49 protein-coding genes and 2 tRNA genes are annotated in these 44,515 nt (G+C 46.5%); 25 read left to right on the top strand and 26 right to left on the bottom strand.

The features are described 5' to 3' along the window. Positions 1-60 precede the first annotated feature (60 nt). Genes WHS43_09035 through WHS43_09015 form a run of 5 tightly spaced genes read left to right on the top strand, consistent with a single transcriptional unit; the run spans position 61 to position 5,074 of the window. Positions 61-525, top strand: a complete 465-nt coding sequence (locus tag WHS43_09035) for a hypothetical protein (GenBank protein ID MEJ5339780.1) — start codon at positions 61-63, stop codon at positions 523-525. Between the two features lie 19 nt (positions 526-544). Continuing rightward, a complete protein-coding gene (locus WHS43_09030; protein MEJ5339779.1) occupies positions 545-1,762 on the top strand; it encodes a 2,3-bisphosphoglycerate-independent phosphoglycerate mutase in 1,218 nt (405 codons plus the stop codon). Positions 1,763-1,777: 15 nt separating this feature from the next. Next, positions 1,778-2,857 (top strand): cyclic dehypoxanthinyl futalosine synthase, encoded by a 1,080-nt coding sequence (mqnC, locus tag WHS43_09025; protein MEJ5339778.1) that lies wholly within the window; start codon positions 1,778-1,780, stop codon positions 2,855-2,857. Between the two features lie 28 nt (positions 2,858-2,885). Further along, entirely contained in the window at positions 2,886-3,503 is a 618-nt protein-coding gene (locus WHS43_09020; protein ID MEJ5339777.1) for a Uma2 family endonuclease, read from the top strand. A gap of 44 nt (positions 3,504-3,547) precedes the next feature. Continuing rightward, positions 3,548-5,074 (top strand): YifB family Mg chelatase-like AAA ATPase, encoded by a 1,527-nt coding sequence (locus WHS43_09015; GenBank protein MEJ5339776.1) that lies wholly within the window; start codon positions 3,548-3,550, stop codon positions 5,072-5,074. A gap of 534 nt (positions 5,075-5,608) precedes the next feature. Here WHS43_09015 and bioB read toward each other — a convergent pair. Further along, positions 5,609-6,625, bottom strand: a complete 1,017-nt coding sequence (gene bioB, locus WHS43_09010) for a biotin synthase BioB (protein ID MEJ5339775.1) — start codon at positions 6,623-6,625, stop codon at positions 5,609-5,611. 29 nt (positions 6,626-6,654) lie between these two features. Continuing rightward, entirely contained in the window at positions 6,655-6,867 is a 213-nt protein-coding gene (locus WHS43_09005; protein ID MEJ5339774.1) for a pantothenate kinase, read from the bottom strand. A gap of 50 nt (positions 6,868-6,917) precedes the next feature. Here WHS43_09005 and WHS43_09000 point away from each other — a divergent pair, with 50 nt between their 5' ends. Further along, positions 6,918-7,277, top strand: a complete 360-nt coding sequence (locus tag WHS43_09000) for a hypothetical protein (GenBank protein ID MEJ5339773.1) — start codon at positions 6,918-6,920, stop codon at positions 7,275-7,277. Here the strand turns inward: WHS43_09000 and WHS43_08995 are convergent. Genes WHS43_08995 through WHS43_08960 form a run of 8 tightly spaced genes read right to left on the bottom strand, consistent with a single transcriptional unit; the run spans position 7,228 to position 13,767 of the window. Beyond that, entirely contained in the window at positions 7,228-9,072 is a 1,845-nt protein-coding gene (locus WHS43_08995) for a vWA domain-containing protein (protein MEJ5339772.1), read from the bottom strand. The genes WHS43_09000 and WHS43_08995 overlap by 50 nt on opposite strands. After that, the gene (locus WHS43_08990; protein ID MEJ5339771.1) at positions 9,069-9,917 is read right to left on the bottom strand and encodes a family 1 encapsulin nanocompartment shell protein; all 849 of its coding nucleotides are present in this window, start codon (positions 9,915-9,917) and stop codon (positions 9,069-9,071) included. The genes WHS43_08995 and WHS43_08990 overlap by 4 nt, the downstream gene beginning before the upstream one ends. Positions 9,918-9,933: 16 nt before the next feature. Beyond that, a complete protein-coding gene (locus tag WHS43_08985; protein ID MEJ5339770.1) occupies positions 9,934-10,974 on the bottom strand; it encodes an NAD(P)/FAD-dependent oxidoreductase in 1,041 nt (346 codons plus the stop codon). Continuing rightward, positions 10,961-11,239 (bottom strand): HU family DNA-binding protein, encoded by a 279-nt coding sequence (locus WHS43_08980; protein ID MEJ5339769.1) that lies wholly within the window; start codon positions 11,237-11,239, stop codon positions 10,961-10,963. The genes WHS43_08985 and WHS43_08980 overlap by 14 nt, the downstream gene beginning before the upstream one ends. After that, on the bottom strand, positions 11,208-11,666 hold the full coding sequence (gene lptA, locus WHS43_08975; protein ID MEJ5339768.1) for a lipopolysaccharide transport periplasmic protein LptA: 459 nt from the start codon (positions 11,664-11,666) through the stop codon (positions 11,208-11,210). The genes WHS43_08980 and lptA overlap by 32 nt, the downstream gene beginning before the upstream one ends. Further along, entirely contained in the window at positions 11,663-12,154 is a 492-nt protein-coding gene (locus tag WHS43_08970; protein MEJ5339767.1) for a hypothetical protein, read from the bottom strand. The genes lptA and WHS43_08970 overlap by 4 nt, the downstream gene beginning before the upstream one ends. Continuing rightward, positions 12,147-12,668 carry an HAD-IIIA family hydrolase gene (locus WHS43_08965; GenBank protein MEJ5339766.1) on the bottom strand — a complete coding sequence of 174 codons (522 nt, stop codon included), beginning with the start codon at positions 12,666-12,668 and terminating at the stop codon, positions 12,147-12,149. Before WHS43_08965 ends, WHS43_08970 begins: the two co-directional genes overlap by 8 nt. Before the next feature lies 1 nt (position 12,669). Beyond that, a complete protein-coding gene (locus WHS43_08960; protein MEJ5339765.1) occupies positions 12,670-13,767 on the bottom strand; it encodes a DEAD/DEAH box helicase in 1,098 nt (365 codons plus the stop codon). A gap of 172 nt (positions 13,768-13,939) precedes the next feature. Here WHS43_08960 and fdnG point away from each other — a divergent pair, with 172 nt between their 5' ends. The 14 genes from fdnG (at position 13,940) to WHS43_08890 (ending at position 25,557) form a co-directional block, all read left to right on the top strand. Next, a complete protein-coding gene (gene fdnG / locus WHS43_08955) occupies positions 13,940-16,975 on the top strand; it encodes a formate dehydrogenase-N subunit alpha (GenBank protein ID MEJ5339764.1) in 3,036 nt (1,011 codons plus the stop codon). Between the two features lie 12 nt (positions 16,976-16,987). Next, positions 16,988-17,878, top strand: coding sequence for a formate dehydrogenase subunit beta (gene fdxH / locus WHS43_08950; GenBank protein MEJ5339763.1), 891 nt, complete (start codon positions 16,988-16,990; stop codon positions 17,876-17,878). Positions 17,879-17,880: 2 nt separating this feature from the next. Further along, on the top strand, positions 17,881-18,516 hold the full coding sequence (locus WHS43_08945) for a formate dehydrogenase subunit gamma (GenBank protein ID MEJ5339762.1): 636 nt from the start codon (positions 17,881-17,883) through the stop codon (positions 18,514-18,516). A gap of 68 nt (positions 18,517-18,584) precedes the next feature. Continuing rightward, positions 18,585-19,352, top strand: coding sequence for a formate dehydrogenase accessory protein FdhE (locus tag WHS43_08940; protein MEJ5339761.1), 768 nt, complete (start codon positions 18,585-18,587; stop codon positions 19,350-19,352). Then, a complete protein-coding gene (locus WHS43_08935) occupies positions 19,349-19,870 on the top strand; it encodes a glycine cleavage system protein H (protein ID MEJ5339760.1) in 522 nt (173 codons plus the stop codon). Before WHS43_08940 ends, WHS43_08935 begins: the two co-directional genes overlap by 4 nt. Then, positions 19,870-19,965: transfer RNA gene (locus WHS43_08930), tRNA-Sec, on the top strand. Before WHS43_08935 ends, WHS43_08930 begins: the two co-directional genes overlap by 1 nt. Positions 19,966-19,980: 15 nt before the next feature. Next, entirely contained in the window at positions 19,981-20,313 is a 333-nt protein-coding gene (locus WHS43_08925; GenBank protein ID MEJ5339759.1) for a nicotinate phosphoribosyltransferase, read from the top strand. A gap of 19 nt (positions 20,314-20,332) precedes the next feature. Further along, positions 20,333-22,252 carry a threonine--tRNA ligase gene (gene thrS / locus WHS43_08920; GenBank protein MEJ5339758.1) on the top strand — a complete coding sequence of 640 codons (1,920 nt, stop codon included), beginning with the start codon at positions 20,333-20,335 and terminating at the stop codon, positions 22,250-22,252. Continuing rightward, positions 22,252-23,040 (top strand): universal stress protein, encoded by a 789-nt coding sequence (locus WHS43_08915; protein MEJ5339757.1) that lies wholly within the window; start codon positions 22,252-22,254, stop codon positions 23,038-23,040. Before thrS ends, WHS43_08915 begins: the two co-directional genes overlap by 1 nt. Next, positions 23,037-23,678, top strand: a complete 642-nt coding sequence (locus WHS43_08910) for a lysophospholipid acyltransferase family protein (GenBank protein MEJ5339756.1) — start codon at positions 23,037-23,039, stop codon at positions 23,676-23,678. The genes WHS43_08915 and WHS43_08910 overlap by 4 nt, the downstream gene beginning before the upstream one ends. Further along, the gene (locus tag WHS43_08905) at positions 23,644-24,057 is read left to right on the top strand and encodes a molybdopterin-guanine dinucleotide biosynthesis protein B (protein MEJ5339755.1); all 414 of its coding nucleotides are present in this window, start codon (positions 23,644-23,646) and stop codon (positions 24,055-24,057) included. The genes WHS43_08910 and WHS43_08905 overlap by 35 nt, the downstream gene beginning before the upstream one ends. A 1-nt stretch (position 24,058) precedes the next feature. After that, entirely contained in the window at positions 24,059-24,490 is a 432-nt protein-coding gene (locus WHS43_08900; protein ID MEJ5339754.1) for a hypothetical protein, read from the top strand. 12 nt (positions 24,491-24,502) lie between these two features. After that, a complete protein-coding gene (locus tag WHS43_08895; protein MEJ5339753.1) occupies positions 24,503-25,072 on the top strand; it encodes a hypothetical protein in 570 nt (189 codons plus the stop codon). 2 nt (positions 25,073-25,074) lie between these two features. Further along, positions 25,075-25,557 carry a hypothetical protein gene (locus WHS43_08890; GenBank protein MEJ5339752.1) on the top strand — a complete coding sequence of 161 codons (483 nt, stop codon included), beginning with the start codon at positions 25,075-25,077 and terminating at the stop codon, positions 25,555-25,557. On the opposite strand, the gene WHS43_08885 is transcribed toward WHS43_08890, so the two are convergent. The 8 genes from WHS43_08885 to WHS43_08850 form a co-directional block, all read right to left on the bottom strand. Next, positions 25,515-27,242, bottom strand: coding sequence for an ATP-binding protein (locus WHS43_08885; GenBank protein MEJ5339751.1), 1,728 nt, complete (start codon positions 27,240-27,242; stop codon positions 25,515-25,517). The two genes, WHS43_08890 and WHS43_08885, sit on opposite strands and share 43 nt — an antisense overlap. Further along, a complete protein-coding gene (gene phoU, locus WHS43_08880; protein MEJ5339750.1) occupies positions 27,239-27,907 on the bottom strand; it encodes a phosphate signaling complex protein PhoU in 669 nt (222 codons plus the stop codon). Before phoU ends, WHS43_08885 begins: the two co-directional genes overlap by 4 nt. 50 nt (positions 27,908-27,957) lie before the next feature. Further along, positions 27,958-28,734, bottom strand: a complete 777-nt coding sequence (locus WHS43_08875; protein MEJ5339749.1) for an ABC transporter ATP-binding protein — start codon at positions 28,732-28,734, stop codon at positions 27,958-27,960. Further along, a complete protein-coding gene (modB, locus tag WHS43_08870; protein ID MEJ5339748.1) occupies positions 28,731-29,399 on the bottom strand; it encodes a molybdate ABC transporter permease subunit in 669 nt (222 codons plus the stop codon). The genes WHS43_08875 and modB overlap by 4 nt, the downstream gene beginning before the upstream one ends. After that, the gene (modA, locus tag WHS43_08865) at positions 29,399-30,157 is read right to left on the bottom strand and encodes a molybdate ABC transporter substrate-binding protein (protein ID MEJ5339747.1); all 759 of its coding nucleotides are present in this window, start codon (positions 30,155-30,157) and stop codon (positions 29,399-29,401) included. Before modA ends, modB begins: the two co-directional genes overlap by 1 nt. Then, positions 30,154-31,140, bottom strand: coding sequence for a substrate-binding domain-containing protein (locus WHS43_08860; protein MEJ5339746.1), 987 nt, complete (start codon positions 31,138-31,140; stop codon positions 30,154-30,156). The genes modA and WHS43_08860 overlap by 4 nt, the downstream gene beginning before the upstream one ends. Before the next feature lie 78 nt (positions 31,141-31,218). Further along, positions 31,219-31,872, bottom strand: coding sequence for a septal ring lytic transglycosylase RlpA family protein (locus WHS43_08855; GenBank protein MEJ5339745.1), 654 nt, complete (start codon positions 31,870-31,872; stop codon positions 31,219-31,221). Continuing rightward, positions 31,869-32,759, bottom strand: a complete 891-nt coding sequence (locus tag WHS43_08850; protein MEJ5339744.1) for a bile acid:sodium symporter family protein — start codon at positions 32,757-32,759, stop codon at positions 31,869-31,871. The genes WHS43_08855 and WHS43_08850 overlap by 4 nt, the downstream gene beginning before the upstream one ends. Positions 32,760-32,776: 17 nt before the next feature. Between WHS43_08850 and WHS43_08845 the strand changes: the two genes are divergently transcribed. Both WHS43_08845 and WHS43_08840 read left to right on the top strand, forming a co-directional pair. After that, positions 32,777-33,598: a peptidylprolyl isomerase gene (locus WHS43_08845; GenBank protein ID MEJ5339743.1), complete on the top strand. Its 822-nt coding sequence runs from the start codon at positions 32,777-32,779 to the stop codon at positions 33,596-33,598. A 17-nt stretch (positions 33,599-33,615) separates the two neighbouring features. Further along, on the top strand, positions 33,616-34,383 hold the full coding sequence (locus tag WHS43_08840; protein MEJ5339742.1) for a peptidylprolyl isomerase: 768 nt from the start codon (positions 33,616-33,618) through the stop codon (positions 34,381-34,383). Here the strand turns inward: WHS43_08840 and WHS43_08835 are convergent. The 5 genes from WHS43_08835 to WHS43_08815 all read right to left on the bottom strand — a co-directional run bounded on the left by WHS43_08835 (position 34,348) and on the right by WHS43_08815 (position 36,835). After that, complete coding sequence (locus WHS43_08835; protein MEJ5339741.1) at positions 34,348-35,145, bottom strand: HAD-IIA family hydrolase; 798 nt, start codon at positions 35,143-35,145, stop codon at positions 34,348-34,350. The two genes, WHS43_08840 and WHS43_08835, sit on opposite strands and share 36 nt — an antisense overlap. Continuing rightward, a complete protein-coding gene (gene minE, locus WHS43_08830) occupies positions 35,142-35,384 on the bottom strand; it encodes a cell division topological specificity factor MinE (GenBank protein MEJ5339740.1) in 243 nt (80 codons plus the stop codon). The genes WHS43_08835 and minE overlap by 4 nt, the downstream gene beginning before the upstream one ends. A 2-nt stretch (positions 35,385-35,386) precedes the next feature. Beyond that, positions 35,387-36,175 carry a septum site-determining protein MinD gene (gene minD, locus WHS43_08825; protein MEJ5339739.1) on the bottom strand — a complete coding sequence of 263 codons (789 nt, stop codon included), beginning with the start codon at positions 36,173-36,175 and terminating at the stop codon, positions 35,387-35,389. After that, entirely contained in the window at positions 36,176-36,751 is a 576-nt protein-coding gene (gene minC / locus WHS43_08820; GenBank protein MEJ5339738.1) for a septum site-determining protein MinC, read from the bottom strand. A gap of 8 nt (positions 36,752-36,759) precedes the next feature. Continuing rightward, positions 36,760-36,835, bottom strand: a tRNA-Asn gene (locus tag WHS43_08815). Between the two features lie 105 nt (positions 36,836-36,940). On the opposite strand from WHS43_08815, the gene WHS43_08810 reads away from it, so the two are divergent. Further along, complete coding sequence (locus WHS43_08810; GenBank protein ID MEJ5339737.1) at positions 36,941-38,032, top strand: FtsW/RodA/SpoVE family cell cycle protein; 1,092 nt, start codon at positions 36,941-36,943, stop codon at positions 38,030-38,032. Here WHS43_08810 and WHS43_08805 read toward each other — a convergent pair. Genes WHS43_08805 through gltA form a run of 3 tightly spaced genes read right to left on the bottom strand, consistent with a single transcriptional unit; the run spans position 37,966 to position 40,759 of the window. Then, complete coding sequence (locus WHS43_08805) at positions 37,966-38,910, bottom strand: glycosyltransferase family 9 protein (protein ID MEJ5339736.1); 945 nt, start codon at positions 38,908-38,910, stop codon at positions 37,966-37,968. The two genes, WHS43_08810 and WHS43_08805, sit on opposite strands and share 67 nt — an antisense overlap. Further along, the gene (locus tag WHS43_08800; GenBank protein ID MEJ5339735.1) at positions 38,907-39,335 is read right to left on the bottom strand and encodes a DUF4878 domain-containing protein; all 429 of its coding nucleotides are present in this window, start codon (positions 39,333-39,335) and stop codon (positions 38,907-38,909) included. The genes WHS43_08805 and WHS43_08800 overlap by 4 nt, the downstream gene beginning before the upstream one ends. Further along, positions 39,332-40,759, bottom strand: coding sequence for an NADPH-dependent glutamate synthase (gltA, locus tag WHS43_08795; protein MEJ5339734.1), 1,428 nt, complete (start codon positions 40,757-40,759; stop codon positions 39,332-39,334). Before gltA ends, WHS43_08800 begins: the two co-directional genes overlap by 4 nt. A 14-nt stretch (positions 40,760-40,773) precedes the next feature. Between gltA and WHS43_08790 the strand changes: the two genes are divergently transcribed. Both WHS43_08790 and WHS43_08785 read left to right on the top strand, forming a co-directional pair. Next, positions 40,774-44,049: an SNF2-related protein gene (locus WHS43_08790; protein MEJ5339733.1), complete on the top strand. Its 3,276-nt coding sequence runs from the start codon at positions 40,774-40,776 to the stop codon at positions 44,047-44,049. Then, the gene (locus tag WHS43_08785; GenBank protein ID MEJ5339732.1) at positions 44,036-44,443 is read left to right on the top strand and encodes a hypothetical protein; all 408 of its coding nucleotides are present in this window, start codon (positions 44,036-44,038) and stop codon (positions 44,441-44,443) included. The genes WHS43_08790 and WHS43_08785 overlap by 14 nt, the downstream gene beginning before the upstream one ends. Positions 44,444-44,515 lie beyond the last annotated feature (72 nt).

Below are 44,515 nucleotides of genomic sequence, written 5' to 3'. Positions count from 1 at the left end.
TCTACATGGCGGTAATTTCTTACAATCTCCATAGGCTCTGGAGTGCAGGGATGCTATAACTTGCAACTTGCGTTAAACTACTTTGAACTCATATATGAGAAGGTAGAACCCGAGGTTCAGGATATTCTTGACCAGATTATAAGAACGCAGAAAAGGATACTGGGTAAGCTCTTTGGAGTGTTCTACACCGTTGACCCCCTAATGGCTGAGGCTATACTGACCATAAAGCCTGAAAGGTTTGAATTTCTAAAATCTCTTGCAGTAAAGGAGACAGTGAGAGGAAAGGAGTTTAACCTCTACTCCAACCTTGCCGCATGGAACATAGTAAAAGACAGGATAGTTTCCCGCTTCCCAGAGGTAAGCTACGAGGAAATAGAAGAGTTCAAGGGGAAAAGGTCAGACTTTGTTAAACTGCTGATGCAGAGAACAGGAAAGTCTGAAGAGATTGTGGAAAGAGGTCTTGAAGAATGTGGATGGCTGAAGAGTGAAGAAATACCACCCTTCCTGAGACAGATTGGACCCTAAGCTGTTAAAATTTTTGTTTATGCTTGCGGAGCTGATTAACAGAAACAACACAAAGATACTCATGGTTGTGCTTGATGGCCTTGGTGGTCTTCCCGTAAAGGAGGGGAAAACAGAGCTTGAGCTCGCCAGAACACCCAATCTGGATGCCCTTGCAAAGAGGTCAGCCCTTGGCATGCATGTCCCTGTTGACCATGGCATAACTCCAGGAAGCGGTCCTGGACATCTTGGCATATTCGGATACAACCCCCTGAAATACCAGATTGGGAGGGGTATACTGGAAGCACTTGGTCTTGGTCTTGAGGTAAAGGACACGGACATTGCCATAAGGGGCAACTACGCCACGGTGGAAAGGATAGAAGGCAGGCTTCTGGTAAAAGACAGAAGGGCTGGAAGGATTCCCACAGAGGAGAACAGAAGGATAACTGACAGGCTCTCTAAAGAGATAAGGGAAGTGGATGGAGTAGAGGTATTTTTTGCACCGGGCATGGAGCACAGAGTTGCACTGCTCCTTAGATTTCCAGAGCCTCTTCCTGAGGGTAGCGATAGCATAAAGGATACTGACCCACAGAAGGAGGGACTTGAACCCATAGAGCCTTATGGACAGACGGAGGCATCCGAAAGGGTCGCAAAGGTTGTGAGGGAGCTTTTAAGGAGAATTGAAAGTGTTCTTGCAGATGAGCCGAAGGCAAACTACATGCTCCTGCGTGGCTTTTCTCAGAAGCCAAAGATGGAGAGCTTTGAGGAGAGGTTTGGCTTAAAAGCCTGTGCCGTTGCAGTCTATCCCATGTATAAGGGTCTTGCAAGCCTTGTGGGTATGGAGCTTGTTGACTTTGAAGGACAGTCTATAAGGGACGAAATCATGGCAGTAAAAGATGTATGGGAAGACTATGACTTTTTCTTTCTTCACATAAAGAAGACGGACTCTTACGGAGAGGATGGAAACTACGAGGGAAAGATTAAGGTTCTTGAGGAGTTTGACAGGCATGTCCCGGATATACTTGAGCTTAAGCCAGATGTGCTCTTTATAACTGGAGACCATTCTACTCCCTCTGTGCTGAAAGGTCACTCTTGGCACCCTGTTCCTGTGCTTCTACACTCACCCTATGTGCTTGGGGGCACTTCTGAGAGGTTTACCGAAAGGGAATGTTTAAAGGGTGAGCTTGGCATCTTACCCGCAGAAAAACTCATAAACCTTATGCTGGCTCACTCCCTCAGGCTTGCTAAGTTTGGAGCATGAGATAAATTCTTAAACATGAGAACGCATGCAGAAGTTTATGATAGAATCCTTGAAGGAGAAAGACTTACACAGGAAGAAGCTCTCAGTCTTTTTGAAGAAGAGCTTTCAACCCTTGGCTTCCTTGCCAGTGAGGTTAGAAAAAGGCTCCATCCTGAAAACATAGTCACCTTTGTTATAGACAGGAACGTCAACTACACCAACGTGTGCGTTGCTGGGTGCAAGTTCTGCGCCTTCCAGAGGAAGGTGGGCTCTCCAGAAGGCTATGTGCTCCCCAAGGAAGAAGTGCTTAGAAAAGTGCAGGAGCTCATAGAATGGGGCGGGACAACCCTTCTAATGCAGGGCGGTCTAAACCCAGACCTTCCGCTTAGCTACTATGAGGACCTGATAAGCTCCATAAAGGAAAGGTTTCCGCAGGTGCAGGTGCACTCCTTCTCCGCTCCAGAGATAGTATATCTGGCAAGGATAGAGAAGCTCAGTATAAGGGAAGTGCTCAGAAGGCTAAAGGCTGCAGGGCTTGATTCTCTGCCTGGAGGTGGTGCAGAGATACTGTCTCAGGAGGTAAGAAGCTTTCTGAGCCCAGGAAAATGCACTGTTGAAGAGTGGGAAACTGTCCACAGGACTGCTCACGAACTTGGAATGACCTCCACTGCCACCATGATGTTCGGACATGTGGAAAAGCCGGAGCACATTGTGGAGCACTTGGAGAGGGTAAGAAGACTGCAGGACCAGACGGGAGGTTTTACAGCCTTCATACCATGGACCTTTAAAAAGGGCAAAACCCAGCTGGATATGGTGGAAGAGGCACCATCCACCTACTACCTTAAGGTGCTTTCCATATCAAGGCTTTATCTGGATAACTTTAAGAACATCCAGAGCTCTCACGTGACCCAGACCATGCAGATAGGAACTCTGGGACTTCACTTTGGTGCCAACGACCTTGGAAGTGTGATGATAGAGGAGAACGTCATATCTTCCACATCCTACAGAGTAAACATTCCAAAGGTGGAAGACATGGTCTATGCCATAAGGTCTGCAGGATTTACTCCGGCCCAGCGAGATACATATTACAGGATAATGAGGGTCTTTGATTCTTAAAGTCAGTAAAGATTTTTAGGGGTATAGTATGGCAGTAAAAGGTGGAAAAAGAGTAATCAAGAAATCGGAGAAGCGAAGAGTCCCAGAGGTCTTGATATACGAAATGAAAAGGGGCAAGCCCATATACTACCGCGATTATCAGAAAGTTCTGTCTGGGGAAAAAACTCCGGAGGAGGTTATGGGAAGCAGTAAGATTCAGTGGTTCATCCTTTACCTGATCTATTCGTATTTAGTGCAAAAACTCGACAGGAATAGGTATATTATAGCAACCAATGAAGCTGGCTTTAAAACCACAAAAGGAAGCTGGCGTAATCTTGACATAGCCATCTTTGAAAAGGAAAAGCTCCTCAGAGAAGGCATAGACCACAGATACACCGCAGTTGCCCCAGAGGTAGTTATAGAAATAGACACAAAGGCTGACCTGACAAAGTATGGAGACTTCATGAACTACTGCAGGGAAAAAACTCAGGAACTGCTGGACGCAGGTGTAAAAAAGGTCATATGGTATACCACCTTTGATAAAAAGGTAATGATAGCAGAAGAGGGCAAAAAATGGTTCATTACAGGCTGGGATGAAGAGGTTGAGATAATAGAGGATATAAAAATAAACCTGCAAAATTTACTTGAGGAGGAGATAGAAGGTTAAATCCTAAAAACTTTGCCAGAAAGCCAGATTATAATAAAAGTCGTATGTTTTGCAGGATAAAAAGTGGAGGAGTTCTGGGAATAGACGGCTATGAGGTGGACGTGGAGGTAGACATATCAAATGGACTGCCTCAGTTTTCCATAGTTGGTCTTGCTGACAAAGCGATAAATGAGGCAAGAGACAGGGTCAGGTCCGCACTCAAAAACACCGGATTTCAACTTCCCGTAAAAAGGATAACGGTAAATCTCTCTCCATCGCATCTTAAAAAACAGGGAACTCTTTATGACCTGCCCATAGCTCTTGGTATATTAAAACTTTCCACTGGCATAGATTTCCCTGAAGACTGGGTGATTTTCGGTGAGCTCTCTCTTGATGGGAAGATAAATCCCGTTAAGGGGGCCCTACCCATAGTGCTATCTCTCAGGAATCTTGGCTACAGACGCTTTATAGTTCCCTCCGGTAATGCGAGGGAAGCGGGTCTTGTGGAAGGGGTAGAAGCATATGGATTTGGAAGCCTGAAAGAGGTTGTAGATTTTCTTACGGGCAATATGGATGCAGAGCCTGTAAAGGTGGATGTGGAAGAGCTCTTCAATTCTGGAGAAGTCTTTGAGGTAGACTTTAGCGAAGTATACGGACAGCACCAGGCAAAGAGAGCCATGGAAATCGCCGCGGCGGGTTTTCACCCAGTCGCTCTTGTTGGTCCCCCAGGAGCTGGAAAGAGTATGCTGGCAAAGAGACTAATAACCATAATGCCGCCTCTGACCTTTGAAGAAGCTGTAGAGATAACCCACATATACAGCGTGGCCGGTCTTCTTGATGAGGATAAACCTCTTATCACAAAGAGACCCTTCAGAAACCCCCTGACAAACGCATCCGACTCAGCCCTTGTTGGTGGTGGCACAGTGCCACAGCCTGGAGAGATTTCTCTTGCCCACAGGGGAGTTCTTTTTCTTGATGAGTTTCCAGAATTCAGCAGAAAGGCAATAGAAGCTCTCAGGCAACCTCTTGAAGATGGAAGAGTAACTGTGTCAAGAGTGGGCGGCAGAATAACATTCCCGGCTGAGTTTTTGCTGGTAGTGGCCATGAACCCATGCCCATGTGGAAACTATGGAAACCCATATAAGGCCTGTGTGTGCTCGCCAGTGCAGTTAAAGGCTTACCAGTCAAGAATATCAGGTCCCATAATAGATAGGATAGACCTCAAAGTATGGATAAACCCAGTAGAGAGAGAAGATTTACTTAAAATGAGCTCTGAAGAAAGTTCTGCACAGATAAGGGAAAGGGTCATAAAAGCCATTGAAATACAGAGAGAGAGGTTTAAAGACAGTAAAACAAAATACAACTCACGCATGACAAACCAAGAGGTGAAAAAACACTGCATAATGACTCAGGAAGCCCAATCCCTTCTAAAAGGTGCAGTGGAAAGGCTCAATCTCACCGGCAGAGGCTATATGAAAACACTCAAGGTGGCAAGAACCATAGCAGACCTCGAAGGAGAAGAGAAAATCGCCAGCCATCACCTTGCAGAAGCCCTTCAGTTCAGGATGAAGGAAAGGTCACCGATAATATGATTTAAATCATAAAAGAATTTCACACCCTGTTTGTAAATATGGGTTTTTCCATAATTTTAAAAACCCGAATTTCACAGGGAATTTCACACCCAGGGGCAGAATTTCACATCTGATAAATATCATATTCCTAAGTTTGGGTTTTTCCATGCTTTCCAAAAAGGAATTTCACAGGTTTTACACACCATATAGGGGAGAATTTCACACCCATAGACGGAATTTCACGCCCTGTTCCTAAGTATACCTTTTTACAGACTTTTTTAAAGCGCGGAAAATTAATAAAATGACGGAAAAGCCCACACTTAGGTCAAGGGGGTGTGAAATTGTGAAATTCTCTTAGAAGCATTGATACTCAACGATTTCGTTAACATAGAAAATCAAGGAAAATCAAGGATTTGAAAGGGGGTGTGAAATTCCCTTTTCGGAAGTGCTTGATTTTCAAGGATTTCAGAAAGGGGTGTGAAATTTGAGGGGGTCTATTATTATTACTATTAATAAAAAAATAAATAAAGAAGAAAAATATAGGGTGTGAAATTTTCACACCCCCTGTGAAATTTCTTCTGTGCTTATAAGCCTTTCATATCTCAGGTCTTTCAGAAGCTGATAGTCCTTTTTAATGTCTCTTCCTGCTCTGGTTAGATAACCACCAACCATCATGGCGTTTGTCATCAAAACCGCCATGCCATGAAAGTCTCTCAGGTTTTGCTCCCTTCCTCCACAAAGCCTGAGCTCAGCCTTTGGGTTAGTAAACCTGAACATGGCTATTATTTTCAGAGCTTCTATGGGCGTTACCCCGGGAGCGTTCTGGAGTGGTGTTCCCTCTATGGGCATTAGGAAGTTCAGAGGTATGGAGTCCACCTCCAGCTCCCTGTAGGTGAGTGCAAGGTCAACTCTATCCTCATCACTCTCCCCCATGCCAAATATGCCACCACAGCATGTGGAAAGACCAAGGGACTTTATCCTTTTTATGGTTTCATAACGCTCCTTCCATGTGTGTGTAGTCACTATGCGTGGGAAGAACCCTTCAGATGCTTCAAGGTTATGGTTTACGCGTTTTACTCCGGCTTCTTTCAGTCTTTTGAGGGATTCTTCATCCAGAGTTCCTGCAGAAACGCACACCTTTATGGGAAGTCCCTCCTTCTTTATTTCTCTCACACCCTCACATATCTTTTCTACTTCTTCTTTTGTTGCCGACCTTCCGCTAAGAACCACGCAGTATCTGTTTGCACCAAACTCCACTCCTCTGTATGCACCTTCCAGTATTTCTTCTTTTGGGACAAGGTTGTATATGTTTATAGGGGTTCTGTAGAACTTTGACTGGGCGCAGAATTTACAATCTTCTGAACAGGCGCCGCTCTTGGCGTTTATTATAGAACAGAATTCTATCCTGTCTGGGCTGTGAAACTTATTTTTCACTTTCTGCGCCAGGTAAACCATCAACGCTATGTATTCATCGGGAATGTTGAGAAGTTTTAGGGCAGTTCCCCTATCTATGGGTTCATATGCAGCTGCTTTCTCTGCTACTTCAAAAAGAAAACTTTCCACCCTATCCATGCAGGCCTCCTTACAGACTTTTGAGTTTATTAAATATATATCTCCTGTGTAAGTTCGCCCTGATAATTTAGGCGGTCAAGTATAGCCTTGCCTCTCATGGATGCTACAGGAATTTCAAAAACCTTTTTTGAGGAGTAAACTTTTATTAAATCCTCTGTAACCTCTATACCCTCAGGAGGCCTGCCCTCTTCTGATACTATTATGTTCTTGTATGACAAATCTTCCTTGCTGTAAAACTTCATAGGTTTTAACTTATACTCCCTATCCTTATATGGGATGATGGGTTTTGGTGATGAGGGTCAGGTTCAGAGTGGCGGTTTATGATAAACAGGGAAACAGAGTAAATAAGGAGGACCTTGTGCTGTCATCTGGCTCACTCTACAGGGGGCTGAGGTATGTTACTGAGTTCAAGTATCTTGAGGCTACCAAGTGGCTCATGCTTGCAGAAGACTGTCAGGAAAAATACCTGCTTCTCGGACTTCTCAACATATCCCTTGGACAGACATATCAGGGGCTTGAATTTCTGCAGGAGGCTATGAGGCATACAAAGACCACACAGTATGTTTTTGCAGTGGAAAAGCCAGAGGAAGGTCTGAGGTTTTTCATTGAAAAGCCAGAAGCCTCCTTGCCTGATTTTCTATTATCCTTGTAAAAGCAGCTGGAAGGTCCTTCAGGTTTTTTATCCTTATTCCAGTTCCTTCAAAATAGTAGTCTGTGTAATTCCTTTCCTGTCCAACTCCTATACCTATAAGGGGAAGCCTTGTCTTTATGTGCGCTATGAAGTTTTTCAATTCCTGACCCTTCAATCCCCTTGTGGGTTCTCCGTCAGAGAAGACAATAATACAGCCTTTCATTCTGTTTTTCATTGAAAAGGTCTGTATATCATCATAAGAATACAGAAGGGCCTTCTCAAGGTTCGTCCCGCCACCAAGCAAATTAAAGAGTTCAACAATCTTCCACTTTACGCTCCTGTAGTCTTCAGAGAACTCCTTTAGCCTGAATACCCTATCAGAAAAGACATCTATGGAAAAGGGCATCTTCAGGCTTTTTATAACCTCAGAAAAGAGCATGAGAGCCTTCAGAGCATTATCTATTTTTTCCTCCCTCTTCATTGAGGAGGATATATCTATGAGGAGTTTAAAGGCAAGCTCCTTTCTTACTGGATGATGTCTTCTCATATACATTTTGCCTCTTCCAAGGGGCGCCTCAATATTCAGGCTTTTGTTGTCAATTTTTCTGCCATAGAAGTGCTTTCCAGCCCAGCCCTCTTCCTCCTGCGGCATGAGCCTGATTAGTTTTCTTTTCAGAGCTTCCACATGTGGTAGGATTTCAGAGAGCATTCTCCTGTATACTCTGAACTCTTCTCTGTTAAGACCATAGGCCTTTTCGTAGAGCCTGTCCTCCTCTGTTTTTTCTTTTTGACTTCTTCCAAAGCCAGATTGGGAGGAAGAGGAGGATTGCTCTTCCCAACCTTTTATAACAAAGCTCAGAAAGCCCCTGTGTTCTATATCTACTTCAAGTGTCTTTGGCAAAAAGTGTCTTATGAACTCCACATCCCTCTCTATCATGTCTATGTAGGACATCTGTTTCAGATAGTCCTTCATCCAGTCTGGGACATTTTTCAGGCTTTTCAGTATCTCTTTTCTATCTACTTCCGGTATATCAACAGCATTCTTTTCTCTGTATTGCATTATAAGTTCCTGCAAATGTTCCGGGAGTTTTTTGAGCAGGTCCGTCATTATCCTGCCTCTGTGGGCGTCCTTTCTTACCTTTCCCCTTGCCTCCTCCAGCAGGAGGTCTATGTAGTTTATCTCCTGTGCCTTTTCTATGTATGACATATACTTTCCGAAGAGGTCTTCCATTATTGCATCATACGCGTCCCTGCTTTTTAAACTCAGGTATTCCTGAAGGAATTTTTGAATTTCTTTCTGATATGCTTCCTCTCCCAGCCAGTTTTTCAATACAGACAGGGCAAATAGGTGATGAGGGTAGTAGGTTTTTACATCCTTGAGTATTGTCTGATAGCGTTTTTTCAATGTATATTCACTGTCTAGATGACTTTTTATCAACCTTTCGTCCGTTTTTATAGATTCCAGCACTGCATAAAGGACAAGAAAGGAGGTGGGCGTAAAGCCGAACTTGTAGAACTCTCTCTGACCAAGCCTCCAGAAATAAAGGTCTGTGCTGAAAAGATACTCTATCTCATGCCTTATGGTGTTTATCACATCTTCCTCTGTCCTGCCAGAAAGCTCCTGAAGGTAAAAAACTATACCCGAGGGTCTTTTTACAGGCTCTGGCACATCCTCCATTTCCCCCTTTGCCCACATCTCTGTGAGCGGGAGAAATTTAGGGTCATAGCCAGCACCCCATCCCTCGTAGCTTGCCTGAACCTCTATATGGTATTCTTCAGAAAGAAGCCTTTCTATTACCTTCCAGCGTTCCTTCACTTTTCTCCTATGACCATTATGGCTCCTGGTCTCTTTATGCGTGGTGCCACTATTTCCATCACTCTGAAGTGATGAACCATGTTTGTGGATTCCACGTAGGCAAGGCTAAAGTCCAGTCCCACAACCAGGTCCATATTCTGCGGTCCTGCCGATATAAGCAGGGCTTTACCCTCCGGCATTATGGGTGTATGATAGACGTCCGCCACAAGTTTCTTTATCTGTTCAAGCTCAAGCAGCCCTGTGTTGTGGTAAACTCTGTTTAACTTAAAGTAGTCTCTTGGATTGAGGAGAAGGTAGTAGGGTCCATAAAAGCCCTTCTCTGAAAGCTTTGAAACTCCCAGAGATACATCGTTGAAGGCGTTTCCAAGGGCATCCCAGTCGCTCATGGACATGCTCTGCCTTCCTTCAACTGTGAGAAAGCCGTCTATCTCCAGCTTCTGGTTCCCATGGATTATGAGAGTGTCCTCTGCCACAGCTGTTGCAAAGGCTGCTGCAGATGCCTGAGAAGTGTCAAGGGGCAGGTTGAACTGTCTGAAGTATTCAAGGTCTCTCCATGTTATGGAAAAGGGCTTGAATATGGTGGGAAGAGTTATGTGCTTTCTTCTGCCCGTTCTTACAGGTTCACAAACTTCGCTTTCTTCACCGGGTCTGACCTCGCATACACCAGGTTCAACCCCGAGGTAAACATCGTAGGATATTACCTGATGGCCCACACCTATGGGACCCACCACTGGCAAAAACCTTCTGCATACCAGGGTTTTCCTTGCCACATCCAGCACAGCACTTTCAAGCTGGTCCCACTCTTCAAAGCTGAGGGGTGACTGGTCTTTTCCCAAAAAGTCCATGCTTACACCTCCTGATTTAAATTATACGCCAGTATTCTTCAAAGGCTATCCATGTTCTGGGAATAGTCTCCCTGAGGTTATCCCAGCTTTTCATGTGTCTTTTTCTTTTCTCTGCAGCCCTCCACAGGCTGTGTTCAAAGACCTCCCTTGCCTCCTCTTCAAAATTTTCTGGATTGCCCTCAAAAAGGGCTCTGCCAGCCATATCCCCAGACACCACTGCGTTGGCTATTCCTCCCCCTGTTATAGGATGACAGAAACCTCCGGCATCGCCCACGAGCAGAACCCTACTTCTGACCGGCGGAAGTAGACCATCTGCGGGTATCCATCCCCCTGTTCTCTTTAACACATTCTTCTCCACTATACCATTTCCTGCAACTTCCTCCACAAACTTTCTCAGACTTTCCATTACATTCACACCATAGTCTGGGTCAACACCCACTCCTACGTTGGCAAGTTTTCCCTTTGGAAACACCCATCCATAACCCCCGGGTATGTATTCTCTGAAGTATATGAGAAGGTCTTCAACCGGCTCCTTCAATGGCATCGTTGCCTGTGCAGTTGTCAGAAAGCTTTCTGTCCTCTTACCAGTAAGCCTGGCCACCTTTGACCTGGGACCGTCCGCACCCACCACAAAGTCTGCTTTTACCTGAAACCTTTCCCTGCTGTCTATGTTTTCAAGCCATGCATGACCATCTTCAAAGCCAAGAAACTGGGTTCTGAGCATGTAGACTGCACCTTTACTCTGTGCAAGCTGGGCTATGTGATTGTCAAAGACTTCCCTGTTGAGGACAAATCCCTCAGACCACATGCTTACCACATCACCCCATGGAGTAAAGTGAACCATGTTTTTGACTTTCTGAGCGATGGCTTCCTGTGGAAAGAACTCTTTAAACTGGTGATAGAGCTGTATGGGAACAAATTCAGCACACTGCACAGGCTTTCCTATGCTTCTTTTTATGTCAACAACAAGAACCCTTTTACCCTTCTGTGCAAGCCTGTAGGCACACGCGGAGCCCGCAGGCCCACCTCCAACGATTAAAACATCAACCTTTATCATGCCTTTTGTTAAAGAGGCTTGATGGTTTGAAACCTATGCTGTGTCTTTCTTCCACATACATTTCAATGCCAGTTTTTGGGTTTTTTATAAACCTTCCACTCAGTCTTTTTATCTTAAAAATACCAAAACCCCTCAGTTCAAGCCTTCCCTTCTCAAGAACAAGCTCAACTATTTCATCAAAAAAGCTGTCAACGAAGAGTTTTGCCTCTTCTTTACTCAGACAAAACTCTCTTTTAAGGCTTTCTATCAGGTCTGTTCTTTTCATCCTTTTCCTCCACATAGAAGGTTCTTACCCGTGAATTTTTACTTGTTGCCACAGCTCTGTCCTCCTTTCTGTAATAGACTATCTCCTCCGCCTCTACAAAATTCTGCCCTTCTTCTACCTTTGCCTTTCCCTTAAGGGTTATCACCTCATCCCTCAGGTCGTAAACCATCCTCTCTGCAGAGCCTTTTCTGTTTCCTTCTGTGTATCTTGCGTTGCCCTCTGCTTCTATGAGTTTTGCCCTTCTGTTCTCGTCAAGGTAAATTATTACCCTGTTTGCGGTTAGGAGTGCGTTACCCCTGGTGAGTCTTACATTTCCAGAGTATATGACCTTATCCTTCTCATAGGTAAGGCTGTCAGCCTCACCCACTATTGGCTGTGCTGAAAGGAAGAAAGGCAAAAGGCTCAAAAGGATGACAAGCTTTTTCATTCCATGTTCACCTTTGCATTATTAATTATAACCCTCAGCGGTTTTAGGGTTATCTCAAACCCTTTACCTCTTATGATATTCCTTCCCTGCACAACTTCTATCTCTTCCTCTCCCCATATTCTGCCCTCTTTCAGATTTATGTATGCTGTTTGTGTCTTTGCATTCAGGTCTTTTGATTTGAGTTCTACACCTCCCATCAGCTTGCCCTCTCCAGTGGACCTGTCTATGTAAGCCTTACTGGACTTTATGTCCGCTTCTTCTGAAAAAAGTTCTGAATGGGAAAGTTTAACATCTTTGCCCACAACCTCCAGAGCCTCACCCCTTATGGTCCACTCAATCCCGGTCCTGCTGTAGGCTTTTATAGTTACACCCTCAAGAAGATTTACTATCTCCTCCCTTCCTCCAGCAAGCTTAAAGCTATCCACATACAACTTGAGAGTGTATGCCAGAACAATGATTAATAAACTCAGCAGTAGACTTCTAAGCATAGTAAATGCTAATGACCTCTTCCCACTGTCCCCTGAGCTTGAGAAGAAACTCTATGGCTTCCCTTACAGCACCATGCCCACCCTTTGAAAGGGTCACATAGAGTGCATGCTTTTTTATATCTTCCGGTGCATCTGGAACAACCATGGGAAATCCCACCCTTTTTAAAAGTGGGAGGTCCACATAATCATCTCCGAGAAAGGCAACATTTTCAGAACTCAGTGAAAGCCTTTCCATAATGTTCTCAAGAACTGGCAGTTTCTGATTAAAGCCCAGATGCACTTCTTCTATTTCCAGCTCCCTCATTCTGTTGATAAGCGCCCTGCTTTTCCTGCCGGATATTACACCCATTCTTATGCCTGCCTTCTGAGCCAGCTTTATACCAAGCCCGTCTCTTACATTGAAGACCTTTATCTCTTCACCCCTTGATGTGTAGTATAACCTTCCGTCCGTCAGGACGCCATCCACATCAAGGAGAAAAAGCCTTATTTTTGAGGCTCTCTCCTTCAGGTCCATTCTATGCCTGAGCGTAGCTTTCTTTTAGCTTCTTTATTCTCCACAGGGCCTTGCTGTCCTCGGGCGTAATAAGGCTGTATGCTTTTCCATAAGCACCTATTCTTCCAGTCCTTCCTATTCTGTGTATGTAGACCTCCGGGTCTTCTGGTATGTGGTAGTTTATCACGAGGCTTACGCCCTTTATGTCAAGTCCTCTTGAGGCAACATCAGTTGCCACAACTATCTTCACCTTACCCTCTCTGAAAAGCCTGAGAGAATTCTCCCTCTGTCTCTGTGTCATGTCTCCATGAAGGGAGACCACATTAAAGCCCTTTCTTTTGAGCTCTTCTGTTATTTCTTTTGCATCCTTTTTGGTTTTAACAAAGACTATAACCTTTTCAAGGATGTGTTCTCTGAGTATCTTCTCAAGCTCCGAAAGCTTCTGTCCTGAGGAACTAAGTTTTATAAGCCTTTCCTCTATCCTTGGCTTTAGCTCCTCCGTTATTACCTTTACGAACTTGTAGTCCTTTCTGAGATGCCTCTTTGCAAGCTCTTCCACTTCCCTCGGTATAGTTGCGGAAAACAGGAAAGTCTGTCTCTCTTTGGGTATCTGGGCTATTATCCACTCAATATCTTCTATAAAGCCCATATCAAGCATCCTATCTGCCTCGTCAAGCACAAAGTATTTGAGCGTATCAAAGTTAAAAAGACCTCTCATGGTAAGGTCCTTAATTCTGCCCGGAGTTCCCACCACTATGTTGGGGGTTATCTTCCATAGAAGTTCAAGGTCCTTCTGCACTGGTGTTCCACCGTAAAAACTGAAGACCTTTAGCCCCTTATACTTGGAAAGCTGATACAGCTGTTCCTTTACCTGAAGGGCGAGTTCCCTGGTTGGTGCCATTATCAGGGCTGTGGTTCCCTCTTCCTTCCTGCTTCCCTCGATTATAGGTATGCCAAAGGCGGCGGTCTTTCCTGTTCCTGTTGCTGCCTGACCCATTATGTCATAGCCTTTCAGGGCAAGCGGTATGGCCTCTTTCTGAATGGGTGTGGGTTTTTCAAAACCCATGTCCTTGAGTGCCTTACGCGTAAGCATACTTAGCTGTGAAAAGTCAAAGTCCATTTTTTTCCTCCTTTTTCTATCTATTTTTTAATTATATGCAACCCTCGTAAAATTACCAGCATAAGAAAATTCTAATTTTGAAATGTTAGAAGATATTCTTTGAAAATTTGTATGGATAGTCATTCACCCTTCCCTTATCTTATAAGCATACGTCTAAAAGGAGGTGTAAAAGATGGAGCTTACGAGGCGAAGTTTTCTTAAAATTGCAGGTGTATCAACGGGTGCTACCCTTGCTGGTGGCCTTGGCTTTGACCTCAAGCCTGCAATGGCAAGGGTGAGCGACCTAAAGATTTCCAGCGCAAAGGCTGTAAAGAGCATATGCCCCTACTGTTCTGTTTCCTGTGGAGTTATAGTCTACACACTAACAGATGGTGCAATGAACGTAAAGCCCAGAGTCATACATGTGGAGGGCAACCCTGATGATCCCGTCAATAGAGGAACTCTATGCCCCAAAGGTGCAACCCTCAAAGACTTCATAAACTCTCCCCAGAGGCTCAAAAAACCCCTCTATAGGCCGGCCGGTGCAAAGGAATGGAAGGAGATAAGCTGGGATGAGGCTCTTGATAGAATAGCAAAGTTGATAAAGGATACAAGGGACAGAACCTTTATAGAGAGGGACGAACAGGGTAGGCTCGTGAACAGATGTGAGAGCATAGCATGGGTTGAGGGCAGCACCATAGCCAACGAAGAAGGCTACCTCTGGGTAAAGATGGGCGTGGCCCTTGGACTTGTGGCAAGGGAAACCCAGGCGCGAATATGACACGCACCAACGGTGGCCAGTTTGGCCCCAAGGTTCGGAAGAGGTGCGATGACCAATGGATGGAATGACATTAAGAACGCAGACCTTATTCTGGTTATGGGAGGAAACCCTGCAGAAAACCATCCATGTGGCTTCAAGTGGGCCATAAAAGCCCGTCAAGAAAAAGGAACGAAGATTATATGCGTTGACCCCAGGTTCAACAGAACTGCGGCAGTATCCGACATATTCCTGCAGATTAGACCGGGTTCTGACATAGCCTTTATGGGTGGTCTTATAAACTACGTGCTTCAGAACAAAAAATACAACGAAGAGTATGTAAAACACTTTACAAACGCCGCCTACATTATCAAAGATACCTACGGCTTTGACCCACAGACAGGACTCTTCTCTGGCTACGACCCTGAGAAAAGAAAGTATGACCAGTCTCTCTGGGCTTATGAGCTTGATGAGAAGGGAATGGCAAAGAAGGATATGACCCTTGAGCATCCCAGATGCGTCTTCCAGCTTATGAAGGAGTTCTACTCAAGGTATACGCCCGAGGTTGTAGAAAAATTGACGGGTATTCCCAAGGACAAGTTCCTTGAAGTGGCAAAGCTTGTGGCAGAAACATCCGCTCCTGACAAAGCTATGACGCATCTCTATGCCCTTGGATGGACACACCACTCCACGGGAACTCAGCTGATAGGTTCCATGGCAATACTCCAGCTCCTTCTTGGGAACATAGGCGTTCCAGGGGGTGCCATAAATGCCCTTAGGGGACACGCCAACGTTCAGGGTATGACAGACCTTGCCGGAGAGGGAAGGTTTCTGCCGGGTTATCTCAGGCCTCCAAGGGCAGACCAGCAGACCCTCAAGGACCATATTGAGGCAAGCACTCCTAAAGCTGTGGATACTTCTATGAATTACTGGTCTAACTACGGAAAGTTCTATGTGAGCCTTCTGAAAGCATGGTTCGGAAATGCGGCAACACCAGAGAACGAGTTTGCTTACCACTACCTGCCAAAACTGGAAAAGGTTATATCAATGGATGAAATACTTGACAGGATGTACAGGGGCAAGATGGAGGGCTTTGTCTCCGTTGGTATGAACATACTTGCCAGCAACCCCAATGTCAGGAAGATAGCGGAAGGTCTTGCAAAGCTGAAGTGGATGGTGGTTGTTGAGGTTTTTGAAACAGAAATGGCAAGCTTCTGGAAGTATGTGGACGACCCCTCCAAGGTTCAGACAGAAGTTTTTCTTCTGCCATCTGCCCTCTTTGCAGAGAAGGAGGGTTCCTTTACCAACAGTGGAAGGGTTATAAAGTGGAAATACAAGGCGGCAGAACCACCCGGGGATGCAAAGGATGAGCTGTGGATTGCCGGTCAGCTCTGGATGAGGCTGAAAAACCTCTACCAGAAGGAAGGGGGTAAGTTCCCAGACCCAATTCTTAACCTCACCTGGAACTTCCAGAACCCCTACTATCCCACTGCGGAAGAGGTGCTCAGGGAGATGAACGGATATGCCCTTGAGGACATTACAGACGATAAGGGCAATGTGGTTGTAAAGAAGGGCGAGAGACTTCCTGGCTTTGCAGTCCTTAAGGATGATGGCACCACAGCCTGTGGCATGTGGCTGTATTCTGGTATATTCCCTCAGACAGGAAACAGGGCAAAGTCTACAGACCTGTCTGACCCCTCGGGGCTTGGTGTATATCCCGGCTACGGCTTCGCATGGCCGGCAAACAGAAGGATACTCTACAACAGAGCTTCTGCAGACCCTTCAGGCAAGCCATGGAGTGCCAAGAAGAAGTATCTATGGTGGAACGAGGCTGAAGGAAGGTGGGTAGGATACGATGTGCCGGATATAAAGCCAGACCTGCCTCCAGAATATGGACCCTTCATAATGCTACCAGAAGGAAGGGGAAGGCTCTTCTGCGCACCTCTTGTTGATGGGCCCTTCCCCGAACATTACGAGCCCTTTGAATCACCCGTTGAAAACATACTTCATCCGAAGACACCCTACAACCCCGTCGTGAAGATATACAAGTCAGACCTTGACCTTCTTGGAAAGCCTGACCAGTTCCCCTATGTGGCAACTACTTACAGGGTCGTGGAGCACTTCCATTACTGGACAAAGCACATATACGGCACATCAGCCCTGTTGCCAAATATGTTTGTTGAGATACCAGAGGAGCTCGCAAAGGAGCTTGGAATAAAGGAAGGGGACAGGGTAAGGGTCAGCACTGCGAGGGGCTCAGCAGAGGGCTACGCCCTGCCCACAAAGAGGATAAAGCCACTCCTTATAAACGGCAAAAAGGTTTATACGGTGGGCATACCCATACACTGGGGTAACGAGGGCGTTGTAAAAGGTGCCCTTGCCAACATGATAACACCTTTTGTCTGGGACCCCAACTCCCAGACGCCTGAGTTTAAGGGTTTCCTCTGCAAAGTTGAAAAGGTGAAAGCATAAGGAGGTGAAAACATGGCTACTGTAACGACTGATGGGACTGTAGGAATGGGGCTGAGGCGGGTCTCCGCCTCCAGAGCTCCAGACCAGAGCATAAAGAAGGCAGACCAGCTTGCCATACTTGTGGACATATCAAGCTGCATAGGCTGTAAGGGATGCGAGGCTGCGTGCTCCCAGTGGCACGACCTGAAGCCACCAATCCATACGGATGAGAAGCTCTTCACTGGCTATCAGTCTGGTCCAGGGCTTGCCCCAAATCTGTTCATGTTTATGAGATTTCAGGAAGAGGAGACTCCCAACGGTCTTGTGTGGGCAATTACCAAGTATCAGTGCATGCACTGTGCAGACCCTGGCTGTCTAAAAGCCTGCCCATCTCCGGGTGCTATAATCCAGTATTCAAACGGTATAGTGGACTTTGACCACTCCAAGTGTATAGGCTGTAAGTTCTGCCTTTCCGGATGCCCCTTTGATGTGCCCAGGTATGATGCCAACAACAAGCCCTGGAAGTGTAACTTCTGCGTTGACAGAGTCTCAGCAGGCCTTGAGCCTATGTGTGTAAAGACATGTCCTACCAATGCCCTCCACTTTGGAACAAAAGAAGAGATGCTCATCAGGGCAAATAAACTCCTTGAGGGGCTTAAGAAGAGAGGCTTTGAAAAAGCCTCCATCTACGACCCACCGGGTGTGGGCGGGACTGGATACATCTATCTTCTGCCCCACGGTGATAAGCCTGAAATGTATGGTCTTCCAAAGGAGGCAAGCATATCACCCCTGGTGAGCCTCTGGAAAGGTCCAGTAAAGCTCATAGGCTCAGTAATCCTATGGGGAACACTTCTGGGTGCCTTCCTGCAGCTCATACTCTTTGGACCCATAAAGGTGGGCAAAAAACATAAAAAGGAGGAATAGCCATGGAAGATGTGAAGAAGCTTGAAGAGATTGAGGTGGAAAGGTTCTCTGCCTTTGACAGGTTTATACACTGGCTTACCGCCATACCCTTCCTCTACCTCTTCCTCTCCGGCCTTGGTATGTATTCTCCCAAGTTTTCATGGCTCCTTCCCTTCCTTGGAGGAAGGGAGTTCTCCGCATGGCTTCACAAGTGGGCAGGTGTGGTCTTCGCCATAGGTGTTTTTCTCATGTTTTTAAAATGGGCAAAAGACTTCGTTCTTGATAGCGACGACATAAAGTGGCTCTCAAATGTCAAACATTATGTAAAAGGGGAAGAGGAAAAATTGCCAGAGGTTGGAAAATACAACGCAGGACAGAAGATTTTTGGCTGGATGGTTTTTATAGGTGGTGCTGTGTTTCTGATAACAGGCATTATCATGTGGTTCCCAGAGAGTTTTTCCATAAGTCTGGTAAGGCTATCTATCCTTCTACACACAGTTGCCTTCATACTTGTCGGCGCTGGCTTCATAGTGCATGTTTATATGGGCACGGTGGGTGTCCCTGGCTCACTATCCAGCATGATAACCGGTAAGGTATCTGCCCTCTGGGCTGCGTCGCACCACCCAAAATGGTTCAGGCAAATCATGGGGAGGCTATAGCATGAAAGGGCTTTTTCTGGCAGGATTAGGAGGCTTTTGCCTCCTTTATTTTTATGTGGAGTCATAAAATGAACATCTTCAAGCAGAGAGAGAAAGAATACGCCCTTGAAAGACTGAAGTTTTTAAAATCCAGATACTCTGAGGCTTCAGAGCTTCTTGACTTTTACCAGCACATTCTTGAGTATCAGAGGGAGGTCTATGAGTCTCTTGATGGGAAAGAACCCAACTGGCGCAGGGGCATGAAGTGGTTTTACAGACTACTGGACATGTGCATAAAGTATGGAACACCCCAGATTTCTGAGAGAGCAGTAGATATGAAGCAGATGGAAAGGGACAGGGTTGGCAACATGATAGATAAATTCCTCAAGGAAAAGAAGGCAGAAGATATTGACAGGTTCTTATTCCTTTCCTTTCTGAACCCCTTCTATGAACGCATTGCAGAAAGTATGGATATTGACAGGGAAAACTGGCTAAAGACAAAGTGCCCTGTGTGCGGTTTCAGACCGCATTTATCCTACATAGCAGACAGGGAAGAGGTGGAGGGGGGCAGGTTTCTCATATGTGTTCTCTGCGGGACCGACTGGCTTTACAACAGAAACAGGTGCGTAAACTGTGGCAATGAAGATGACAACAGTATGGACTATTACTACAGCGAGGAAAACAGAGCGGTTCAGCTCCAGTGCTGCCATGAGTGTGGTCACTATATGAAGCTTATAGACATGCGTATTGACGGCTTTGCTGTTCCAAATGTGGACGATATAGCCACGCTTGCCCTGGACCTCTGGGCAAGGGAGAGGGGTTTTGTGAGGTTTGAAAGAAACTTATTTGGTTTATGATTAGCAGGAGAATTCTCCTCAGCTTCTTTTTTTCTATACCCCTTATAGGCAGGACAAGGGCTATGGATATTGAAGTTCTCGGTTGCACTATAAAGACCGACAGGCTTTACAGGATAGATGAGGAAAGGATGCTTTTCCAATGGGTAAAGGATGAGGGCTCAGGAATCTACTCTGTTGGCTTTATGCAGTTGCTTTCTTCTCTGGTTTACCCCCTCTATGCCATAAGGATAAAGCCTGCAGGCACAGTGGTTGAGCTGGACGGAAACCTTGCAGTGGTTGAATCCGGGAAGAGGGTATCCACCTTTCCCAGCCCCATAAGCGGTAGGATAGTGGAGGCCAACAAGAGCCTTGAGAAAGAGCCATCCCTTATAGTGAGCAGGCCATACGAAAGCTGGATTGTGAGGATAAGGGCTGAGCGTCTCGAGGAGCTGAAAAGATTGAAGACGGCAAGTGACATAGTGGAGCCTGTGAAGCGTATAATAGTCAGGGAAAAGATAGAATGTCTGCCCAAAAAGTAGGGAGAGTTTGATGCGCTGGTGCGGTCCCGGGACTTCAAATCCCGTGAGGGGTCCTGCGAGGGGTCCCTGGAGGGTTCGATTCCCTCACTCTCCCGGTTATAATTTTAACCATGAGGGTTGCAGACTACGTATCACAGGGGCTTAAAAATCTAGTAGAAGAGCCACCCGAAGGTTACCAGACACTCGGGAAGTGCACCTCGGGCTGTCACTCTGTCACCTTCTTTATAAGAGGCACTCCAGACAGCGTGAAAGACATAAGGGTAAAGGCTACCAGAAGGTGCAAGAAGCTCCTTGCAGTGGTGGACTTTGTGGCTGAGAAGATTAGGGAGAGGGGGAAGGTCTACCTTGATGAAGGGGAAGTTTTGAGTTTCTTCTCTGAAGAGAAGGAGCAGGATAAACTCAAAGATAGACTGAGTATAGTAAGGTCTGCCCTCGGGCTCTGAAGAATATATAATTAACCCTATGGAGAAGGTTTCAGTAAGGGTTAACGGCAAAGAGCTTTTTATAGATAAGGGAACGCCCCTGGGTGATGTTTTTAAGACCCTTGGCATTGAAAATGCTGTGGGTGGAAAATCTGGCTCAAGGCTTGTAGACCTTCTGACTCCCATAAGGGAGAGTATGGAGATAACACCCATCTTTAAAGAAGACCCTGAGAGCCTCCATATAATGAGGCATACCCTTTCGCACATAATGGCTCAGGCTCTCAAGGAGCTTTATGGCTACGACAGGGTTCATTTAGGCGTTGGACCCACAACGGAAGAGGGATTTTACTACGATGTGGAAATAGAAGGGCACACCCTGAGCTCAGAGGACCTCCCAAAGATTGAGGAGAAGATGAGGGAGATAATCGCAAAAAACTATCCCCTTTTCAGAAAGGAGCTCCAGAGGGAAGAATCCATAAGGCTCTTCTCAGAAATGAAGGAAAAATACAAACTGGAGATAATAGACAGGATAGACCCGCAGGAAACCATATCTGTCTACGGTCAGGATGGCTTTACAGACCTCTGTAGAGGACCACATGTGCCCTCAACGGGCATGGTGGGGGAGTTCAAGCTCACCCATGTGGCAGGAGCCTACTGGATGGGGGATTCCTCCAGACCCATGCTCCAGAGGATATACGGCATAGCCTTCTGGGACAAAAAGGAGCTTGAGGAAAGGCTGAGGTTCTACGAAGAAGCCAGAAGAAGAGACCACAGAAGGCTTGGCAAAGAGCTTGAGCTTTTTCTTATAGAGGATGAGGTGGGTGCCGGGCTTGTCATATGGCTTCCAAAGGGTGCAATACTGAGGAAGACCCTTGAGGACTACTGGAAAGAAGAGCACATAAAGAGAGGATATCAGCTCGTATACACACCCCATGTGGGAAACGCAAGGCTCTGGCAGACAAGCGGACACCTTGATTACTACAGACCAAACATGTTTTCCCCCATGGACATAGAGCACGAGGAGTATTTTGTAAAGCCCATGAACTGCCCCTTCCACATAGCCGTATACAAGAGCAAGGTCAGGAGCTACAGAGAACTGCCTCTCAAACTGGCAGAGCTGGGCACCGTATACAGGTATGAGATGTCAGGGGTGCTCCACGGACTCATGAGGGTCAGAGGTTTTACTCAGGATGACGCCCACATTATATGCACTCCTGAGCAGGTGGAGGATGTGATTCACGAGACCCTTGACTTTGCAGTGGGAATGCTCAGGGACTTTGGCTTTGAAGACTTCAAGGTATACATATCCACAAAGCCTTCCGATGCCATAGGCTCCCCAGAGCAGTGGGAGCTGGCAGAAGGAGCTCTCAGAAAGGCTGTAGAAAAGGTGGGGCTTCCCTACGAGGTGGACGAGGGCGGCGGAGCCTTTTACGGACCAAAGATTGATGTAAAAATAAGGGATGCTATAGGCAGGCTCTGGCAGTGTTCCACCATACAGTTTGACTTTAACCTCCCGGAACGCTTTGACATGGAATACGTAGGACCCGACAACAGAAGGCACCGGCCCTACATGGTTCACAGAGCCATCTTTGGCTCCATAGAGAGGTTCGTGGGAGTTCTTCTTGAACACTATGCAGGACTGCTGCCCCTCTGGCTCTCACCAGTGCAGGTAAGGGTAATACCCATATCCCCTGAAAAGCATGGAGACTATGCAAGAGAGGTGGAAAATCTCCTGAAAGAGCATGGTATAAGAGTTGAAACAGACCTCAGGGATGAGAGGCTTAACGCACGCATAAGGGATGCGGAGCTTCAGAAAGTGCCCTATGTGGTGGTTCTTGGAGACAAAGAGCTGGAAAGCAGAAGCATCTCGGTGCGAGGTAAAAGAGAGGGAAATCTCGGCTCCATGCCTCCAGAGAGTTTCCTCCATATGCTTCTTCAAAAGGTTAAAAATAGGGAGTAATGTTTGGAAGGGTTGCAGTTCATATATGGCAAGAAGATTATGACTACCTTTTGTATGTGAGGTCAATTCTATCAAAAGCCAAAATAAAGCCTCACTTTCTACTGGTGGAAGAGGAGAACCTTTTTGGGGACCTTATGAACTTCTTTTCAAAGCCCTCAGAGGAAAGAGAGAATGCCTTGAGGAAGTTTGTGGGCGAGCTTTTTCAGGATTACGAACTTCACACCCTTCCCGGCGCTGCTGATAACACACTGGAACACCTTCAGGATAGCTACGACCTCCTGTTTGTAAAATACAGAAGACAGCTTTTTAGAAGGTCAATACCAGAATGGATAATATCCGGCACCGACAGCCTGAAGCTCTGGGTCTACAGGGAAGGTGCAAGGGCAGACATAAAAAAGGTTTGCCTCCCTGTAGACTTTTCAGAAAGGTCCCTAAGGCAGGTGGAGTTTGTCTTTGAGCTAAAGGAGCTCTTCCCCTTTGACTTTGACCTCCTTTATTCCATCAACATTGTCAGATTAAAGAATAAGCTGGACAGTGGGGATTACATGAAGAGCCTTGAGGACAAAAGAGAAGAGGCAAGGCACATGTTTACCGATATGTTCGGTGAAAAGGAGATGAACTTAATACTTCTTGAGGGGGACCCCTACAGGGATATGGTAAGGTTCATAAACTCCAGCGACTATGACCTGGTAGTTGTGGGAAGAAGAGGAAGAGGTATGAGAGAGAGAATAGGCAGTGTTTCCCTACATCTAATAAGGAGTCTAAAATGTCCCGTGGTTGTCCTGTGAGTAGTCTTGCAAGGGTATTCCTTGCCCCACTGTGCCCACCAGTTAAAAGAGCCTTCAGGAGTCTTTTCCGCATAGAAGTCTTCGGATTTGAAAATATACCATCAGAGGCCTGCATAGTGGCCAGCAACCACAGAAGCCACCTTGACCCACCAGTGCTTAACAGCGTATTCCCGGAGCCTCTCAGATTCCTTGCAAAGGAAGAGCTCTTCAGAGTGCCGGTCCTTGGAAAGCTACTTCCTCACATGGGTGCTTTGCCTGTCAGACGAGGCTCTGGAGACATTGAAGTGCTTGAGCTAGCCCTTGAGCTCATGCACTCCGGCTGTAAGGTGTGCATATTTCCAGAGGGAACGAGGGCAAAGCCTGGTGAATTTCTGAAGCCTAAACTGGGTATTGGTCTTCTGGCTGTCAAAAGCCAGAAACAGGTCCTTCCTGTTTACATTGAAGGCACGGATATGGTTTTTCCAAGGGGAGCAAAGTTTCCAAAACCTGGACATCCCATTAGAGTCTTCATAGGAAAAGGCAGAGTATACCACGAAGAGGACAGTCTCAGGGGTTACAGGAGAGTGGCAGAGGATATAATGGAAAGCATAAAGGAGCTTGCCCGTGCCAAAGATAGTGAGCATAGTAGGACACCATAACGCCGGAAAAACCACACTCATAGAAGCTCTCATCCCCCGGTTGCAGGCAATGGGTTTAAGAGTTGGTTATCTCAAGCACGACCCTAAGGGACATGGCATCACAGATAAGGAAGGCAGCGACACCCACAGAATCTTCAGGCTCACAGAGAAGGTTGGGCTCCTTTCTCCAGAAAAGCTTACCCTCTGGGAGAAGGTATATGATAACCCTCTTGAGGTGGTGGAAAAATACTTCTCAGATTTTGACCTTGTAATTCTGGAGGGATGGAAGGGTCTGGAGGGCATAAAGAGGGTTGTTCTAGGAGGGCTTGAGCTTGAGGGATTTAGGGTCATGGGGCTTGAAAACCTGCAGAAGGTGATAGATTATATACTGGAGGAGTGATATGTTTGTTCTGTTCATTCTTATCACACTTCTGCTCTCTATAGCACATGCCAGGGAGGTTCCCTTTACCCTTGAAGACAGGGAAATGCTCAGGAGCATTTACATTCGTATGGAAAAACTTGAAACAAAGGTAGAGGTTGCTTTTAATCAGATTGACAAAAGATTTGAGCAGGTGGACAAAAAGATAGACATGTTACTTACCTACATGGGTATCATGGCTGGTGCCTTTGTAAGAATTACAGCAGCCACCATAGGCTTTGCCATATGGGATAGGAGAAGTATGATAAAGCCCTTTGAGGACAAGAGCAAGGAGATTGAAAAAAGATTTGAAAAGGGTGAAGAAATGGACAGGAAGTTCTTGGAGGCTTTGAAAACACCTACTCAGAAGGACAGAGAGCTGGCTGAACTTTTGAAAAGGTATAACATGTTATAGAAGGAGGCTGTTATGGTCTGCATAACCCATCTTGAGCTGTGTCCATACTGCAAAAGGATAGCCCTCAAGGTCTGTGAATATGACGAGCCCTATCCAAGGGTGGAGGCAGAATGTCAGTGTTGTGGCTACAGGGCTTACGATGTGCCCATGAGACTCACTCAGGAGGATTTCAAAAACATGCTGGACAGGCTGGGAAGAAAGCTCATTGGGGAAATATGCATAGATGACCGGTGCGGTTCTACAAAGGTTATAAGGCTCATAAAGGAAGGAAGCTATGCTGAATACAGATGTCTTGATTGTGGCTCCGAATGGAACAGCGATGAGGTGCAGAGGTCAATAGACAGGGTAAAGGCTGTGCAGGCAGGTCTCAGAAACGGGAACAGGCTGATGGAGCTTCTCAGGGCTGGAGAAGGAGAGTGTCCTCTCTGTGGCTGGGATATAGGTCACATGCATGTGGGATATGCCGTATCCATTGAATGCTTTGTGTGTGGCTATCATACAGACACAAGGGAAGTGACTCCTCAGGTTGACCTTTCAACCCTTGAATGCCCTGAGTATGAGAGGTCGGAGGAAACGGGTTGAGGGTGCCCCATCAGAAGTTCATAAGGTATGAGGGGTGGAAAGAACAGTTTCTGAAAGATTATGGAGAAATAAGCTCAAGGGATTTGGAACAACTGGCTGAGGAGATAGCAGGCCTCTACCCAGATAGGGATGAAAGGCTTTTCAAAGCCCTGATATCCATGTATGTGGGAGGCTATGAAAAGAGGCTTGAGGACCCAGAGGTCAGATACTGGACCAATTGGGCAGGTATAAAGACCTACAAAACCTTTAACGGTTTTCCCCATCTTTCAGACAGGGAGCTTGCCTTTGCCTTTTATTCCATAGGGAAGGTTTTTGTTCCGCTTCTTCTGCACGAGAGAGGTGTAAAGTCTGAAAGTTTCAAAAAGCTATCCCCGGAAGAGCAGGAGAAGGCAGTTATGGAGGAGCTGGAAATTATATGGGAAAATCATCTTATAAGAGTTCTTCAGATACTTCCATTTCTTGAACTGAGTTCAAAGACCGCATAGAAACCCTTTTTATCAGGAACAGCCCTCACCCGCCAGCCATGAAGCTCTGCTATGTGCCTTACTATGGCAAGCCCGAGACCCATACCCTTGGGATTCTCTGAATGGTAGGGCATAAAGATTAACTCTTCTTTACCCTCCTCTATGCCCACCCCATCATCCCTGTAAGTTATGGTGTCTTTCCCCAGCCCAACCAGTACTCTCTTTGCCCCCCATTCCAGGCTGTTGTTGAAGAGGTTAAAAAACATGTCCCTGAGCAGTCGCTCATCTCCCACAAGCTTCAATTCTCCCATAACCTCTATCTCTAATCCTTCATAGAGCCCTGCCATCTGACGGAGGGTTGCACCCATGTCAACCTCTCCAAACTGAGGTTCTGTGTCTGTGGAAAGGCTCCTAAACTGGTCAATGGTTTCCTTAATTCTCTGTATTTCCTCAAGCATCAGCTCTGCCATCTGGGCGATTCGTTCCATATCACACTGTCCTCTTTGCAGAGACCTTAGAAGTCTCTCAAGGTTGAGACTTATGGGTGTGAGGGGGTTTTTTATCTCGTGGGCTATCCTTTTCACTGCCATCTGCCATGTTTTGAAACGCTCGGCAAGAATGACCGCCTCAAGGTCTTCGTATACTATTACTTTACCAATCTCAAGCTCTATCACGCTCTGCCTTATGTTTGCCTTCTTAGAAAGCTCTTCATAGGTTCTGTTGTAAAACTGCTCGCCTTCCCTTGAGAGGAAGGCTATGCCCACAGGCAGGGCATTGAACAGGGTAAGGAGAACTTCCCTTTCCTTGCTGAGCCTGTCGTATAGACCTTTTAGCTCTTCCTTCATACTGACAAAGCTTTTTGCAAGCTCCTGAACCTCATCGCCTGTCTGGGGCACATCCACTTTGACCTCAAAGTTACCTCTTGCTATTTCCCCCGCCCTCTGAGACAGCTTTTCAAGGGGAAGGCTCACATGCCTTGCCACAAGATTACCAAACCATACTGCAGAAAGAAAAGAGACAAAACCCGCAAGAACTATAAAGTAAACATACACTCCCCCTATTATGTCTCTTGCCTTTACCATGTTTCTGAGTTCTGTGGCGGTCTGGGCTATGTCTCTCATAAGAGAGTTTATTCCGGCTTCTCTGGCAATAAGAAGTCTGTAGCCATCAAAGCATAATGTGTATGCCTTTTCACTTATAGTCTCTCTACATTTCGGGTCCTTTTCAACTTCAACCACATCTTCGAAGGATTTAAATGCTTCTGGCTTCATACCATTTTCTTTCAGCAATCTGAAAACTTCTCTGTAGCCTTCAACCCTTCTTTTTTCCTCTTCCTCAATCATGAAATTGAGCCTTTCAGACTTCCTTGCCACTTCCTTGAGCTGTCCACTTATGAAGGATTTTGTAGACTGAAGGAGGATTATGGCGGTTGCTACGTTGAGAAAAATGAGGGGTGTTATTATGTAAAGAAGGAGGCTTGTGGAAAGCTTGCGCCTCAGGGGTCCTTTCCTGCCTGTAAGGTAGGTTTTTATAAACTTCCTGAAAAATATTACAAAGACTGCAAACAGGACAAGGAGGTCAAGGTTTATGACTAGGAGCACCAGGGGGTAGCTTATACCCCATATCTCCCTCAGGTTATCAAGAAAAGCTACGTTTATGAGTGTGAAGGTAAGGAAGGAAAGGATAAAGGCGAGGTATAGCCTCAATGCATCTCCTTCTCCTTTATGTGCTGATGCTTTACCACCTCTCCTTCAGACCAGTATATAGTCATCTCCGCTATGTTTTCTGCATGGTCTGCCATCCTTTCAAAGTGTCTTGCTATGAAGGAAAGGTGCAGAGACCTCTTTATGTTTCTGTGGTCTTCCAGCATGTAGGTTATGAGCTCCCTCTGAACCTGATGGTATAGCTCATCCATCATATCGTCCCTCTCTATTACCTTTTTGGCAAGAGCCGTATCCCTCTGGAAAAAGGAAAGCACCGCATCCTCTATCATGCTCTTTACATTTGCAGCCATAAGGTTCAGGTTTATGTAAGGTTTCAGTGGAGGCTCCTGTGCAAGAAGAATTGACCGCTCTGCTATGTTCTCTGCCTCGTCTGCAATTCTCTCTAGGTCGGAAACAATCTTGTATATACCCATTATAAGCCTCAGGTCAACCGCCTCTGGCTGATAGAGGGCTATCATCCTTATACATCTTCTTTCTATCTCCACCTCCATCTGGTCAATCTGGTCATCGCCCTTTATGATTTCTTCTGCCAGCTCTAAATCTTGCTTGTTGAGAGACTCTATAGCCTTATCCACAGCCTCCTTTACAAGACCAGCCATCATAAGAACAAGGTTTTTTGTCTCTTCAAGTTCCTGAAAAAGCTTCATCATTACCCTCCTTAAATATAGTATTTTACCCAAAGACTGTTAAGATTCAGTTAAGGAGAGGCTAAAGGAACCTTTACGCTTGCCAGTTTATCTCCGATTCGCAAGGTGAGAATTGTTCCGTCTTCTTCCTGCACTTTACTTATGAGAGTTGCATATCTATCTGGGAGAATTCTCTGCGGTTCTCCTTCTTCTATTACTCTGCCCCTCTGAACTTTTATAACTCTGTCTGCAAGCCTTAATGCTTCCTCTCTGTCATGGCTTACCATGAGGGCTGGGATGGAGGATTTTCTCTGAAAGTCCTTAAGCTCCTTCTGAAGCTCCTGCCTGAGCTCTGGGTCGAGGGCGGAGAGGGGCTCATCAAGAAGGAGGACCCGTGGCTCCTTCGCCAGAGCCCTGAGAAGGGCAACCCTCTGTTTCTGTCCCCCAGAAAGCCTGTCTGGTTTCTTGTCCCTGAGCCCCTCAAGCCCAGCCATCCTCAGAAGTTCAAGGGCATAATCTCTGTTTTTCTCTTTCATACCATACATGACATTTTCCAGCACTGTCATGTTGGGAAAGAGGGCATAGTCCTGAAAGACAAAGCCCACATCTCTCCTTTGAGGTGGCAGGTTTATTCCCCTTTTTGAATCAAACCAGACCTGCCCATCCACCTCTATGTAGCCCTCTTCTGGTTTTTCAAGTCCGGCTATGCATCTGAGAAGAGTGGTCTTCCCGCTGCCAGACTGACCGAGGATTACCAGAAACTCTGTTCCCCTGACCTCAAGCTCCACATCAAGCCAGAAATCGCCATCAAAACCGTGAAGCAGTTTCTTGACCCTTACCCTTATCACAGGCTCCACCTCCTGTTTACCGCATACAGCAGGGCAAGGCTTATGAAGGAGGCCACAAAAAGGATGCCTGCGTATACATGGGCGGTTGCGTAGTCTATGGCTTCCACCGCATCGTATATGGCTATGGAGACCACACGGGTATCCCCCTCAATATTGCCTCCCACCATGAGGACCACTCCAAACTCGCCTATAGTGTGGGCAAAGCTCAGGACTGTGCCCGTAAGCACGGACGCTTTCATGTTTGGAAGGATGACTCTGAATAGGGTCTGTAACTTTGATTTTCCCAGCGTCCAGCTTGCTTCTATTATGTTGAGTGGAACGCTCCTGAAGCCGGATGTAAGGGGATGCACCATCATGGGCAGGCTGTATATAACAGATGCTATAACTATACCTTCAAAATGAAAAACCAGCTGACGGTCAAGGAGTTTATACCACAGAGAGCCTATGATGCCGTGCTTGCTCAGGAGCAAAAGGAGATAAAAGCCCAGCACCGTAGGTGGAAGCACAAGGGGTAGTGTGGTAAGGGCTTCAATAAGAAGTCCAAGCCTGCTTTTTGTGTAGGCTAGATAATAAGAAAGGGGGATACCAATTACGAGCAGTATCAGGGTTGTCCAGAAGGAGAGCTTGAGGGTGAGCCATATGGGGATGGGGTTTATGTCTACCATCACCTTGCCTCTCCCGGAAGGACAAAGCCGTATTTAACGAATATTTTTCTTGCTTCTGGTGAGCCTATGAAATCGTAAAACCTCTTGCTGTTTTTCAGCTTGCCACCCTCTTTTGTTATTCCATATCCCTGAGCCAGCCTTTCGTGCTTGTCTTCTGGTATGAGCCAGTATTTTCCTCTTGCCTCCATCTGAGGGGCAAGAGCCAGTGAAAGGGCTATTATGCCTATGTCTGCAGCGCCAGAGTAAACAAAGCTGGCAGTCTGAGATATATTCTCACCCAGGACAAGCTTATTTCTTACCCTTTCAAAGACTCCATAGCTTTCAAGGGCCTCCTTTGCTGCCCTGCCATAGGGAGCATGTTCCCAGTTGGCTATGGCTATTCTTCTGGCCCTTGGGTCAAGAAGCACATCCGGAAACTTTGAGGGGTCAAAAGGCGAGTCTTTCCTGGTCCAGACTACTATCCTTCCAACTGCGTAGAGTTTTGGCTCTGTTATTATATGCCCCTCTTTGTATAGCTCCTCCACATACTTCATATTTGCAGAAAAGTATATGTGAAAGGGTGCTCCAGCTCTGACCTGTGCATAGCCCTTGCCTGAAGAGCCAAAGACGAGCTCTATTTTATCTTCTGGATACCTCTTTTGATAAAGGCCTGCAATCTCCTTGAGGGCATACCGCAGGTCTGCGGCGGCAAATACCCTTATAAGCTCTGCATGTGCAAGGCTCAGTAGTCCCAGTAGAAGAAGGAGCAATGTTTTCATGTGGCTACCTCCTCCATAGGTTTTTTCTTATATCCCGGCAGGTAAGAGAGGAGTCTGCTGTATCTTTTCCCTCTTAGAAAGTCAAGCAATCTTAAAAACTCTTGCTCCTCCTCTAGCTCCTCCCTGTAGCAGAGGCAATAGTCCTCCCACTTGACTCCCATGAAATCAAGTCCATAATCAAAGGCAGAGGCTCTTGTGCCTATTCCGGCGTCCCCAAAGCCTTCTTTCAGACTGAAGGCTATGTTCTCATGACCTCCCGTGACCACTCTAAAGTTCTCTATGTTCATGTCTATCCTTAACTCATCAAAGACCTTTCTTGCACCGCTTCCCTCTTCTCTTGCCAGCCATAATTTCCTTCCAAGCTCTCTGAGAGAGATAACTTTTCTTGCCATTATCCCCTCTTCCCAGGAGAAAAGTCTTAAAATTCTGTATCCTTCACCAAGAAAATCCCTTGCAACCTTCACATTTTCTTCAAAGCTTCCCATATGCATTCCTGCCATGTGAACAAAGCCCGCCTTTAAAAGTTCAAGAGCCTTCATGCTTGGGAGGTTTACAACCAGAAGCCTTATCCCTTCCTCTCTCAGTGCTTCTGAAAGGAGCTTGAAGGATGGGTCACAGCCTGCAAAGGTGTAGGTATGCCTGTGCTTCTTTTCAAACCATTCAATACCCTCTTTTTTTAAAAAGCCTTCAGGACTTTCCTTACTTTCTGCGAGGCTTACAGGAAAAAGAATCTTTCTGTGCCCTACCCTGTAGCTTACGAAGAGCCCCCTTTCAAAGCCCGGAAAAGGAATAAACTCCTCCTGAGAGAAAAGTTCTTCCACGCTGCATCCAAGCACCTTAGAAAGCCTTATGGCGTAATCTACTGAGGGGACGGCTCTGCCCGACTCAATGGCGCTTATGGTGGTTCTTGGAATGCCTGCCAGTCTTGCAAGCTCTTCCTGAGAAAACCCAAGCAGTTGTCGCTTTTCTCTTACTCTGTTCATTGATAATATATTGTCTTATATGGATGAAAAATTGTCAAGCCTCTCCTTGAGCTGCTGCAGGGGCAAGTGATTCTCCTTTCACTCCCCACATCTTAACACCTGAGCCTGAACTTCCACCACACCGTCTTTTATCATATCCAGGTCTCTTGCAGCAGAGTAAGAGAGGTCAAGCACCCTTCCCGCCTTCAGAGGCCCTCTGTCAATTACCTTCACCCTGACCTCTCTTCCGTTCTTCAGGTTTCTGACCATGAGGAGACTGCCAAGAGGCAGGTCTGGGCTTGCTGCATAATAGCCGTGCATGTCGTAGGCTCTTCCGTAAGGTGTCTGTCTTCCATGGTAAGGGTCTGCGTAGTAGCTGGCAAGACCCCTTATGTAGGCAGGGCAGATTCTCCTGTCATCTATGCCACACCTTTCTACCTCAATCCTTGCAGGAAATGGCTCACCGCCAAGTAGACTTTCAAACCTTGCCGGCACGCATATACCCCTTTCCTCCTCCCCTCTGAAAACCGCTATGGTTATGCTCTTTCCCGTAAGGAGGCTTATCACTTTCACTCTGCTCCCGCTCTGAAGGAGATTGCTGTATGCTCTGTCTCCCTTGCAGTAAAAGCCCTTAGTCTGAATAACTTCAGGACAGTTGACCCTGAGCTGACCCCGAGTCTCTGGCAGTTTCTCCCGCACCGTAATGGAACAGGAAGAGACAAAAAGGGATGCAAGAAACACAAGCCTTCTCATAGCCTTCTGTAGATTATAGACAGCAGTAGACCGTTTACATTCTGCATAAGACTGAAAAGTGCTCCCGGCAGGGCAGACTCTGGAGGAAAATACCTGAGAGCCAGCACTGTAGCAAGCCCGGAATTCTGCATGCCTACCTCTATGGAAAGGGTCTTTGATCTTATTCTGTCAAGACCAGTGAGCCTTGCAAAGGTGTATCCGAGGAGAAAACCAAGCAGGTTGTGAAGCATCACGAGGACAAATACAGATAAAGCTGAACCTCTGAGCCTGTCTGCATTTAGAGCAAGAACAGTTGCGATTATAAGCCCTATGAAGAAAACTGCAATGTATGGCAAAATCCTCTCAAGATATAATACACGCGGAAAGAGCCTTCTCATTACTATCCCTGCGATCACCGGCAGAAGGATTATGAGCAGTAAGTCCCTGGTCATGGAATACAGGGGCACATCAACCCTTTTTCCCACAAGAAAATAGGTAAGAAGCGGAGTCATCACGGGTGATATGAGAGTGGAAAAGGTGGTCATGCTTACCGAATAGGCAAGGTCTCCCCTTGAAAGGTATGTTATCACATTGGAGGCAGTTCCGCCGGGAGCGGAGCCCACAAGAACCGAACCATAAAGAAGTCTTTCATCAACCCGGAGCAGGAGGGCAAGGCTATAGCCAAGAAAGGGCATGATGGTGAACTGTAAAAGCCCCGCATAGATTATTCTTGCAGGTCTCCTGAAAACCTCAAAAAAGTCCGCACTTCTCAGAGTTATACCCATGCTTAGCATAATGAGTGCAAGAAGATAAGGAACAGCGGGCATGAGCCTGGAAAAAGGCTCTTTTACATAAAGGCCCAGGAGACTGAAGGTGAGCAGTATCCCTATGGTGATAATTGCCTGCATATTGCTATAATATACCCATGAAGCTAATCCTTATCATCCTTGTGCTTCTGAACCTTGCGTCAGCAAGGGTTGTGGCACGCATAGACAAAGAACAGATAACCTTAAACGAGGTTCGTCAGGCTTTTAACGCCTACTGGAGAGAGATACTGCACCTTCCAATCGCCAGAGCCACCTCCAGAGACCTTCAGGAATTTATAGTGGAGTATGTCAGGAGCAAGATAATACATATGGAAGCCAGAAGGATGGGCATATCCGTGACGCCCAGAGAGTTTGAAGAATATGTGGAAAAGCATATAGGTAGCAAGCGCCTTAGCGATGTGGCAAAGGACCTTATAACCACAGAGATGCTGAGTCAGAGGATAATAAGCAGGATAGCAGGAGACCTTGAGGTCAAGGAAGGTCAGATAACCGCTTACTATTACCTTAACCTGAGAGACTTCAAGCTTCCGGCACAGGTGCTCCTGGATAGGTATACCTCAGACAGCCTTGACACGGCCAACGAGGTATACTACAGCCTCTCACGAGGACTTACGGTCAGGGAAAGTGGTGTAAGGGCTGGTCAGCCCATGTGGTATTCCATACAGACTCTACCGGAGGTAGTCAGGCGCCAGCTTTATCCTTACGAGGTGGGCAAGACCACAAGACCCATAGAGGTGGGTGGCCTTTATGTTATCTTCAGGGTGGCAGACAGGAGGGGAAGTGGTATAATGCCCCTTGAAGAAGCAAGGCCCATAGTAAGGGAAAAGCTTCTCAGGGAAAAAAGGCAGGAGGTTTTTCAGAGATGGTTTCAGGAGGCTTCAAAAAGATATTCTGTGGAATTCTACTTTGGTCAACTCTGAGCTTCTCTGCAACACTTGTGGACAGAGTTGTGGCCTCTGTTAACTCAGAACCAGTCCTTGAAAGCGATATAAAGATGGGCATGTTATACTACGCAACCTCAGACAGGAAGCAAATTCTGGATAAGCTCATAGAAAATATGCTTCTGTATCAGTTTCTCATGGGGAGAGGTCTGCAGGTTCCCCCTGAGCTCATAGAGGAGGCACTTCAGAGCATTGCCAGGGCAAACAGGATGACCATTGACGGTATAGCTCAAGAGCTTGCAAGGGAGGGGCTTACCCTTCAGGACCTGAGGAGGTTTTTAGAGAGGGAACTTCTGGCTACACAGGGGCTGAGGGCCTTTCTTGAGAGAGAGGTAAAGGTCTCTGATGTGGAGCTTGAGCTGGAAAGGCTGAAAAGTGGAAATGTAAAGTTGGTAAGAGAGGTGGAGCTTCTTGTGGTGGACAGAAAGGACGAAGGAAAACTCAAAGCTATCTTTGAACCCACAAAAGGGCCTGAAGTCCTGGCACGGGAAATGGGTCTGAAGGTGGAGAGGCTCAGGGTTGGCAGAGGCGAACTGGTTGAAGCCCTTGACAGAGAAGTCTGGAGGTCCAGCCCTGGACAGCTTGTCTTTGCCGAAGACAAGGACCACATATACATTGCAAAGGTAATTTCTCAAGAAGAGGTGACGGAAGGCAAAAGCGTAGAGGAGCAAAGGCAAGAACTCCTTGCCAGAAAAATTGAAGCAAGAAGGCAGGAGCTTCTTGAAAGGTTAAGAAAGAACAGCTTTATAAAGGTAGTCCAGTAGCCGTGTAAGACTGTCAAAGACAAGGTCTGGTTTAAAGTCCGCTTTCAGGAGTTCTTCTCTCTTATACTTGCCTGTGGTCATAAAGACGGTTTTCAAGCCAAGGTCTCTGGCACCCAGCAGGTCCGTGTATACATCGTCGCTCACCAGATAGATATCCTCACCATCCAGCCCCATAAGGGCATACCTGATAAACTCTTCTGAAGGTTTTCCAAGGTTTGGCAGGTCTTTATCGTAATTACATGCATGAGCTATGGCAAGGGCGATGGAGCCTGCACCCGGAAAGTAAAGCCCATCGTCATCTTTTACTATTCTGCTCATGTTTATGGGGACTAATATGGCACTGTGCAGGAATACGGCAGAGGTTGCCATCTTGAGCTTTTTGAAGTCCAAGCTCCTGTCCTGACCTATTACAACTGCATCTGCCATATGGTCCTGAACCACCTCAAAGCCAAGTTCTTTCAGGTATTCTTCAACAGCAGGCATGCCTATAAACAGAACCTTTCTTACACCCTGTCTCCTTAGATAGCTTCCCAGAAGAGACAGAGGAGTAATGAGTTCATCCTCCATAAGCGCAATGCCTTTCTCACTTAAGGCACTTATGAGTTTTTGTGGAGGCCTTGTGGAGTTGTTGGAAACCACTCTAAAGGGTATCTTTAGCCTTCTGAGTTCTTCAAGAAAGACAACCGTGTCGCCGAAGGGGTTCAGTGCCTTGTCTTTTACAAGAACTCCATCAAGGTCCAGAAGGAAAACAGGACCTTTCATTGCTTGAAGGGTATGCTAATCCAGAGCTCATCAAAATTGTCCTTATCCCTTTTTATGTCCACCTCTATCTTTTTAACCTCAAACTGAGGATATTTGGAAAATACGGATATGAGGTCATCTCTTAGCCTGTCAACAAAGTTTGGTGGAAGACCCTTTCTCTCGTATGAAAGCACAAGAGTCAGCCTTCTTTTTGCCTCATCTTTACTCTTGCCTCTGTTAAAAAGAAGGTCCCATATCATAGCTATCTACCCAGAAGCTTCTCAAGAAGGCCCTTTTTCTCACCGTAGCGGACCATAGGTATATCCTCACCTTCAAGCCTTCTTGCCATGTCTAAGATTGCCTTTGATGCATTGTAGTCCTTTGAGAGAACTATGGGCTCTCCTCTGTTGGTAAAGTCCACCAGCTTTGGCTCCTCCGGCACTATGCCTATGGGCTGGGCTTTCAGTATGTCCACTATGTCTTCCACTGAGAGCATCTCACCTCTTTTCACGCTATCCCACTTCATCCTGTTTATCACAAGGTAGTATTCCTTCTTGCCCATGTTTTCCAGCAAGCCTATAATCCTATCTGCATCCCTTATGGAAGAGACTTCAGGGTTTACCACCACCAGGGCTGTGTCTGCAGGCAGCGCAGCTATCTGAAAACCCTGTTCTATACCAGCGGGAGAATCTATGAATATGTAATCATACTCGCCTGATTCTTTAACCCTGTTTATAAGCTCTACCCACCTTCCCCTGTCTATGGCATCCTTGTTCTTTGTCTGGTTGGCGGGAAGGAGCCAGAGGCTCAGCCCCCTTTTATCCTTTACCAGAGCCTTGTGAAACTCCACTCTTCCTTCAAGCACATCAAGCACATCGTAAACAATCCTGTTCTCAAGCCCCAGTATCATGTCAAGGTTTCTGAGCCCTATGTCCGCATCCACCGCAAGAACCTTTCTCCCAAAGTTTGCTAAGGCAACGCTAAGGTTGGCTGTTATTGTGGTTTTGCCTACGCCCCCCTTTCCTGATGTTACCACAAAAACCTTGCTCATTCAGACCCTCTCAAGTATTATATTACCCTCTTCAATTTTTGCAACCTCTGGATAGCCAGGGGACTTTCTTTCTTCCTCATCCATAATGGCAACCTTTTTCCCTATTCTTACCTGCTGTGGCTCCATTTCAAGAGCGACAACCACAGCCCTTTCATCTCCCAGTGCTCCAGCTATGGCAATCCCCCTGAGTCTGCCCATAACTATTATATTTCCGGTTGCTATCACCTGTGCATCCTTGTTTACATCCCCAAGGACCAGTATGTCCCCGTTATGTTCCACTCTCTGACCTGAACGAAGGTGTTTCTGAACCACAAGGAGCCTGTCTCTCTTGCCTTCCTCCAGTCCAGCCGAGCTCAGTTTCTTTACGCTCTTTATGTTTCTGTCCGTAAGAGCCTTTTCTATTTTTTCAATATCTCCTCTTTTAAGGAAGCCCTTACCATCTATAAGCACATAGCTGCCTTCAAACAGTCTGGAAGAAACCTTCTGTTTTATCTCTTCTATAAGGGTATCCACATCCCCCTTTTCCTTTATTTCTATCAGCACCACTGGAAGAGTAATTCCTCTTATCTCTACCATGCTTTTACTGGCTCCGGGGGAGGGACTCGAACCCCCAACCTGACGGTTAACAGCCGCCTGCTCTGCCTGTTGAGCTACCCCGGATTCATATATATTATACACCCTGTCTGACCCTTTGCTATACTTTTATCTGCAGTGTTGAAAAACTGGGATGCATGGATAATATTCAGCATCTTTGCTCTTTTTTTTATGGGTGAGGCTGTCATAATCAGCGTAAACACGGTCCCATACCTGATGGACTCCTACCAGAATCTGAGCATATACAAAAAACCACTCCTTCAGATTCTAGTTTTTATTTCTGGCTTTTTGCTGGCAAGCCTTCTTACAAGGCTTGATTACAGAAGATATATGAGCGGTGGCATTCCCTATTTTCTCGTTCTCCTTGCCCTTTTGAGTCTTCTGCTTGTTCTTATAAAAAAGCTTTTAACTGGCAGACCTGTGGACAGATGGCTCCTCGGTGGCAGCCTCCAGCCCCTTGAGTTTGCCAAGATTGCCCTTGTCCTTTTCCTCTCTTATTACATAGTGCGTAAGGGGAATCTGAGACAGTGGAAACATCTTTTCTGGGCTCTAATTTTTCCTCTTCTCATGGCTCTTTTACTACTTGCACAGCCTGACAAGGGCGGTGCGGTCTTTATACTACTGATTACAGCCCTTATGGTCTACGTGGGCGGTGTTCCAAAAAGGGTCTACCTTATAGTGATTCCTATATTTTCCCTTATGGTCTACTACATACTCACCTCAAAGGGTTATGTGGCGGAGAGGCTTTCTGCCTGGAAGGACCCCTTTCTGGATGCTGAGGACAGTGGATACCAGATAATACAGTCTCTTTACGCTCTTGCAAGGGGTGGGTTTATGGGCGTAGGTATAGGTCAGGGACTTCAGAAACTGGGACCTCTACCGGCCTCGGACACGGACTACGTGATTGCTATCGTAGGGGAGGAGATGGGTTTTCTCGGTGTTTTATTGGCTATCATCCTGTATGCCATACTGGTGGGTAGATTGTTATGGCATGCCTTTATGGCTAAGGGGCAGATGGAAAAGCTTATTCTCTTTGGAACTGCTATAAACTTTGCTTACTCTTTCCTCTGGAACCTTGCCATGGTCTCTAACCTGATACCTCCCAAGGGAATAGCTCTGCCCTTTGTCAGCTATGGTTCTTCCAACCTGCTCGCTTCCTTACTTTTCCTGGGTATAGCCCAGTCAGTGATAAACCATCAGGAAAGAACCCTCTCTAATGCCTCAAGAACTTCCTCCACCCTGACCATACTCAGGCATGCATGAGTTCCAGTCTTGCATACCTTTGGGTTTGGTGAGCAGGGTGAACAATAGAGCTGTGGTTTTACGTATTCACCCTTTAGAGGATAGAAGCCGTAATCCGGTGAAGTTGCCGTGTATACGCTTATTGCAGGCACCCCAAGGGCGTTGGCTATATGGACCGGGGATGAGTCGCAGGAAATGACAGCCCTTGAAAGGCTTATTACTGCCATCAGTTCTCTCAGTGATGTTCTGCCAACCAGGTTTTTAGCCCCTGTTGCCCAGAAAACCTCAGCCCTTTCTCTGTCTCTTTCTGTCCCCACCACTACGGGTCTTATGCTCAACCTCCCTGCGAGCTCCACCCACCCCTCCATGTTCCATTCCTTGAGCCTGAAGTTGGAGAAGGGAGAAAGCACCACAAAATTCTCTGGAAGTCCAAACTTCTCTTTAGCCTGCTTTTTCTCCTCTTCGGATACAAACAGCCATGGCTTTTTGTCGTAGTCCTTTATGCCCAGTGGCTTTAAAAGCTCAAGGTTTCTGTCCACCTCGTGGAGCTCCCACCTGTGTTTTACTGTGTGCGTATAAAGCCAGCTGAACTCTGACCTGTCAAAGCCAATCCTTACCGGCACGCCCGCCATGAAAAGTATAAGGGCACTTCTTGCAGATATATGTGGACTTATGGCTATCTGGTATTCTCTTATCTTTTCAACTATTTCAAAGCTTTCCCATACGCCCTTGTCAAAGGCTATGAGCTCCAAATCAAAACCCTTCAGAAGCTCCTTTATAAAGCTCCTGCCCACAAAGGCAATACGAGAAGATGGGAAATTTTTTCTTAGGGTTCTTATAAGGGGAGTGGCGAGCACCACATCCCCCAGATAGGCTGTCTGCCATATGAGAAACTTCATTTAATGCCCGATATGCTGGCTATCCTCCACCTCTTTTCGTCCTTTATCACTATAAAGGTGAAAATCTTTTCCACTCCTTCCTTGTCTGTGACCTTAACTATAACCTCTGCATGCTTGTCATCTATTCTGCTTGTGTCAAGCACCTTTACCTTCTTTATGTTCTCACCCATGGAGGAAAGAAGACAGGCAAGCACCTCTGAAGGTTTCATTTCTGTTAATTGAAGAGGGAGCTTCACATCCTGCACAAGTGCATCCCTGAAGGGTGGATACAGAAGCATCACTGCTTCCCTTCCTTCCCCATCCCTGATGTTCTCGATAAAATCCTTAACTGTGTTTCTTGCCGATTTCTCAGGGTTTTCCCCACAGGCTCTAAAAACAAAAAAGGCCAGGAGCACAGCTCCCACTGCTAAGGCAACCTTTTTCATAACCTAACCTCCTCTATGAGAAATTTATGGATTGAATGTGCAGCCTTTCTTCCTTCAGCAAGGGCCCTGACTACCGTGTCTCCGCCGTTTACCGCATCTCCGCCGGCAAAGAGGCCCCTTATGGAGGTCCTGAAACCTTCATCTACCTTTACAGTCCCCCATTTAGTGAGTTCAAGGCCTGGCATATCCTCGTAAGCTACGGAGTTTGCCTTCTGGCCTATGGCAAATATGACCGAGTCGCATTCTATAACATGCTCTGAGCCTTCCACTGGCACCGGTCTGGGTCTTCCGCTTTCATCTGGCTCACCAAGGGTCATTTTTATACATTTTAACCCTATCACATGCCCACTCTCATCTCCAAGTATTTCCACAGGCTGGGTAAGCCAGTGAATTATGGCCCCCTCCTCTGATATGTGGTCCCACTCTTCCTGACGGGCAGAGGAGGTTTCCCTTGTTCTTCTGTAAACCACATGGGTTTCAACACCCAGCCTGAGGGCTGTTATGGCACAGTCCACCGCAGTAAAGCCACCACCGATTATGGCAGTCCTTCTTCCAAGGTTAACGGGCGTTCCGCTCTGAGGGAAGAGGTCAGATCTCACTAAGCCAACCCTTGTGAGCACTTCTATGGCGGAGTATACGCCTTTTAGATGGTCTCCTCTTATGCCAAGAGAACCTCTGCCGGCACCTACGCCAAGAAAGACCGCATGATATCTCTCTAAAAGCTCAGAGAGCTTTACAGTTCTTCCCACCACATGACCGAAGAAGAATTGAACTCCGAGCCTCTGGAGCCTTTTTATATCCCATTCTATGATATCTCTGGGAAGCCTGGCATGAGGTATGCCGTAGCTCATAACACCGCCGGGCTTTGGAAGGGCTTCAAAAACATGGACCTCGTGTCCCCATCTGGCAAGGTCGTAAGCACAGGCAAGCCCTGCCGGTCCTGCACCCACTATCGCCACCCTGTAGCCGGTAGATTTTACCCTTTCGCCATCAACCTCCAGCCCAGAAATCCTGATAAAATCTCCCACAAACTTCTCCAAGACCCCTATACTTACGGGGAGTCCCTTGTTCTTCCTGTCCCTTACTGTATCGTAGTAGAGGATGCATGAGCCCTCACACTGTCTCTCCTGTGGGCATATCCTTCCACATATGGAAGGAAAGGGGTCCGTTTCTATTATTTTTTTGTAGGCACCCACAAGGTCCCCTTCCGTTATCTTCTTTATGAAACCCGGGATGTCCACATTTATGGGACATCCCTTTATACATCTCTGGTCTGCATCCTTGCAGAAGAGACACCTCTGGGCTTCATCGAGGGCAAGGCTTACAGAGTAGCCAAAGGCGTATTCTCTGAAGGTCTTCACCCTCTCCGAAGGGGGCATGAGGGGCTCTGGGTTTCTGTCCTCGTATCTTATACGCTTTGCCATCAGTAAATAATTATATGCAGAGGTTTTTAAATTTTATCGTAGCAAATATAATAATCTCCATGCCCTTTATTACCAACTACGGGCAGAGGAGCCTGAGGGAAAGGCTTGAGCAGATAATGCCAAAAGTAAGAGAGATGAAATTCCTTGTGGGCTTTTTTTATTTTTCTGGGCTTGATGTTATCTTCAAAGCCCTTGAAAGGCTTGATAGGGAGGGTAATCTCAAAGAAAACAGCATAAAAGTGCTTGTGGGGCTTGGCGTTGACCAGGGTCTCTATGGGCTTTATGAGTATGCACAGGAGCACAGCAGTAGAAAGGATATGGAGGAGGATTTTTGTGAGTCTCTTGCCAGGGCTTTTGTGGCTGAAGAGCTTGACAGACCGGAGGTATGGGAACAGGTAAAGTTCTTTTTAAGATTACTTGAGGAAAATAAGCTGGTTATCAGAAAGACACGAAAGCCCAACCACTCTAAGCTTTACATCTTCAAACGGGAAGACGATGTATTACCAGCCCTTTTTATAACTGGCAGTAGCAACCTTACCAGAGCAGGCCTTGAGGAACAGCATGAGTTTAATGTGGAGCTCAAGGACTGGGGGATTGAGGAGGCAGAGGCCTTCTTTGACGAGCTGTGGAGAAATGCCGTCTCCCTGAACCCGGATGTTATTGTAAGGACCTTCAGGGAAAGGACCTTCTTCAGGAGTATGACACCCTTTCAGGCGTGGGCATACCTTGTCAACCTTTATCTGAACTCTTATTCTGGCAAGGAGGATGGAACAGTTGCCGAGCTCATAAAAGCCAGCGGATTCATTCCCTACTCCTATCAGTTGGAAGCTGTCTCTCAGGCGGTAAAAACCTGTCAGATGCACGGGGGTGTAATACTTGCAGATGTGGTGGGGCTTGGGAAGACAGTGGTTGCCTGCGCAGTTGCAAGAAAGCTTGGAGGGAGAGGTATTGTCATATGTCCTCCCCATCTGGTTGGAGACATCAACGGGAACTATGGCTGGACGAAATACTTGAGAAACTTCAGCCTGAGGGATGAATTTGAAGTTTTCTCGACCGGCAACCTTGATGGTGCTCTGGAGTATGTAAGGAAGCATGAGGATGAGGTTCAGGTTGTCATAGTGGACGAGGCCCACCGCTTCAGGAACGAAAGAACAAGTAGCCATCAAAATCTTCAGGCAATATGTAGAGGCAGGAAAGTTCTGCTGCTTACCGCCACACCCTTTAACAATAGACCCTCTGACATATACGCCCTTCTCAAACTCTTTACACCACCAGGTAATTCCTCCATTTTGCTGGAGAAAGACCTCAAAGGGAAGTTTGAAGCCTATCAGAAGAGCTTTGAAAACTGCTCCTACATCCTCAGATACTACAGCTCTGTTCAGGAAGATAAAAGGGTCAGGGCTAAAAGGCTATACGAGCAGGAGTTTGGAGGAGATGATGTTAATCCAGAAAGGGTCAAAGACAGGCTCAGACGCATAGCAAAGGAAATAAGAGGCATCCTTGAGCCTGTGGTCATAAGAAGAAACAGGCTTGACCTCAAACACTACGAGGAAAAGATAGACATGCCCAGGGTGATGGACCCCATAGAATGGTTTTATGAGCTCACAAACAGCCAGATGGAATTCTACGATAAGGTTATAAATACCTTCCAGAGCTTTGAGGAGGGAGGCTCCTTTACGGGAGCTCTTTACTATCCCGCCCACTATCTGAAGGAAAAGCCAGAGGAGTTTGAGAGGCTATACCAGAGAAACCTGTATGACTTCATGAGAAGGTTGCTCGTCAAGCGTTTTGAAAGCAGTTTCAGAGCTTTCAGAGACAGCCTTGATAACTTTCGGGAGACCCATGAAAAAATCCTTGAGTTTGTAAAAGATAGACATGTGTTTGTTCTGGACAGAAGCCTTCTTAAAAAGCTCCTTAAAGGTGAGGAGGAGCTGGAAGGGCTTGCAGAGGACTACGGGGATTACAGGAAAATATACAGGATTGGGGAGCTGAATCAGGACTTTCTCAAAGACATTCAGAGAGATAAGGAACTCTTTGAGAGCCTTATGGAAGAGTTTGACATGCTTGAGCTTGGAGATGATGACCCAAAGCTCAAAAGGCTTGTGCTGGGTCTTGAGGAGCTTCTCAAGGACAGAAAGGTTGTCATATTTACCGAATACCTGGACACCGCGAGGTATCTGGGCGATGCTCTGGAGAAGTTCTTTCCCGGTATGGTTCTGAAGGGCTATGAAAACCTTGAGGGGAAAATACGGACCATATACAGGAACTTTGATGCCAGCGCTGAAAGCTGGGATGACCAGTATAAGATACTTGTTGCCACCGACAGGCTTTCAGAAGGCTTTAACCTGAACAGGGCAGGAGCTGTTATAAACTACGACATACCGTGGAACCCTGTAAGGGTAATACAGAGAGTGGGAAGGATAAACAGGATAGGGAAGAAGGTCTATGAAGAAATATACATAATAAACTTTTTCCCAACGGAGAGGGGTGCAGACATTGTCAAGTCAAGGGAGATAGCCCAGCAAAAGCTCTTTATGATTCACAGAGTTCTTGGTGAGGATTCAAAACTTCTCTCGCCAGAGGAAGAGCCCCAGCCCTCAAGGCTCTACAGGCGTATTAACGCCAGTTACGAGGATGTGGAGAGGCTTACGGAAGGAGAGAGCCTCATAACAAGGCTGAGGGAGGAATGGAGGAGAATAGAAAAGGCATGCCCGAACATAAGAAAAGAAATAGAAAAAATGCCCCAGAGGATAAAGGTGGCAAAAGCTGGAGAAGAGAACTCCCTTATCGTGTTCATCAAAAGAGGGGAGGACATATTTGTCAGTTATGTGAATTATGAAAACCCTGAGCCTGCTTCTGTGGGTTTTGAGGAGGTTCTTGAACTGGTGAGGGAGGATAACCCGCAGAAGAAGTCTCTACCCCTGAGCTCCAGCTTCTGGGAGCACTACTCAAGGGCGATGAGAAAAAGGAGAACTGGTGGATGCAGGGGAAGGCTGGAGGAGCAGGCAAGAAACCTCTTAAAGAGCCTTATCGGAAGGGAAGAGTTTGTGGAACATCATGACTTTCTTAGAGACCTGATAGAAGACATAAGCACCTACTGCACCCTTTCTGAGTATACACTCTCTCTGATAAAGAGCTGGAACGGGTTGAAGACTGAAGACCTGAAGCGGAGGATAGAGGAGCTAAAGGCACTTCTCGGGAAAGACTTCCTGAAAAAGATAAAGGAGAGGAAAGACCCCACGGAAGAGGTTATAATAGCCATAGAAAACATACAACATGCGGGAGATTGAGGAAAGAATAGAGGAGCTGATAAATTCCTTTTCTGAAGAGGCATTTCTTTACTTTCTTGAGGAAAAGAAGGGCGACCTGCACGCCATATGGGAAGAGCTGAAGCCCACAGAAGAGGAGAAGCAATCCTTTGGGAGAATCCTGTTCCTTGCAGAAGGAAGGCTTGAGGACGAGAAAAAATTCGGAGCCCTTTGCATAGAGGTAAAGGGTGAGCTATCCCACAAAAGCGGAAGAAAGAGGCAGTTTGAGCTTGCCAGGAGACTGCTCATAGAGAAGGACCTTGATGTGGGTCTTTTTGCCTTCTACGATGAGAACAGAAACTTCAGGCTTTCGCTGGTTTATGCCCTTTACGAGGGGATAAAACGGTCTTTCAGCACCTTTAAGAGGTATACCTAACCCGAGTTGCAAGTTATAAGAAATTATGGTAAAAAAAAAGCTCCCCATGGAAAACCCATAGGGAGGATTAAG

This window comes from Aquificaceae bacterium (assembly GCA_037481935.1).
Classification (GTDB): domain Bacteria; phylum Aquificota; class Aquificia; order Aquificales; family Aquificaceae; genus Pampinifervens.
The sequence above is the reverse complement of the archived record's forward strand: the minus strand, read 5'-3'. Positions and strand labels throughout refer to the sequence as shown.

Bases quoted from the DNA above. Each gene is read 5' to 3' on its own strand.
- WHS43_09030 (MEJ5339779.1), top strand. From the start codon at position 545: ATGCTTGCGGAGCTGATTAACAGAAACAACACAAAGATACTCATGGTT.
- mqnC (MEJ5339778.1), top strand. From the start codon at position 1,778: ATGAGAACGCATGCAGAAGTTTATGATAGAATCCTTGAAGGAGAAAGA.
- WHS43_09020 (MEJ5339777.1), top strand. From the start codon at position 2,886: ATGGCAGTAAAAGGTGGAAAAAGAGTAATCAAGAAATCGGAGAAGCGA.
- WHS43_09015 (MEJ5339776.1), top strand. From the start codon at position 3,548: ATGTTTTGCAGGATAAAAAGTGGAGGAGTTCTGGGAATAGACGGCTAT.
- bioB (MEJ5339775.1), bottom strand. From the start codon at position 6,625: ATGGATAGGGTGGAAAGTTTTCTTTTTGAAGTAGCAGAGAAAGCAGCT.
- WHS43_09005 (MEJ5339774.1), bottom strand. From the start codon at position 6,867: ATGAAGTTTTACAGCAAGGAAGATTTGTCATACAAGAACATAATAGTA.
- WHS43_09000 (MEJ5339773.1), top strand. From the start codon at position 6,918: ATGAGGGTCAGGTTCAGAGTGGCGGTTTATGATAAACAGGGAAACAGA.
- WHS43_08990 (MEJ5339771.1), bottom strand. From the start codon at position 9,917: ATGGACTTTTTGGGAAAAGACCAGTCACCCCTCAGCTTTGAAGAGTGG.
- WHS43_08985 (MEJ5339770.1), bottom strand. From the start codon at position 10,974: ATGATAAAGGTTGATGTTTTAATCGTTGGAGGTGGGCCTGCGGGCTCC.
- WHS43_08980 (MEJ5339769.1), bottom strand. From the start codon at position 11,239: ATGAAAAGAACAGACCTGATAGAAAGCCTTAAAAGAGAGTTTTGTCTG.
- lptA (MEJ5339768.1), bottom strand. From the start codon at position 11,666: ATGAAAAAGCTTGTCATCCTTTTGAGCCTTTTGCCTTTCTTCCTTTCA.
- WHS43_08970 (MEJ5339767.1), bottom strand. From the start codon at position 12,154: ATGCTTAGAAGTCTACTGCTGAGTTTATTAATCATTGTTCTGGCATAC.
- WHS43_08965 (MEJ5339766.1), bottom strand. From the start codon at position 12,668: ATGGACCTGAAGGAGAGAGCCTCAAAAATAAGGCTTTTTCTCCTTGAT.
- WHS43_08960 (MEJ5339765.1), bottom strand. From the start codon at position 13,767: ATGGACTTTGACTTTTCACAGCTAAGTATGCTTACGCGTAAGGCACTC.
- fdxH (MEJ5339763.1), top strand. From the start codon at position 16,988: ATGGCTACTGTAACGACTGATGGGACTGTAGGAATGGGGCTGAGGCGG.
- WHS43_08945 (MEJ5339762.1), top strand. From the start codon at position 17,881: ATGGAAGATGTGAAGAAGCTTGAAGAGATTGAGGTGGAAAGGTTCTCT.
- WHS43_08940 (MEJ5339761.1), top strand. From the start codon at position 18,585: ATGAACATCTTCAAGCAGAGAGAGAAAGAATACGCCCTTGAAAGACTG.
- WHS43_08935 (MEJ5339760.1), top strand. From the start codon at position 19,349: ATGATTAGCAGGAGAATTCTCCTCAGCTTCTTTTTTTCTATACCCCTT.
- WHS43_08925 (MEJ5339759.1), top strand. From the start codon at position 19,981: ATGAGGGTTGCAGACTACGTATCACAGGGGCTTAAAAATCTAGTAGAA.
- thrS (MEJ5339758.1), top strand. From the start codon at position 20,333: ATGGAGAAGGTTTCAGTAAGGGTTAACGGCAAAGAGCTTTTTATAGAT.
- WHS43_08915 (MEJ5339757.1), top strand. From the start codon at position 22,252: ATGTTTGGAAGGGTTGCAGTTCATATATGGCAAGAAGATTATGACTAC.
- WHS43_08900 (MEJ5339754.1), top strand. From the start codon at position 24,059: ATGTTTGTTCTGTTCATTCTTATCACACTTCTGCTCTCTATAGCACAT.
- WHS43_08895 (MEJ5339753.1), top strand. From the start codon at position 24,503: ATGGTCTGCATAACCCATCTTGAGCTGTGTCCATACTGCAAAAGGATA.
- phoU (MEJ5339750.1), bottom strand. From the start codon at position 27,907: ATGAAGCTTTTTCAGGAACTTGAAGAGACAAAAAACCTTGTTCTTATG.
- modB (MEJ5339748.1), bottom strand. From the start codon at position 29,399: ATGGTAGACATAAACCCCATCCCCATATGGCTCACCCTCAAGCTCTCC.
- modA (MEJ5339747.1), bottom strand. From the start codon at position 30,157: ATGAAAACATTGCTCCTTCTTCTACTGGGACTACTGAGCCTTGCACAT.
- WHS43_08860 (MEJ5339746.1), bottom strand. From the start codon at position 31,140: ATGAACAGAGTAAGAGAAAAGCGACAACTGCTTGGGTTTTCTCAGGAA.
- WHS43_08855 (MEJ5339745.1), bottom strand. From the start codon at position 31,872: ATGAGAAGGCTTGTGTTTCTTGCATCCCTTTTTGTCTCTTCCTGTTCC.
- WHS43_08850 (MEJ5339744.1), bottom strand. From the start codon at position 32,759: ATGCAGGCAATTATCACCATAGGGATACTGCTCACCTTCAGTCTCCTG.
- WHS43_08845 (MEJ5339743.1), top strand. From the start codon at position 32,777: ATGAAGCTAATCCTTATCATCCTTGTGCTTCTGAACCTTGCGTCAGCA.
- WHS43_08835 (MEJ5339741.1), bottom strand. From the start codon at position 35,145: ATGAAAGGTCCTGTTTTCCTTCTGGACCTTGATGGAGTTCTTGTAAAA.
- minE (MEJ5339740.1), bottom strand. From the start codon at position 35,384: ATGATATGGGACCTTCTTTTTAACAGAGGCAAGAGTAAAGATGAGGCA.
- minD (MEJ5339739.1), bottom strand. From the start codon at position 36,175: ATGAGCAAGGTTTTTGTGGTAACATCAGGAAAGGGGGGCGTAGGCAAA.
- minC (MEJ5339738.1), bottom strand. From the start codon at position 36,751: ATGGTAGAGATAAGAGGAATTACTCTTCCAGTGGTGCTGATAGAAATA.
- WHS43_08810 (MEJ5339737.1), top strand. From the start codon at position 36,941: ATGGGTGAGGCTGTCATAATCAGCGTAAACACGGTCCCATACCTGATG.
- WHS43_08805 (MEJ5339736.1), bottom strand. From the start codon at position 38,910: ATGAAGTTTCTCATATGGCAGACAGCCTATCTGGGGGATGTGGTGCTC.
- WHS43_08800 (MEJ5339735.1), bottom strand. From the start codon at position 39,335: ATGAAAAAGGTTGCCTTAGCAGTGGGAGCTGTGCTCCTGGCCTTTTTT.
- gltA (MEJ5339734.1), bottom strand. From the start codon at position 40,759: ATGGCAAAGCGTATAAGATACGAGGACAGAAACCCAGAGCCCCTCATG.
- WHS43_08790 (MEJ5339733.1), top strand. From the start codon at position 40,774: ATGCAGAGGTTTTTAAATTTTATCGTAGCAAATATAATAATCTCCATG.
- WHS43_08785 (MEJ5339732.1), top strand. From the start codon at position 44,036: ATGCGGGAGATTGAGGAAAGAATAGAGGAGCTGATAAATTCCTTTTCT.